At 70.9% G+C, this 49,617-nt stretch carries 33 protein-coding genes and 1 rRNA gene; 15 read left to right on the top strand and 19 right to left on the bottom strand.

From position 1 onward, the window contains the following. Nucleotides 1-147: 147 nt before the first annotated feature. Nucleotides 148-264: ribosomal RNA gene (gene rrf / locus GCN81_RS05985) — 5S ribosomal RNA — on the top strand. Nucleotides 265-374: 110 nt separating this feature from the next. Here rrf and GCN81_RS05980 read toward each other — a convergent pair. Genes GCN81_RS05980 through GCN81_RS05960 form a run of 5 tightly spaced genes read right to left on the bottom strand, consistent with a single transcriptional unit; the run spans nt 375 to nt 5,814 of the window. Continuing rightward, entirely contained in the window at nt 375-1,685 is a 1,311-nt protein-coding gene (locus GCN81_RS05980) for a DUF58 domain-containing protein (RefSeq protein ID WP_156722436.1), read from the bottom strand. 11 nt (nt 1,686-1,696) lie between these two features. Beyond that, entirely contained in the window at nt 1,697-2,680 is a 984-nt protein-coding gene (locus tag GCN81_RS05975) for an AAA family ATPase (RefSeq protein ID WP_156722434.1), read from the bottom strand. Next, nucleotides 2,677-3,861 (bottom strand): DUF4350 domain-containing protein, encoded by a 1,185-nt coding sequence (locus GCN81_RS05970; RefSeq protein ID WP_156722432.1) that lies wholly within the window; start codon nt 3,859-3,861, stop codon nt 2,677-2,679. The genes GCN81_RS05975 and GCN81_RS05970 overlap by 4 nt, the downstream gene beginning before the upstream one ends. Next, entirely contained in the window at nt 3,858-4,532 is a 675-nt protein-coding gene (locus GCN81_RS05965) for a DUF4129 domain-containing protein (RefSeq protein WP_231626402.1), read from the bottom strand. The genes GCN81_RS05970 and GCN81_RS05965 overlap by 4 nt, the downstream gene beginning before the upstream one ends. Before the next feature lie 22 nt (nt 4,533-4,554). Next, entirely contained in the window at nt 4,555-5,814 is a 1,260-nt protein-coding gene (locus GCN81_RS05960) for a glycerophosphoryl diester phosphodiesterase membrane domain-containing protein (RefSeq protein WP_156722428.1), read from the bottom strand. 140 nt (nt 5,815-5,954) lie between these two features. Here GCN81_RS05960 and mtnA point away from each other — a divergent pair, with 140 nt between their 5' ends. The 7 genes from mtnA (at nt 5,955) to GCN81_RS05925 (ending at nt 14,543) form a co-directional block, all read left to right on the top strand. Next, the gene (mtnA, locus tag GCN81_RS05955; protein WP_156722425.1) at nt 5,955-7,109 is read left to right on the top strand and encodes an S-methyl-5-thioribose-1-phosphate isomerase; all 1,155 of its coding nucleotides are present in this window, start codon (nt 5,955-5,957) and stop codon (nt 7,107-7,109) included. Between the two features lie 4 nt (nt 7,110-7,113). Continuing rightward, nucleotides 7,114-7,803, top strand: a complete 690-nt coding sequence (gene mtrA / locus GCN81_RS05950; RefSeq protein WP_015659998.1) for a two-component system response regulator MtrA — start codon at nt 7,114-7,116, stop codon at nt 7,801-7,803. 1 nt (nt 7,804) lies between these two features. Next, nucleotides 7,805-9,916, top strand: a complete 2,112-nt coding sequence (mtrB, locus tag GCN81_RS05945; protein ID WP_156722424.1) for an MtrAB system histidine kinase MtrB — start codon at nt 7,805-7,807, stop codon at nt 9,914-9,916. Next, complete coding sequence (locus GCN81_RS05940) at nt 9,906-11,747, top strand: LpqB family beta-propeller domain-containing protein (RefSeq protein ID WP_407697941.1); 1,842 nt, start codon at nt 9,906-9,908, stop codon at nt 11,745-11,747. Before mtrB ends, GCN81_RS05940 begins: the two co-directional genes overlap by 11 nt. An 87-nt stretch (nt 11,748-11,834) precedes the next feature. After that, nucleotides 11,835-12,566: a ComF family protein gene (locus GCN81_RS05935; protein ID WP_156722420.1), complete on the top strand. Its 732-nt coding sequence runs from the start codon at nt 11,835-11,837 to the stop codon at nt 12,564-12,566. A gap of 325 nt (nt 12,567-12,891) precedes the next feature. Continuing rightward, the gene (gene hpf, locus GCN81_RS05930) at nt 12,892-13,590 is read left to right on the top strand and encodes a ribosome hibernation-promoting factor, HPF/YfiA family (RefSeq protein WP_407697942.1); all 699 of its coding nucleotides are present in this window, start codon (nt 12,892-12,894) and stop codon (nt 13,588-13,590) included. A 206-nt stretch (nt 13,591-13,796) separates the two neighbouring features. Beyond that, the gene (locus GCN81_RS05925) at nt 13,797-14,543 is read left to right on the top strand and encodes a response regulator (RefSeq protein WP_156722416.1); all 747 of its coding nucleotides are present in this window, start codon (nt 13,797-13,799) and stop codon (nt 14,541-14,543) included. On the opposite strand, the gene GCN81_RS05920 is transcribed toward GCN81_RS05925, so the two are convergent. Together GCN81_RS05920 and GCN81_RS05915 are read right to left on the bottom strand one after the other, a co-directional pair. Beyond that, nucleotides 14,536-15,738 carry a winged helix-turn-helix domain-containing protein gene (locus GCN81_RS05920; protein ID WP_156722414.1) on the bottom strand — a complete coding sequence of 401 codons (1,203 nt, stop codon included), beginning with the start codon at nt 15,736-15,738 and terminating at the stop codon, nt 14,536-14,538. The two genes, GCN81_RS05925 and GCN81_RS05920, sit on opposite strands and share 8 nt — an antisense overlap. 29 nt (nt 15,739-15,767) lie before the next feature. Next, on the bottom strand, nt 15,768-16,340 hold the full coding sequence (locus tag GCN81_RS05915; RefSeq protein WP_156722412.1) for a GNAT family N-acetyltransferase: 573 nt from the start codon (nt 16,338-16,340) through the stop codon (nt 15,768-15,770). A gap of 208 nt (nt 16,341-16,548) precedes the next feature. Between GCN81_RS05915 and secA the strand changes: the two genes are divergently transcribed. Further along, nucleotides 16,549-19,365, top strand: coding sequence for a preprotein translocase subunit SecA (gene secA / locus GCN81_RS05910; RefSeq protein WP_156722410.1), 2,817 nt, complete (start codon nt 16,549-16,551; stop codon nt 19,363-19,365). Nucleotides 19,366-19,428: 63 nt separating this feature from the next. Here secA and GCN81_RS05905 read toward each other — a convergent pair whose 3' ends face one another. Further along, a complete protein-coding gene (locus tag GCN81_RS05905) occupies nt 19,429-19,887 on the bottom strand; it encodes an Rv3235 family protein (RefSeq protein WP_156722408.1) in 459 nt (152 codons plus the stop codon). A 334-nt stretch (nt 19,888-20,221) separates the two neighbouring features. Here GCN81_RS05905 and GCN81_RS05900 point away from each other — a divergent pair, with 334 nt between their 5' ends. Both GCN81_RS05900 and GCN81_RS05895 read left to right on the top strand, forming a co-directional pair. Continuing rightward, nucleotides 20,222-20,740, top strand: coding sequence for a DUF6912 family protein (locus GCN81_RS05900; protein WP_156722406.1), 519 nt, complete (start codon nt 20,222-20,224; stop codon nt 20,738-20,740). A gap of 10 nt (nt 20,741-20,750) precedes the next feature. Continuing rightward, nucleotides 20,751-21,413: an HAD family hydrolase gene (locus tag GCN81_RS05895; protein WP_156722404.1), complete on the top strand. Its 663-nt coding sequence runs from the start codon at nt 20,751-20,753 to the stop codon at nt 21,411-21,413. Nucleotides 21,414-21,532: 119 nt separating this feature from the next. Here GCN81_RS05895 and GCN81_RS05890 read toward each other — a convergent pair whose 3' ends face one another. Next, nucleotides 21,533-22,099, bottom strand: a complete 567-nt coding sequence (locus tag GCN81_RS05890) for a DJ-1/PfpI family protein (RefSeq protein WP_156722403.1) — start codon at nt 22,097-22,099, stop codon at nt 21,533-21,535. Between the two features lie 426 nt (nt 22,100-22,525). On the opposite strand from GCN81_RS05890, the gene GCN81_RS05885 reads away from it, so the two are divergent. Both GCN81_RS05885 and GCN81_RS05880 read left to right on the top strand, forming a co-directional pair. Continuing rightward, the gene (locus GCN81_RS05885; protein WP_156722402.1) at nt 22,526-27,460 is read left to right on the top strand and encodes an NAD-glutamate dehydrogenase; all 4,935 of its coding nucleotides are present in this window, start codon (nt 22,526-22,528) and stop codon (nt 27,458-27,460) included. 176 nt (nt 27,461-27,636) lie between these two features. Next, a complete protein-coding gene (locus GCN81_RS05880) occupies nt 27,637-28,176 on the top strand; it encodes a GtrA family protein (RefSeq protein WP_156722401.1) in 540 nt (179 codons plus the stop codon). Here GCN81_RS05880 and GCN81_RS05875 read toward each other — a convergent pair. The 10 genes from GCN81_RS05875 to GCN81_RS05830 all read right to left on the bottom strand — a co-directional run bounded on the left by GCN81_RS05875 (nt 28,094) and on the right by GCN81_RS05830 (nt 46,414). Beyond that, complete coding sequence (locus GCN81_RS05875; RefSeq protein ID WP_156722400.1) at nt 28,094-29,863, bottom strand: glycosyltransferase family 2 protein; 1,770 nt, start codon at nt 29,861-29,863, stop codon at nt 28,094-28,096. The genes GCN81_RS05880 and GCN81_RS05875 overlap by 83 nt on opposite strands. Next, nucleotides 29,860-32,139 (bottom strand): bifunctional glycosyltransferase/CDP-glycerol:glycerophosphate glycerophosphotransferase, encoded by a 2,280-nt coding sequence (locus tag GCN81_RS05870; protein WP_231626399.1) that lies wholly within the window; start codon nt 32,137-32,139, stop codon nt 29,860-29,862. The genes GCN81_RS05875 and GCN81_RS05870 overlap by 4 nt, the downstream gene beginning before the upstream one ends. A gap of 108 nt (nt 32,140-32,247) precedes the next feature. Beyond that, nucleotides 32,248-33,234, bottom strand: coding sequence for a UDP-glucose 4-epimerase GalE (gene galE / locus GCN81_RS05865; RefSeq protein WP_156722399.1), 987 nt, complete (start codon nt 33,232-33,234; stop codon nt 32,248-32,250). Nucleotides 33,235-33,346: 112 nt separating this feature from the next. Further along, nucleotides 33,347-34,957, bottom strand: coding sequence for a glycosyltransferase family 2 protein (locus GCN81_RS05860; protein ID WP_156722398.1), 1,611 nt, complete (start codon nt 34,955-34,957; stop codon nt 33,347-33,349). Between the two features lie 67 nt (nt 34,958-35,024). Next, nucleotides 35,025-36,602, bottom strand: a complete 1,578-nt coding sequence (locus tag GCN81_RS05855; RefSeq protein ID WP_231626398.1) for a hypothetical protein — start codon at nt 36,600-36,602, stop codon at nt 35,025-35,027. A gap of 65 nt (nt 36,603-36,667) precedes the next feature. Continuing rightward, nucleotides 36,668-38,923: a bifunctional glycosyltransferase/CDP-glycerol:glycerophosphate glycerophosphotransferase gene (locus GCN81_RS05850; RefSeq protein WP_156722397.1), complete on the bottom strand. Its 2,256-nt coding sequence runs from the start codon at nt 38,921-38,923 to the stop codon at nt 36,668-36,670. 67 nt (nt 38,924-38,990) lie between these two features. Then, nucleotides 38,991-39,881 carry a carbohydrate ABC transporter permease gene (locus GCN81_RS05845; protein ID WP_197287499.1) on the bottom strand — a complete coding sequence of 297 codons (891 nt, stop codon included), beginning with the start codon at nt 39,879-39,881 and terminating at the stop codon, nt 38,991-38,993. A 14-nt stretch (nt 39,882-39,895) separates the two neighbouring features. Beyond that, a complete protein-coding gene (locus GCN81_RS05840) occupies nt 39,896-41,176 on the bottom strand; it encodes a carbohydrate ABC transporter permease (RefSeq protein WP_156722396.1) in 1,281 nt (426 codons plus the stop codon). Nucleotides 41,177-41,270: 94 nt separating this feature from the next. Beyond that, on the bottom strand, nt 41,271-42,641 hold the full coding sequence (locus GCN81_RS05835; protein WP_156722438.1) for an ABC transporter substrate-binding protein: 1,371 nt from the start codon (nt 42,639-42,641) through the stop codon (nt 41,271-41,273). Nucleotides 42,642-42,757: 116 nt separating this feature from the next. Beyond that, nucleotides 42,758-46,414, bottom strand: a complete 3,657-nt coding sequence (locus GCN81_RS05830; RefSeq protein ID WP_156722395.1) for an FHA domain-containing protein — start codon at nt 46,412-46,414, stop codon at nt 42,758-42,760. Nucleotides 46,415-46,747: 333 nt separating this feature from the next. Between GCN81_RS05830 and GCN81_RS05825 the strand changes: the two genes are divergently transcribed. Further along, entirely contained in the window at nt 46,748-48,442 is a 1,695-nt protein-coding gene (locus tag GCN81_RS05825; RefSeq protein WP_156722394.1) for a serine/threonine-protein kinase, read from the top strand. Between the two features lie 168 nt (nt 48,443-48,610). Next, nucleotides 48,611-49,617: serine/threonine-protein kinase (locus tag GCN81_RS05820; RefSeq protein WP_156722393.1), on the top strand; the 1,007-nt coding region annotated here is incomplete at its 3' end.

Raw genomic sequence — 49,617 nt, 5'->3', positions numbered from 1 at the left:
CTGGAAGCCCGGTAACGGGTGGAGGTGACTGGTACTAATAGGCCGAGGGCTTGTCCTCAGTTGCTCGCGTCCACTGTGTTGGTTCTGAAACCACGAACAACCCCACGTTTGTCACAGAGCGTGGTGCGGTTGACAGTTTCATAGTGTTTCGGTGGTCATAGCGTGAGGGAAACGCCCGGTTACATTCCGAACCCGGAAGCTAAGCCTTACAGCGCCGATGGTACTGCAGGGGGGACCCTGTGGGAGAGTAGGACGCCGCCGAACTAAATTTGATAGCAGAAATCCCCTGTACCGGGTTCCGGTACGGGGGATTTCTGCGTTCTGGCGGCCTTTCGTTTCCTTCCCAGGAGGGCCTACGCATCTTCGCTCCCCTCTCAGAGGCGGCCGGCTGCCTTGAGGGCGAGGTATGCGTCGGCAAGAGCCGGGGCCAGGGCCTCCGGGGGCTCGTCGACGACGGTGGCGCCGTAGCGCATGAGCTGTTCGGCGGTGCGTCGGCGTTCTGTCTGGGCCTGGGCGGCTGCGGCCGCGTCGTAGACCGCGTCGGTTGTTCCGCGCGCCTTCGCCATCCGTCTGATCTGCGGATCAGCTACCGAGGCCACGAGGAGGGTATGGCGCTTGGTGAGCCGGGGGAGGACGGGCAGGAGGCCCTCCTCGATCGGGGCCGCGTCAAGGCTGGTGAACAGGACGACCAGAGACTGGCGGGGCGCCTTGTGCAGCGCGGTAGCTGTGAGACCGCGGGCGTCGGTTTCGACGAGTTCAGGTTCCAGGGAGGCCAGTGCGCCGACGAGGGAAGGCAGTACGTCGCCCGCGGAACGACCCTGGACGAGGGCTCGGATTCGGCGATCGTAGGCGAGCAGATCCACGCGGTCTCCTGCCCGTGAGGCAAGCGCCGTGAGGAGGAGTGCCGCGTCCATGGATGCGTCGAGGCGGGGTGTATCGCCGACGCGGCCAGCTGAGGTGCGGCCGGTGTCGAGAACGATCAGGATGTGGCGGTCGCGCTCGGGCCGCCAGGTGCGTACTGCGACGGTGGACTGCCGGGCCGTCGCACGCCAGTCGATGGAACGGGTGTCGTCGCCAGGAACGTAGTCGCGGAGGCTGTCGAACTCGGTGCCCTCGCCGCGGGTCAGCACGCTGGTACGGCCGTCGAGCTCGCGTAGGCGGGCGAGCTTGGCTGGTAGGTGCTTGCGGCTGTGGAAAGGCGGCAGGACGCGGACTGTCCAGGGGACTGTGTGGCTGCCCTGTCGGGAGATAAGGCCGAGGGGGCCGTAGGAGCGGATGGTGATGCGCTCGGCCTGGCGGTCGCCACGGCGGGTGGGGCGGAGTCGGGTGGTGAGGCGACGGCGCTCGCCGGGCGGGACCATCACCCGGTGCCGTGATGCGGCAGTTTCGGTGCCTGCGATCCAGCTGCTCGGGGGCCAGGCGTCGCGGAGCTGGGCGCGCAGCGGTCGGCGGGAGGGGTTGGTGAGAGTGAGGTCGACGGCTGCGGAGTCACCGAGTCGAACTGATGTATCACCAGATCGGGTGAACTGGAGCGTTTTTACTGGCGCGGCCAGGGCGTAGTCGCACATCATTGCGAGTGCAAGGGGAGCATTGACGGCAAGGACCCCGGTCAGGCTGGGTTCCAGAATGCCAACGGGGAGCGTGCCGATAGCCGCGAGGAGAGCGGCGCGTCCGGTGAGTGCCATGGGTCCTCGAATCAGCGGGGTACGGGGACGTTGGCGAGGATCGCGCTAATGACGGAGTCGGCGGTCGTGCCCTCCATCTCGGCCTCGGGGCGGAGTTGGACGCGGTGGCGCAGCGCGGGCAGGGCTAGGGCTTTGACGTCGTCGGGAATGACGTAGTCGCGGCCAGTAAGCCAGGCCCAGGCGCGGGCTGTTGCGAGGAGCGCGGTGGCACCACGGGGTGAGACCCCGAGAGTGAGGGACGGTGATTCGCGGGTGGCGCGGCAGATGTCGACGACATAGCCGGTGATCTCGGGGGAGACCGAGGTCTTGGCGACGGCGGCACGAGCGGCTTTGAGGTCGGCTGGACTGGCGGCCGGGCGTACTCCGGCGGCCTGGAGGTCGCGCGGGTCGAAGCCTTCGGCGTGGCGGGTCAGGACGGAGATCTCGTCCTGACGAGAGGGGAGAGGGATATTGAGTTTGAGGAGGAAACGGTCGAGCTGTGCTTCCGGGAGGGGGTAAGTGCCTTCGTATTCAACCGGGTTCTGGGTCGCGGCCACGAGGAACGGCTCAGGCAGCGGGCGCGGGGTGCCGTCCACCGTGACCTGCCGCTCCTCCATCGCTTCGAGTAGGGAGGACTGGGTCTTGGGCGGGGTGCGGTTGATCTCGTCCGCGAGCAGCAAGTTGGTGAAGACGGGGCCGGGCTGGAAGGAGAACTCCGAAGTGCGGGCGTCATAGACAAGTGAGCCGGTCACGTCGCTGGGCATCAGGTCAGGGGTGAACTGCACGCGCTTGGTGTCGAGTTCCAAGGCTGCTGAGAGGGCGCGGACCAGGAGGGTTTTGGCGACGCCCGGGACGCCCTCCAGGAGGACGTGACCGCGGCAGAGGAGAGCCACCACGAGTCCGGTGACTGCCGGGTCCTGGCCGACCACGGCCTTCGCGATCTCGGAACGCAGGGCTTCCAGGGACGAGCGGGCGTTGTCCGCGGTCCCGGCGGTGTCTGCGATCGGGGCGCTCATGATGTGCGTACCTCTCTTTCGAGGGCGTCTAGTTGGTCGGCTAGGGCGATGAGGGAGGAGTCGTCGGGCGGCGGCTCGCCGAAGAGGAGGGAGCGTAGTTCGACGGCGGTGTCGGGGAGTTGGGCGGACACTGCGGGCAGTAGGGCCTCTGGCGAGTGGGCTTGGGCGGGGGGTACGCCGAGGAGGGGCGCGAGACGGGTGCGGGTCGCTGAACGGAGAGCCTCGGATGCGCGGTTACGGGCGTTGGCCTTGCGGTAGAGGCGGGCCCTGCCTTCCGCGGCCTCGGACGCACGGACGGCGACGGGGAGGCGTTCGGTCACTAGAGGGCCGAGGCGGCGGGCGCGCCAGAGGGCGGCGAGCCCTGCGGCGATGGTGAGTTGCAGGGCTCCCCAGCGCCAGCCGGAGGGGATCAAGTCGAAGAAGCTGCGGTCGCTGCCATCGGTGGCAGTGGCGTCACCGAGCGAGGGGAGGTACCAGACCAGATGAGGGCGGGAACCGAGGAGTTGAAGTGCCAGCGAGGCATTGCCTCGCTCGTTCAGCCGGGTGTTGTAGAGGATGTCGGGGGCTCCGAGGAGCACGGTGTCGCCGTCGGCGGCGGGGATGCGCAGCAGCGTTTGCAGGCCGTCACTCGGGTAGCAGGCGTCGGAGCCGGGGGCGGTGGACGTGTAGCCGAAGCCGCCGCCGGTGGCGGCATCGCCCGCTCGGAGCGCCTCGGGCAGTCGGCAGCCGGGGCGCAGGAGGCGGGTGAAGGGGGCGGTCTCCGCTTGCACGCCGGGTGCGAGGGTGCCGGCCGAGGCCGGGCCTGGTGCGAGCAGGACGGCCCGTCCGCCCGACTGATCCGTCGCCGACCTGAGTGCGGACTGCTGGCGGTCGGTGAGCAGGTCGGGGGTGGTGACCAGCAGGGTTGTGTCAGGTCCGGCGGCGGCCGTGGCAGCGTCGGTGGTGGTGACCACGCGGGTGGTCACGCCGCGGTCGGCGAGCAGTTCGGATACGGCGCGGCTGCCGTACGGATCGGCGGAGCGCGGGTCCAGACGCCCGTGCTGGTCGCCGGAGCGCAGTACGGCGATGGTGACCCCGGTGACCAGCAGGACCACAAACGCGAGCAGCAGACCCCGGCTGCGTGTCCACACCTGGCGGGGGCTACGGGAGAGAGAGGTGGAGGGGAGGGCGGCCCCGGTCATGTGGCGGCCCCTTGGGCCGGGTTGAGGGCAGGTTTGGTGCGCTCGAGGTCGTGGTCGAGTGCGGTCAGGCGGAGGTATGCCTGCTCGTCGGTGCTTCGGCCGCCGTATGCGATGCCGTCGAACTCCTGGGCGGCCGCGCGCAGCCGGTCGGCGTGGGCGGGTAGGGCGCGACCGGCTTCGGAAGCGGCCTCGTCGGCGGTGCGGCCGGGGCGTGGGTCGAGCAGGGCTCGCTCTTCCAGGGAGCGGACGACGGCCCGCGTGCGCTCCTGCACCGCCTGGTTCCAGTCGTGTGCGGAGGCGTGTGCTTCCGCGGCCGCGCGGTGTTCGGCGGCGCTGCGCGGGCGGTTGTCGAAGAGGGCGGGGGAGGACGTTGACGGGGCACGCCGCGGCACGCCGAGCCGCCACCACAGAGCTGCTAGGAGCAGCACGACCAGCAGTGCGATGACGAAGAGGCCTAGCCCGCCGCCCGGCGTGACGCCGGCAGCAGCGTTGGACAGTTCGCTGACCCAATCCCAGAAGCGGTTCAGGGCCCGGTGGAACAGGCTCGGGTCGTTCTCGTGGTACATCGGCTTGGACAACTCGTGCTCGGCGGCTTCGCGCGCGGGGACGCGCGGAACCGTCACCGGTGGCTCGTCGCCAGTGTGTGGCAGCCCGGGTGCCGCCTCGCCCATCTCCCCCGCCGCGGTCACCGCATCAGCCCCCCGTGGTGGTCCCGGACTCGGTGCCATGGCTCTCGGCACCGGCTGCGCGGGCCAGCTCGAGGTCGAGCGCTTCGCGGCGGATGCGCTGGTCGATGTAGAGGAGCACGGTCACGCCCGCGGTGATCGGGAAGGTGAGGGTAGATCCGATCACGGAGCCGATCCCGGTGATGATCAGGAACGCCCAGCCGACATTGCTCAGGTCGCTCGTGAGGAAGCCGCTGACGCTGTCGCCGCTGAGTACGACGGCCAGTGCGCTGAACGGGATCAGGATGATCCCTACCACCACGTTGACGATGATCAGGGCGAGCAACTGGATACCGAAGACCCGCCACCACGAACCCCGGACCAGCTTGGCCGAGCGGCTCAGGGATTTGCGCACATTCTGCTTCTCCAGCATCAGCGCCGGAGGAGACAGCGAGAAGCGGACCAGCAGCCAGACGGCGACCACGATGCCAGCCAGCCCGCCGAAGACGGCGAGGAACGCGCCGCCCTCCGCGGAACCCATGATGCCCAGCAGCACGCCCGGCAGGGCGCCCACCGCGACGGCGGCCGTCGCGAGCAGCGGAAGCAGGAACGTGAGGCCCAGCAGTCGAGGCAGTTGCGGTCGAGCGTCCCGCCAGGCTTCGGCGGTGGTCACGGACTTACCGAGTACGGCGCGGCTCATGACCATGGTGAGCAGTGCGGTGACGACGAAGCTGCCGAGCAGGGAGACCAGCAGGACGGTGGTGGACTCCAGCATGGTGGTGATGAATGCGCTGGTCAGCTCGTCGATGGTCGCGTCGGGGTCGTTCAGGGCAGCGGTGCTGCCGCTCTTGCTGAGGACCAGGCCTTGCAACAGGATGATCAGGATTTGTGTGGTGGCGGCCACGCCCAGGGAGATCCCGAGCACCGTGCGCCAGTAGGTGCGCATGGTCGAGACCGCACCGTCGAGGATTTCTCCGACCCCGAGGGGGCGCAGGGGGATCACTCCCGGCTTGGCCGCGGCCGGTCGTCCGCCCCAGCTGCCGTACGGCTGTCCGGGAGGGGTGCCGGGTCCGCCCCAGTTGCCCGGCCCGCCCTGGCCGGGGCCCTGGGGTGGTGGGGCATCGGCCCCTGGTGCGCCGGGGGCGGTCCAGGAGGCGGCCGGGGGCTGATCCTTGGACCATTTCGACGGGGGATCGTCGCGCTGGTCGGCGGGCCCCGTGGGGGGCGCGTCCTCAGGTCCGTCGGAGGGGGCGGATCCGGGCGAGGCCCAGCCCGGAGAGTCGTTCATCGTCGCTCCTTCACGGTGCCCGACCGCGGTCGCGGCGGCAGGTTGGGGGCCATCGTGTCACGGTGCGCCTGCCCGTGGACCAGGCGCTGCATGGCCTACGCGCCTTCAATTGTCCGTGAGGTAGGGGGCAGACTGGGCGGATGGCTGATCAGCACGCACAATCGCCCGGCGGTGGTGGACCGCAGGAGACCGCCTCGATCCGCTGGCATGAGCCCCCCGAGGGGCCGGTGGTGGTCCTCCTTGACCAGCGGAGGCTTCCCGCCGAGGAAGTCGAGCTGGTGTGTACGGACGCTCCGGCGCTGGTGCAGGCGATCCAGAGTCTGGCCGTGCGGGGCGCGCCGCTGCTGGGGATCGCCGGAGCGTATGGCGTCGCGCTCGCCGCCGTGCGGGGCTTTGACGTGGATGAGGCCGCGCGGGCGCTCGCCACGGCCAGGCCCACGGCGGTGAACCTCGGGCGTGGGGTGCGCCGGGCGCACGCGGCGTACCAGTCGGCGGTCGCGGGCGGCGCGGACCAGGAGCAGGCGGCTGGGGCGGCGCTGGCGGAGGCGAAGGCGCTGCACCGGGAGGATGCCGAGGGCAGTCGGCTTATGGCGCGGCACGGGCTGGCGCTGCTCGACGAGCTTCTGCCCGGTGGCAGCCACCGGCTGCTCACGCACTGCAACAGCGGAGCGCTGGTGTCCGGAGGGGAGGGAACGGCGTTCGCGGTGGCGCTTGCCGCGCACCGGGCCGGGCAGCTGCGGCGGCTGTGGGTCGACGAGACGCGGCCGCTGTTGCAGGGGGCGCGGCTGACCGCGTACGAGGCCGCGCGCAGCGGTATGGCGTACACGTTGCTGACGGACAACGCCGCCGGGTCGCTGTTCGCGGCGGGGAAGGTGGATGCTGTACTCATCGGCGCGGACCGCATCGCCGCCGATGGTTCGGTGGCCAACAAGGTGGGGAGCTATCCGCTCGCCGTGCTGGCCAGGTACCACCATGTGCCGTTGATCGTCGTCGCGCCCCTGACGACGGTGGACCCTGAGACGCCGGACGGAGCGGCGATCGAGGTCGAACAGCGGGACGGTCATGAGGTGACGGAACTCATGGCGCCGTTTTCTCCGGTCGCGGGGGCCGGAGCGGAGGTGGTGGGGGGAGTGCCGGTGGCGCCGCTGGGCACACAGGCGTACAACCCCGCGTTCGATGTGACACCGCCCGAACTGGTGACCGCAATCGTCACTGAGGAGGGCGTTGTTTCGCCCGTGACAGCTGAGGCGCTAGCCGAGCTGTGTGCCAGGTCACGCCAGGTAACGATTAGCTAATGGGATGATGTCGTTTATGAAGGGACGAGTCCTTGTCGTCGACGACGACACCGCACTGGCCGAGATGCTCGGGATTGTGCTGCGTGGTGAGGGTTTTGAGCCGTCGTTTGTAGCGGACGGCGACAAGGCGCTGGCTGCCTTTCGGGAGACCAAGCCGGATCTGGTGCTGCTGGATCTCATGCTGCCCGGTCGGGACGGCATCGAGGTATGCCGCCTGATCAGGGCGGAGTCCGGCGTACCGATCGTCATGCTCACCGCCAAGAGTGACACCGTGGATGTGGTGGTCGGGCTCGAGTCGGGTGCCGATGACTACATCGTCAAGCCGTTCAAGCCAAAGGAGCTGGTTGCCCGTATCCGTGCGCGGCTGCGCAGGTCGGAGGAGCCCGCGCCGGAGCAGCTGGCCATAGGTGACCTGGTCATCGATGTCGCCGGGCACTCGGTGAAGCGGGACGGTCAGTCGATCGCGCTGACTCCGCTGGAGTTCGATCTGCTGGTCGCGCTGGCCCGTAAGCCGTGGCAGGTGTTCACCCGCGAGGTCCTGCTTGAGCAGGTGTGGGGCTACCGGCACGCGGCCGACACCCGGCTGGTCAACGTGCATGTGCAGCGGCTGCGCTCGAAGGTCGAGAAGGACCCGGAGCGACCCGAGATCGTCGTGACCGTCCGTGGCGTCGGTTACAAGGCAGGACCGAGCTGACGTGTCCCAGGACAGCGCCGCCGCGGCGCCCGGGGAGCCGGGGAAGCGTCCGGAGCGGCCGCTGGGCCCGACCGGGCGCACAGCCCGGCTCGGGCGGCTTCTCGACGGCGGGCTGCGCTTTCAGGACGAGGTGCAGGGCAGCCCGGTGCTGAGGCTGTTCACCCGCTGGGTGCGCCGTCCGCTGCTGCCGGTCCTGCGGCTGTGGCGGCGCAACATCCAGTTGCGGGTGGTCGCCGGCACGCTGCTGATGTCGCTCGGCGTGGTGCTGGTGCTGGGGATCGTTGTCATCGGACAGGTGCGCAACGGCCTGCTCGACGCCAAGGAGAAGGCGTCCCAGATCCAGGCCCAGGGCGGGTTCGTTGTGGCCAGGGAGAAGGCCAAGGCCGACCGGCCGGGTGGCGAACGGTCGGACGGAGCGTCGTCGGACGGTGGCGTGGCGCAGGCGAACCCGAACGTATGGCTGTCCGACCTGGTGCAAGAGCTCGCCAGCGGGGGGCAGAGCGCGTTCCATGTGGTGGCGCTGAGCTCCGGCGGGGAGGACGCTGGCAACAAGCGGGCGCCGCGCGCCTCAGGGGCGCCGTTCCCCACGGAGCAGAGCGTTCCGCAGGAGCTGCGCGACCAGGTCGACCGGAACCGTGGCCCGTACCAGAAGTTCTCGCGGATCGTGTACAGCGGCTCGCAGCAGTCGGACGCAGGACTGGTCATCGGTACCCGGCTGAGTGATGTCAACGGTGACTCGTACCAGCTCTACTACCTCTTCCCGCTGACGCAGGAGGAGGAGTCGCTCAGGCTGGTCAAGGGGACGCTGGCCACCGCGGGGCTGTTTGTCGTGGTGCTGCTCGGGGCGATCGCGTGGCTGGTCGTACGCCAGGTGGTCACACCGGTGCGGATGGCGGCCGGGATCGCCGAGCGGCTGTCCGCCGGGCGCCTGCAGGAACGGATGAAGGTCACCGGTGAGGACGACATCGCACGGCTCGGTGAGGCCTTCAACAAGATGGCGCAGAACCTCCAGCTCAAGATCCAGCAGCTGGAGGACCTCTCCCGGATGCAGCGGCGGTTCGTCTCGGACGTCTCACACGAGCTGCGTACGCCGCTGACCACCGTGCGGATGGCGGCCGACGTCATCCACGAGGCGCGGGCCGACTTCGACCCGGTGACCGGGCGCTCCGCCGAGCTGCTCGCTGATCAGCTGGATCGTTTTGAGTCGCTGCTCGCTGATCTGCTGGAGATCAGCCGGTTCGACGCGGGTGCGGCGGCGCTGGAGGCCGACGCGATAGACCTGCGGGAGGTGGTTCGCCGGGTGGTCGACGGCGCGGCACCGCTCGCGGAGCGTAAGGGCAGCCGGATTCGGATCATCGGGGACCAGCAGCCGGTGGTCGCGGAGGCGGACGCCCGGCGCGTGGAGCGAGTGCTGCGCAATCTGGTGGTCAACGCCGTGGAACACGGCGACGGCAAGGACGTGGTGGTCCATCTCGCGTCGGCAGGGGGCGCCGTGGCGGTCGCGGTGCGCGACTACGGCGTAGGTCTCAAGCCCGGTGAGGCGACCAGGGTGTTCAACCGCTTCTGGCGGGCCGACCCGGCACGCGCGCGTACCACCGGTGGCACCGGCCTGGGGCTGTCGATCGCCCTGGAGGACGCGCGGCTGCACGGCGGCTGGCTGCAGGCATGGGGCGAGCCGGGCGGCGGTTCGCAGTTCCGGCTCACGCTGCCGCGTACGGCGGATGAGGCGCTGCGCGGCTCCCCGATACCGCTGGAACCCGAGGATTCGCGCCGCAACCGCGGACTGAGCGACGCCGGGCTCCCGCTGGGTGGGGCGAACAAGCAGGCCACGGTGCCGGCCCAGGTTTCGCTGGGGCGGGTATCGCCGCCGTTGCCTGGCGTCCCGGGTGGCTCCCGGTCCGCGCCGCCGTCGGCTGACCCGACCGCGCTGCCCGGCAGCGGTGCGCGAGTCGTGCCGCGTCCCGCGCCGACGGGGGCCGCTCCGGGGGAGAGCGATGTGCCCGACGTATCGCAGGACCGTGTACGCGACGGCGCGGGCGACCGAGGGAGTGACAGGCACGGGGACGGGGACAGGGGCAGGGATGCCGAAAAGGAGCGGAGCCGTGGGCGCTGACCGAGGCCGACCTGGCTGGCTTCGAGCACGTCCGCTGCGCATGGGGGCCCTCCTCGGCTGCGGCGGGCTGCTGGTCACCGGATGCGTGTCGATGCCTGACAACGGGGGCGTGGAGCCCGTCGACGTCTCTGCCAAGCAGCCGCAGATGCGGGTGTTCGCGGTGCCGCCCCGCGAGGGCGCACCACCCTCGGAGATCATCGAAGGCTTCCTCGAGGCGCTGAGCAGCGATGATCCGCAGTACTCGACGGCGCGCAAGTATCTGACCAAGAAGGCGGATCAGCGCTGGCGGCCTGGCCTGTCCACCACGGTGCTCGCCGACGGACCGAACACGGATCACGACCGGGCGAGCCGGGACAGCGACGGGCGCGGCTTCACCTACGCGCTGGCCGGCCGCAGGGTCGCCACGGTGAACGAGCAGCACGCGTACCAGCCAGAGGAGGGGGCGTACTCCGAGACCATGCACCTGACCCGGCAGAAGAACGACCAGTGGCGCATCGACCGGCTTCCGGCGGGCGTGGTGCTCGGTGAGTCGGACTTCCAGCGGTCCTACCAGGGTGTCAACAAGTACTACTTCGCGGCGCGGTCCTCGTCCGATGGTTCCGCGACGCACGAGCCGCGGCTGGTTGCTGACCCGGTCTATATGCGCCGCTGGTCGGACCCGGTGACCGAGACGGTCAGGTCGCTGCTCGAAGGGCCGACCAACTGGCTGAACCCGGTGGTGGTGTCCCGCTTCCCCACCGGTACGGCGCTGAAGAAGGGCACCAAGGCGCTCGCGCCCGACGACCGGAACCGGCTGCGGGTGCCGTTGAACGAGCGTGCCGACAGGGTCAGCCCAAGCCAGTGCTCACGGATGGCCGCCCAGCTGTTCTTCACCCTGAAGGACGTGATCCCGTCGGGCGTCGAGCAGGTGGAGTTTCAGAACGCGAACGGCGAGGCGTTGTGTGCCCTGAACGCCGACGAGGCTGAAGCCATCTCCCCGCATCGCACGGCGGACTCGCCCAGCTACCAGTACTTCATCGATGTCGAGCACCGGCTGGTGCGCCTGCCCAAGACCGAGGGCGCCCCAGAGCCGGTGCCGGGCGCGCTGGGCAGTGGTGAGCAGGAGTTGAGCACGGCCGCGGTGTCGCGCGATGAGGACCGCGCGGCCGGGGTGTCCGCCGGGGGGCGGATGCTCTTCGTCGGGCCGCTGCTGCCCGGTGGGGCGCTGCAGGAGACGAAGGTGCGCAGCGCGGGCAAGGGAGAGGCGGAGAACCGGCTGACGGCGCCCAGCTGGGACGGGCGGGGTGACCTGTGGGTGGCCGACCGGGATCCGGACAATCCGCGGCTGCTGTGGCTAGGCCAGGGCGAGGGGGAGCCCGTGGAGGTGAAGGTCGCTGGGCTGGGTGGTGGCCGCGTCACCTCGGTTCGGGTCACGGCGGACGGCGTGCGGGTGGCGCTGCTGGTCGAGAAGGAGGGCAGGACCTCGCTGCGGATCGGACGCGTGGAGCGCGCGGGGACGGCCGAGCACCCCGAGGTCGCGATCCGTGAACTCCGCAAGGCCGCACCGCAGATGGAGGAGGTCACCGCCATCTCCTGGGCGGGTGGCAGCCGACTGGTGGTGGCGGGCAAGGAGTCCGGCGGGGTCCAGCAGGTGCGGTACGTACAGAGCGATGGGTCGGAGTCGTCGGGCACGGCGCTGCCCGGGCTGACCGCGGTGACCGGGATCGCGGCGTCCGAGGACGACCGGCTGCCGCTGGTCGCCAGTTCCGAGGACGGCATCGTGCGGCTGCCATCGGGGGCCAACTGGCGCACCGTGGTCAAGGACGGATCGGCACCGGTGTATCCGGGCTGACCGGCATCGTATGGTCCTGCGGGGCTCGCTTCCGCCGAGTTTTCCACAGGGGTGGCGGGGCGGCGCCCGTATGGGCACAGTAGAGCTATGCGGGGGTGCTGGCGGGACTTCGCCGACCTGGTATTTCCGGCCGACTGCGCGGGTTGCGGGCGGCCACGTACGACGCTGTGCGCAGGCTGCCGCGCGGCCCTGTGTGGTGCGTCGGCGCACCGGGTGCGCCCGGTACCCGAGCCGCCCGGACTGCCCGTAGTGCACGCCGCCGCCCGCTACGAGGACGCGGTACGGGCCGTGCTGCTCGCGCACAAGGAGCGGGGTGCGCTCGGGCTCGCTGGGGTCCTGGGCGCCGCGCTGGCGGGGGCGGTGCGCGCCGGGCTGTCGGGTGGCGGTCTGGACGGGCCGCTGCTCTTGGTGCCCGTGCCGTCGGCACGGCGTGCCGTGGCCGCGCGCGGGCATGACCCGACCCGGCGGATCGCGCTGGCGGCAGCGCGGGAGCTGCGGCGCGCGGGTCTGCCGGTGCGGATGCTCCCGGCGCTGCGTCAACGGCGCCCGGTGGCGGATCAGTCGGGTCTGTCCGCACGGCAGCGGCTGGCGAACCTCAGCGGGGCGCTGGAGACGGCGGCGGGCGCCGGACGGCTGCTCGCCGGGCACCGGGTGGTGCTGGTGGACGATCTGATGACGACGGGCGCTTCGCTGCGGGAAGGGGCACGGGCATTGGGTGCCACGGGCAGGGAAGAACTCCGGGGGCCGCACGGAATGAGTCGAACGAACGCTGCCGTGGTGGCAGCATCGCCGGATTCTTTCGAAATAAACTGGAACTGACCGAGAACTTGCATCGTTGCAGGTAGTGAGGATGTCTGAGCACCTGAATGGAGGTTAGCGGCGGTAGAGGGTGACGGCATCCGTCAGGGCGAGATATGTTCGGTTGTGAGGAATGGCGGACGCTGTCCCTCGCATATCGGAATGCCGAGCCTTGGGCTGCACTGTGGTTTTCCGCAATCACCCGGGCTGGTGGGGTGGAGATCTTGTTCGTGGGGGAGGAGGAGGTGGAAGTCACCGAGTCCGAAGGCTCCGGGCATACCGGAGTCTGGTGCAAGAGGGAGATGCTCCGCCCGTGGTGCGGAGCGATCCGGGAACGGAGTTCTGCGTGGACATCGTCGTCAAGGGCCACAAGACAGAGGTGCCCGAGCGGTTCCGCAAGCACGTGGCCGAGAAGCTGAAGCTGGACAAGATCCAGAAGCTCGATGGCAAGGTGATCAGCCTCGACGTCGAGGTGTCCAAGGAGCCGAACCCGCGTCAGGCCGACCGTTCCGACCGAGTGGAGATCACGCTCCGCTCGCGTGGTCCGGTGATCCGCGCGGAGGCCTCGGCCAGTGACCCGTATGCGGCACTCGACCTGGCCCACGAAAAGCTGGAGGCGCGGCTGCGTAAGCAGCACAGTAAGCGCGCCAGCCGACGCGGCACAGGCCGTATCCCGGCGGCTGAGGTCGCCGACCGTGTCCCAGGGGTGGCGTACCTCAACGGGAACGGCGCGCCGAGCGGTGACGACGCCTCCGAGAGCATCCCGGTCAAGAAGATCGGCTCTCTCGAGGTGCAGGGCGACGGACCACTCGTGGTGCGCGAGAAGACGCACGTCGCCGCCCCCATGTCGCTTGACCAGGCGCTCTACGAGATGGAGCTGGTCGGGCACGACTTCTATCTGTTCGTCGACTCCGAAACCAAGGAACCCAGCGTCGTCTATCGGCGCCACGCCTACGACTACGGCGTCCTCCACCTCACCACGGACCCCATGGTGGTGGCTGAATCGACGGAGTCGGCCGGTCCCGGCGGTGCGCTCGGCGGCTGATCCGGTTCCCCCGAGGACAGGCTCTTAGGCCGCGCACGGTGCCCCTGGAGTGCGTCCGCGCCCCCCAGGGGCACCCCCGTGCCGCCGCTGCGCGGGCCGCATTGTCGCCCGGGCATGAAATCATGGCCCCGCAGGCCAACCCAGGTGCTCTCGCCGTGGGTTGGCGCGGCACCGACCACAGGCCACGGCTTTCAGGGGGAGGAACGATGGCGGACACTTTCGGACCGCTGCGTGACGGGGGTGCCAGCGATGGCGTCGTCGGCATCGACGCGGATACGGGCGCTGCCCGCAAGGAACCCATCAGGGTCCTTGTGGTGGACGATCACGCGCTCTTCCGCCGCGGCCTGGAGATCGTCCTGGCGCAGGAGGAGGACATCCAGGTCGTCGGGGAGGCGGGTGATGGCGCGGAGGCCGTCGACAAGGCCGCGGACCTGCTGCCTGACATCGTGCTGATGGATGTCCGGATGCCGAAGCGGGGCGGCATCGAGGCCTGCACCTCCATCAAGGAGGTGGCCCCCAGCGCGAAGATCATCATGCTGACGATCAGCGACGAGGAGGCCGACCTCTACGACGCGATCAAAGCCGGCGCCACGGGCTACCTCCTCAAGGAGATCTCCACCGACGAGGTGAGCACCGCGATCCGGGCGGTGGCCGACGGCCAGTCACAGATCAGCCCCTCGATGGCGTCCAAGCTGCTGACCGAGTTCAAATCCATGATCCAGCGGACGGACGAGCGGCGGCTGGTCCCGGCACCCCGGCTGACCGACCGGGAGCTCGAAGTGCTCAAGCTGGTCGCCACCGGGATGAACAACCGGGACATCGCCAAGGAGTTGTTCATCTCCGAGAACACCGTGAAGAACCATGTGCGCAACATCCTGGAGAAGTTGCAGTTGCACTCCAGGATGGAGGCCGTGGTCTACGCGATGCGGGAGAAGATCCTCGAGATCAGGTGAGGGCCGCCGCGCAGGCGGAGGTGAGCGGCGCGTGCAGCTCGGGGGGTGTGACCCGCTCGACTCGCACGCTGGTGCAGCCGACCCAGCTGGCTGCCTCTGCCAGTGCCGTGGCCATGGGCTGTACGGCCTTCGGGCTGTCCAGTGAGGCGTGCCGAGCCACCAGAGTGGTGCCGTCGCGAGCCGGGTCGACTCGGCCAAGCAAGTGGCCCCCGTGCAGCAGGGGCATCGCGAAGTAGCCGTACACCCGCTTCGGTTTGGGCACGTAGGCCTCCAGGCGGTGGGTGAAGCCGAAGATCCGCTCAGTGCGGGCCCGCTCCCAGATCAGCGAGTCGAAGGGCGAGAGGAGCGTCGTGCGGTGGCGGCCGCGCGGCGGCGCGGACAGGGCGGCGGGATCGGCCCAGGCGGGCTTGGACCAGCCCTCGACCGCCACCGGGACCAGGCCGGAGTCCGCGACGACCGCGTCGAACTGCTCGGCCTTGAGCCGGTGGTAGTCCGCGATGTCCGCACGGGTCCCGACGCCGAGTGACTGACCGGCGAGCTGGACCAGGCGGCGCAGGCACTCCCTGTCGTCCAGGTCGTCGTGCAGCACATCGTCGGGGATGGCGCGCTCGGCGAGGTCGTACACCCGCTTCCAGCCGCGTCGCTCGGTGCACACCACCTCGCCGTACATCAGCGCGCGCTCGACGGCGACCTTGGAACCCGACCAGTCCCACCACTCGCCGCCGTTCTTCGCGCCGCCCAGCTCGGTGGCCGTGAGGGGACCCTCGGCGCGCAGTTGCTTGATCACCTGGTCGTACGCGCCGTCTGGCAGGGCGTGGTGCCAGTGCGGGCGGTCGCGGTAGGCGCGGCGGCGGAACGCGAAGTGCGGCCACTCCTCGATGGGCAGGATGCAGGCGGCGTGTGACCAGTACTCGAAGGCGTGGGGGCGGGCCGGGGACGCGTCGGCCGCCGTGCTCGACCAGTAGGCCTGCTCCACCGGCTTGCGGCCTACGGCGCCCAGGCGCGCGTAGGGGATCAGCTCATGTGAGCGGGCCAGTACGGAGATGGTGTCCAGCTGCACGGCGCCCAGATGGCGCAGGACACCCCTGACCCCCGCCCTGCGGTCGGGAGCGCCCAGGAACCCTTGGGCGCGCAGGGCGATCCGACGGGCGTCGTCGGCGGAGAGTTCGACTTCGGGAGTAGGCGCGGAGGTCATGTACGTACCGTAGAGCTCGGCGCTGACAGTCAGCCGGGGGACGGCAGATACGCGTCAACGCCCGGCAGTCCGAGGTCGGCTGGGAGCAGCGACCCGATCCAGCAGTCGCGCCGTACGCCCTTGTTGAGCATCCCGGAGCGCAGCACTCCCTCAACCTGGAACCCGGCCTTCTCGGCGACGATCCGTGAGCCGGTGTTGCCGACCTCGGCGCGCCACTCCAGACGGCCGCAGCGCAGATCCGTGAACGCCCAGTGCGCCAGCGCCAGCACGGCCTCGGTCGCATAGCCGCGGCCACGGTGCTCCCTGGTCGTCCAGAAGCCGATCTCCCAGGTCCCTGAGTCCGGGTGGTGCAGGCTGACCGTGGCGAGCAGCGGGCCGCCGTCACGGGGACGTACACCGAAGGTGTACGTGGTGTCCTCGCGCCAGCCGTCCGGGACCACCTTCCGCAGGAATTCCTCCGCGTGCCGAGGCTCGTAGGGTGAGGGAAGCGGAAGCCAGCGCAGGATGTCCGGGTCCTGGGCGGCCTCGTAGACCTCCTCGGTGTCGTCGGGCGACAGCGGGCACAGCAACAGGCGCTCGGTGGTGTGGGTGCGGGGCCTCATCCGCCGATTCTGGGTGGCCAGGGGGTGAGAAGCCAGAGATTTTCCCGCCTGTGTGGGCACCTCACGGCGGTCCGGATCGTTCTCCGGGAAGGTGGCAGACGGCCGACGCCGCGACGACCCTCCCGGCCCGGGCGCGTCCTCGCATACGATGGCCGTTGCTCAGAAGAACTCGACCGCGTCAGCCCGACCGGCAAGGAGATCAGCCCTCGTGTCCGTCTTCAACAAGCTCATGCGTGCAGGCGAAGGAAAGATCCTGCGCAAACTGCACCGCATCGCGGACCAGGTCGACTCCATCGAAGAGGACTTCGTCAGCCTCTCCGATGCCGAGCTGCGTGCCCTCACCGAGGAGTACAAGGAGCGGTACGCGGACGGTGAGAGCCTCGACGACCTGCTCCCCGAGGCCTTCGCGACCGTGCGCGAGGCCGCCAAGCGCGTGCTCGGCCAGCGCCACTACCGCGTTCAGATCATGGGCGGCGCCGCCCTGCACCTCGGGTATGTGGCCGAGATGAAGACTGGTGAGGGCAAGACCCTCGTCAGTACGCTGCCCGCGTATCTCAACGGTCTGTCGGGTGACGGCGTGCATGTCATCACGACCAACGACTACCTGGCTCAGCGTGACTCCGAGATGATGGGCCGGGTGCACAAGTTCCTGGGCCTCGAGGTCGGCTGCATCGTCTCCGCGATGACCCCGAGCCAGCGCCGCGAGCAGTACGCCTGCGACATCACCTACGGCACGAACAACGAGTTCGGCTTCGACTACCTGCGCGACAACATGGCGTGGTCCCAGGACGAGCTCGTCCAGCGCGGCCACAACTTCGCCGTTGTCGACGAGGCCGACTCCATCCTCGTCGACGAGGCCCGTACGCCGCTGATCATCTCCGGCCCGGCCGACCAGGCCACCAAGTGGTACGGCGACTTCGCCAAGCTGGTCACCCGGCTGACCAAGGGCGAGCCGGGCAACCACCTCAAGGGCATCGAGGAGACCGGCGACTACGAGGTCGACGAGAAGAAGCGCACCGTCGCCATCCACGAGTCCGGTGTCGCCAAGGTCGAGGACTGGCTGGGCATCGACAACCTCTACGAGTCGGTGAACACCCCGCTGGTCGGCTACCTGAACAACGCCATCAAGGCCAAGGAACTGTTCAAGAAGGACAAGGACTACGTCGTCATCGACGGCGAAGTCATGATCGTCGACGAGCACACCGGCCGTATCCTGGCTGGCCGCCGCTACAACGAGGGCATGCACCAGGCGATCGAGGCGAAGGAAGGGGTGGACATCAAGGACGAGAACCAGACGCTCGCCACGATCACCCTGCAGAACTTCTTCCGCCTCTACGGCAAGCTCTCCGGCATGACCGGTACGGCCATGACCGAGGCCGCCGAGTTCCAGCAGATCTACAAGCTGGGCGTCGTCCCGATCCCGACGAACAAGCCCATGATCCGGATGGACCAGGCGGACCTGATCTACCGCACCGAGAAGGCGAAATTCGACGCGGTCGTCGACGACATCGCCGAGAAGCACCAGCAAGGCCAGCCGATCCTGGTCGGCACCACCTCGGTCGAGAAGTCCGAGTACCTCTCCCAGCAGCTCTCCAAGCGCGGTGTCCCGCACGAGGTGCTCAACGCCAAGCAGCACGACCGGGAGGCGCCGATCGTCGCCCAGGCAGGCCGCAAGGGAGCCGTCACGGTCGCCACCAACATGGCCGGACGTGGCACCGACATCAAGCTGGGCGGCAACCCCGACGACCTCGCCGAGGCCGATCTGCGCCAGCGCGGCCTCGACCCCGAGGAGCACCTCGAGGAGTGGGCGGAGGCACTGCCCGCCGCCCTGGAGAGGGCCGAGGACGCCGTCCGGGCCGAGCACGAGGAGGTCACCGACCTCGGCGGCCTGTACGTGCTGGGTACCGAGCGGCACGAGTCGCGGCGCATCGACAACCAGCTGCGCGGCCGTAGTGGCCGTCAGGGTGACCCGGGTGAGTCCCGCTTCTACCTGTCGCTCGGGGACGACCTGATGCGCCTGTTCAAGGCGCAGATGGTCGAGCGGGTGATGGCGATGGCCAACGTCCCCGACGATGTGCCGATCGAGAACAAGATGGTGACCCGGGCGATCGCCTCGGCCCAGTCGCAGGTCGAGCAGCAGAACTTCGAGACGCGTAAGAACGTCCTGAAGTACGACGAGGTCCTCAACCGCCAGCGTGAGGTCATCTACGGCGAGCGCCGCCGCGTGCTGAAGGGCGAGGACCTGCACGAGCAGATCCGGCACTTCATGGACGACACCATCGACGCCTACATCCAGGCGGAGTCCGCCGAGGGCTTCGCCGAGGAGTGGGACCTTGACCGGCTGTGGGGCGCCTTCAAGCAGCTCTACCCGGTGAAGGTGACCGTCGCGGAGCTGGAGGACGCTGCCGGAGACCGTGCGGGGCTGACCGCCGAGTTCATCTCCGACTCGATCAAGGAGGACATCCACGCGCAGTACGACGCGCGCGAGGAGCAGCTCGGCTCGGACATCATGCGGGAGCTGGAGCGCCGCGTGGTGCTGTCCGTCCTGGACCGCAAGTGGCGCGAGCACCTCTACGAGATGGACTACCTCCAGGAGGGCATCGGCCTGCGGGCCATGGCCCAGAAGGACCCGCTGGTCGAGTACCAGCGCGAGGGCTACGACATGTTCATCGCCATGATGGACGGCATCAAGGAGGAGTCCGTCGGCTATCTGTTCAACCTGGAGGTCCAGGTCGAGCAGCAGGTCGAGGAGGTTCCGGTGCAGGACGCGGCGGAGCGGACCTCGCTGGACAAGGGCGCCCAGGACGCGGTGCCCGCGGGTGCGCGCCCGGAGATCCGCGCCAAGGGTCTGGACACTCCGCAGCGCCCCGACCGGCTGCACTTCTCGGCTCCGACGGTCGACGGTGAGGGCGGAGTGGTCGAGGGTGACCTGGCGCAGGAGGACGAGCCGGTGCGGTCGTCCGCGGACGGCATGACGCGTGCCGAGCGCCGCAAGGCACAGAAGGGCCGTCGCCGCAAGAAGTAGTCTCTGACCCGCGGAGTCGTACACAGCGGGGCCCGGCGAGACGCCGGGCCCCGCTGTGTCATGTCAGGGCTCCTGCCTGTCGGACGGCCCCCTTCCGCCCACCTCCACCGCGGTGCAGCGCCACCGCAGGTCGGCGGCCTGTTCCAGGCGGAAGGCCATGGCGTGCAGGTGGCCGTCGGCGCTGATGCGGGCGAACACCTCGATCGCGCCCGCGCGCGGGACGTAGTGTCCGATGTCGCGGATGGCGGCACGGTGGCCGGTGGCCCGCAGTGGTGTGTGCTCGGCCAGCCGGGCGAGGTCGTCGTAGGCCTGACCCGAGGTGTGCCGCAGCATCCAGTGCACCGGGCGCTGCCCGCTGAGCACGGCCAGCAGGCGCTCCGTGAACAGCGTGGTGAGGGGCGGGCGGCGGTGCTGGTGCAGTGGCGCCCGGGTGGGGCCGCCGCTGCTGGGGCGCCGTGCGTCGGCGCGGGTCGGCGGCCGGGTGGTGCCGGGCCGCCTGGTGCTGGTCATGATCTTGTTCATGGTGCGTCCCCGTGTTCGCCGGGCCCGGTGACAGTTTGCTACCGGGCAGTAGCTTTCGGTGTTCTTGTACGGGGCGCCGTGCTCGGTGCGCAATGCGGCTCGCGCGGTGGGGTCGCCCGGCGCGGGATCACCTATCAGGGGGAGGGGCCGTGCGGGCGGCGGGCTGTGGGGCCCATCCTGGTGGAGCGGGGTGGGGTGACAGGTCTCTCGTCAGTCACTCCCAAGAGGGACGCCCAGACGTATCCTGAGGCCCTCACGACCTTCACTCCCGTGACCATTGACCTGACCAGTGACCTCATCACTGACCTGACCACTGACGACGAAAGCGGCGGCCATGCGCGTGTACGTCCCCCTGACCCTCTCCGGCCTCGCGGCGGCGCACCAGGCGGGCGAACTGGGTCCCGGGCCGCTGACCGCGTACGCCGTGACACCCGCGCTGCGTGAGTGGTACGTCACGGGCGATATAGAGGAGCTGGAGTACGCGGCGCTTAACCGTGCCGCGGCCGGTTCGCTCCGGCTGATCGCGGGCGATCCGTCGGCGGTACGGCGCCGGGTCGTCGTCGCCGTGGACGTACCGGACTCCGCGGCGGTCGCCGACCCGGATCGCGGCCTCGATCCGGGGGCACTCGGCGAGGTGCGTATCGCGGACGCGGTGCCGCTGGCCAAGGCGGCGGCGGTGCATGTGGACGCCGACGACGCGCAGGCGGACATCGCGGCGGCGGCCGCGGCGCTGGGCGCGGCTGACCAGGGCGACGACGACGCGCAGTTCACGGTGGACGGGGCGGAGGACCATGAGTTGCTGTGGTTCGCGACGCAGGAGATCCCGAACCTGATTGTCAGTGGTACCCGGTAGCGTTCTTGGTATGGGCAAGCACGGGACGCACATCGTCTGGGACTGGAACGGCACGCTGTTCCACGACATCGACGCGGTCATCGCCGCGACGAACGCCTCGTTCGCGGAGATCGGTCTGGAGCCGATCACCCTCGAGCGCTACCGGGACCTGTACTGCGTTCCGGTGCCGCGCTTCTACGAGCGGCTGATAGGTCGGCTGCCCACGGACGAGGAGTGGGCGGTGATGGACGAGGCGTTCCACCGGCACTACTGGGTGCACGCGGACGGCGCGGACCTGGCGGAGGGGGCCCGGGAGCTGCTCGCCGACTGGCAGTCGGCGGGGCTCACTCAGTCGATGTGCTCGCTGGCCCCGCATGAGCGGTTGGTGCCGATCGTGCGGACGCACGGGATCGAGCAGCACTTCATACGGGTGGACGGCCGCATCGGTGAGGCGCACACCGGCAAGGCCGAGCACATGACACGGCACCTGGCCGCGCTGGAGGGCGTGGACCCGGCGCGCGCCGTGGTGATCGGGGACGCGGTCGACGACGCGGTGGCCGCCCAGCATGTGGGGGCGGCGGCGGTGCTGTACACCGGGGGGTCACACAGCCGGGCCAGCCTCGCGGTGGCCGGGGTGCCGGTGGTGGACACGCTCGCCGAGGCGGTGGCTGAGGCGGCACGCCTGGTCGCCTGACGCGGTGCTCCGTGGGGGAGCGCCCCCACGATCGCCCCCACCGCCGGGACACGCTGGCGGGACCGCTGCCGAGCACACCGCCGGGACGCACCGCGAAGACGCACCGCGGAGGCGGGGCCCTACGTCGCCGGGGCCTTGGCGCGCAGGACCGTGAGGAATTCGCGCATCCAGCGGGCGTGGTCGGGCCAGGCCCGCGCTGAGACCAGGGTGCCGTCGACCACGGCTTCGGCGTCCTGGAAGGTGGCGCCCGCGGCGTGCATGTCGAGTTCCAGGGCCGGGTAAGCCGTGACGCGGCGGCCCGTCAGGCCGCCGATCGCCGCGGTCAGCAGCGGACCGTGGCAGATCTGGGCGACCGGCTTGTCGGCGTCGAAGAACGACTTGACGATCTTGCGGAGCTCGGGGTCGTTGCGAAGGTATTCCGGCGCCCGGCCGCCGGGGATCACCAGGGCGGCGTACTGGCCCGGGTCGACTTCGGAGAAGGCGAGGTCGGCTGGCCAGGTGTACCCGGGCTTCTCGGTGTAGGTGTCGAATCCGGGCTCGAAGTCGTGGATCACGAAGCGCAGCTTCTTGCGAGCGGGGGCGGCGATATGGACGTCGTAGCCCTCCTCGCGCAGCCGCTGGTAGGGGTACAGCACCTCCAGTGACTCCGCCGCGTCGCCGGTCACGATCAGGATCTTCGCTGCCATCGCCGCTCGCTCCCTCAGTGGGTACGGTCCGGGGCCGTCCTGGCCAACGTGCCCCCTGCGCGGAGCTTTGCCAAGAGGGGGAGCCCGCGGTTCTTGGACGGAGTGTCAAAGTTTGAGCGATGTTTTTGTACGGAGATGGCTCATGACGGTCCCCCGGGGTGGGGCGATAGCCTGGACCCGTGATCAGTGCAATATGCCGCGGGGGCAGCGCAGCCCCCGCTCGCCTGAGCCCGGCGCACCACCGTGCCCGGGTCATCACTGATCCCTGTTGCCAGGGCCGGCTGTCTGAAACACGGACGGCAGCCAGTGACGCCCCGGCCATCTCTCATCCCGGCATACCGTCGAATACGACCGGACATCCCGCGTCGCGGCGTTACGCCACTTTCTTCTACGTCACGCAACGGCGCGCGACAGGAGCCAGAGGACATGCAGACCAAGCTGGACGAAGCCAAGGCCGAGCTGCTCGAACGGGCCGCCCGGGTTGCTGAGAACAGCCCGGTCGGGGGGCAACTTCCGACGGGGGCCACAGACGGGGAGCGTCCGGACCAGGACCCGATCCGTTCCTACCTCCAGCGCTACTACCTGCACACCGCCCCCGAGGATCTCGCCGATCGCGACCCGGTCGACGTCTTCGGCGCCGCGCTCTCGCACTACCGGCTGGCCGAGAACCGCCCGCAGGGCACGGCCAACGTGCGCGTCCACACCCCGACCGTGGAAGAGAACGGCTGGATGTGCAGCCACTCCGTGGTCGAGGTCGTCACCGACGACATGCCGTTCCTGGTCGACTCGGTCACCAATGAGCTGTCCCGGCAGGGCCGCGGCATCCATGTAGTGATCCACCCGCAGGTCTTCGTCCGCCGTGACGTCACCGGCAAGCTGGTCGAGGTCCTGCCCGACGGTGTCACGGGCGACGGCCACGACACGCTCACCGAGTCCTGGATCCACGTAGAGATCGACCGGGAGACGGACCGCTCCGACCTCAAGCAGATCACCGCCGATCTGCAGCGGGTGCTGTCCGACGTACGCGAGGCCGTCGAGGACTGGGGCAAGATGCGCGAGGCCGCGCTGCGCATCGCCGACGACCTGCCCAGCGAACCCACCGCCGACGACCTGCGCGACCGTGAGGTCGAGGAGGCCCGCGAGCTGCTGCGCTGGCTCGCCGACGACCACTTCACCTTCCTGGGCTTCCGCGAGTACCACCTCAACGAGGACGACTCGCTCGGCGCCGTCCCCGGCTCCGGCCTCGGCATCCTGCGCTCCGACCCGCAGCACAGCCACGAGGACCCGCACGGCCACCCGGTCAGCCCGTCCTTCAACCGGCTGCCCGCCGACGCCCGCGCCAAGGCCCGCGAGCACAAGCTGCTGGTGCTCACCAAGGCGAACAGCCGGGCCACCGTCCACCGCCCCAGCTACCTCGACTACGTCGGCGTGAAGAAGTTCGACGCCAAGGGCAACGTCGTCGGCGAGCGGCGCTTCCTCGGACTGTTCTCCTCGGCCGCCTACACCGAGTCGGTACGCCGGGTGCCGGTCATCCGCCGCAAGGTCGCCGAGGTCCTCAAGGAGGCGGGCTTCTCGCCCAACAGCCACGACGGCCGTGACCTGCTGCAGATCCTCGAGACCTACCCGCGCGACGAGCTCTTCCAGACCCCGGTGGACGAGCTGCGCGCCACCGTGACCAGCGTCCTGTACCTCCAGGAGCGCCGCAGGCTCCGCCTGTACCTGCGCAAGGACGAGTACGGGCGCTACTACTCCGCCCTGATCTACCTGCCCCGCGACCGCTACACCACCGGCGTACGGCTGCGGCTGATCGACATCCTCAAGGAGGAGCTCGGCGGTACCAACGTCGACTTCACCGCCTGGAACACCGAGTCGATCCTGTCCCGGCTGCACTTCGTCGTCCGGGTCCCGCCCGGCACCGAGCTGCCCGCGCTCACCGCCGCCGACACCGAGCGGATCGAAGCCCGCCTGGTCGAGGCATCCCGCTCCTGGGCCGACGGCTTCGGTGAGGCGCTCAACGCCGAGCTGGGCGAGGAACGCGCCGCCGAGCTGCTGCGCCGCTACTCGGGCGCCTTCCCCGAGGGCTACAAGGCCGACCACACCCCGCGCGCGGCCGTCGCCGACCTGGTCCACGTAGAGCAGCTCACCGAAGGTGAGCACGACTTCGCGCTCTCGCTGTACGAGCCGGTGGGCGCCGGACCCGGTGAGCGCCGCTTCAAGATCTACCGCCTGGGGACCCAGGTCTCCCTGTCCGCCGTGCTGCCGGTGCTCCAGAGCATGGGCTGCGAGGTTGTCGACGAGCGTCCGTACGAGCTGCGGACCACCGACCGCGCGCCCGCGTGGATCTACGACTTCGGGCTGCGGCTGCCCGAGATGGACGGCAGCGGCAGCTACCTCGCGGGTGACGCCCGCGAGCGCTTCCAGGAGGCGTTCGCCGCCGTCTGGACGGGGAAGGCCGAGAACGACGGCCTGAACGCCCTGGTGCTGCGCGCCGGTCTCGGCTGGCGGCAGGCGATGGTGCTGCGGGCGTACGCCAAGTACCTGCGTCAGGCCGGTTCGACGTTCAGCCAGGCGTACATGGAGGACACCCTCCGTACCAACGTCCACACCACCCGGCTGCTGGTGCACCTCTTCGAGGCCCGGATGTCGCCGGACCGCCAGCGCGCGGGCACCGAGCTGATCGACGGGCTGCTCGAGGAGCTGGACGGCGCGCTGGACCAGGTCGCCTCGCTGGACGAGGACCGCATCCTGCGGTCGTTCCTCACCGTCATCAAGGCCACCCTCAGGACGAACTTCTTCCAGGAGGGCGAGGGCGGCAAGCCGCATCCGTACATCTCCATGAAGTTCGACCCGCAGGCCATCCCGGACCTGCCCGCCCCCCGGCCCGCGTTCGAGATCTGGGTGTACTCACCCCGGGTCGAGGGCGTGCACCTGCGCTTCGGCAAGGTCGCCCGCGGTGGTCTGCGCTGGTCCGACCGGCGGGAGGACTTCCGTACGGAGATCCTCGGCCTGGTCAAGGCGCAGGAGGTCAAGAACACCGTCATCGTGCCCGTCGGCGCCAAGGGTGGCTTCGTCGCCAAGCAGCTGCCCGACCCGGCCAAGGACCGCGACGCCTGGCTGGCCGAGGGCGTCGCCAGCTACCGCACCTTCATCTCGGCGCTGCTCGACATCACCGACAACCTGGTGGCCGGCGAGGTCGTGCCGCCCTCCGACGTCGTACGCCACGACGAGGACGACACCTACCTGGTGGTCGCCGCCGACAAGGGCACCGCGACGTTCTCGGACATCGCCAACGAGGTCGCGGGCAGCTACAACTTCTGGCTGGGCGACGCCTTCGCCTCCGGAGGCTCCGCGGGCTACGACCACAAGGGCATGGGCATCACCGCCCGCGGCGCCTGGGAGTCCGTCAAGCGGCACTTCCGCGAGCTCGGGCACGACACCCAGACCCAGGACTTCACCGTGGTCGGCGTCGGCGACATGTCCGGTGACGTGTTCGGCAACGGCATGCTGCTCAGCGAGCACATCCGGCTGGTCGCCGCCTTCGACCACCGGCACATCTTCATCGACCCGAACCCGGACGCGGCGACCTCGTACGCCGAGCGGCGACGCCTGTTCGAGCTGCCGCGCTCCAGCTGGGCCGACTACGACAAGGACCTGCTCTCCACGGGCGGCGGCATCTTCCCGCGCAGCGCCAAGTCCATCACGCTCAACACCCAGATCCGCGAGGCGCTCGGCATCGACCCCTCGGTCGCCAAGGTGACGCCCGCGGAACTGATGAAGGCCGTCCTGCAGGCCCCCGTCGACCTGCTGTGGAACGGCGGCATCGGCACGTATGTGAAGGCGAGCACCGAGTCGGACGCCGACGTCGGTGACAAGGCGAACGACGCGATCCGCGTCAACGGCTCCGAGCTGCGCGTCAAGGTCGTCGGCGAAGGCGGCAACCTGGGCCTGACCCAGCTCGGCCGCATCGAGTTCGCACGCCGCGGCGGCAAGATCAACAACGACGCGATCGACAACAGCGCCGGGGTGGACACCTCCGACCATGAGGTGAACATCAAGATCCTGCTCAACGCGGTGGTGGCCAACGGCGACCTGACCATCAAGCAGCGCAACAAGCTGCTCGCCGAGATGACCGACGAGGTCGGCGCGCTGGTACTGCGCACCAACTACGGGCAGAACACCGCGCTCGCGCTCGCCGGGGCGCAGTCCGCCAGCATGCTCCACGCCCAGCAGCGCTTTATGCGCCGCCTGGTACGTGACGGCCATCTGGACCGGGCCCTGGAGTTCCTGCCCACCGAGCGGCAGATCCGCGAGCGGCTGAACAACGGAAGCGGGCTGACCCAGCCGGAGACCGCGGTCCTCCTCGCGTACACGAAGATCACCGTCGCCGAGGAGCTCTTCGCCACCGACCTGCCGGACGACCCGTACCTCCAGCGCCTGCTGTACGCGTACTTCCCGACGCAGCTGCGCGAGCGGTTCGTCGACCAGATCGACGGCCACGCGCTGCGGCGTCAGATCGTCACCACGGTGCTGGTCAACGACACCGTGAACGCGGGCGGTACGAGCTTCCTGCACCGGATGCGTGAGGAGACCGGCGCCTCGCTCGAAGAGGTCGTACGGGCGCACACCGCGGCCCGGGAGATCTTCGGCCTCGGCGAGGTCTGGGACGCGGTCGAGGCCCTGGACACCAAGGTCGCGGCCGACGTCCAGACCCGGATCAGGCTGCATTCGCGCCGTCTGGTCGAGCGCGGTACGCGCTGGCTGCTCAACAACCGGCCGCAGCCGCTGGACCTGGTCGAGACCATCGGCTTCTTCAGCGACGGCGTCAGCCGGGTCTGGGCCGAGCTTCCGAAGCTGCTGCGCGGCGCCGACCTGGAGTGGTACGAGCAGATCCGGGACGAGCTGGCGGGCGCCGGGGTGCCCGATGGCCTCGCGCAGCAGGTCGCCGGGTTCTCCTCGGCGTTCCCGACGCTGGACGTGGTGCTGATCGGCGAGCGGATGGGCAAGGACCCGATGGAGGTCGCCGAGGTCTACTACGACCTCGCCGACCGCCTGCAGATCACCCAGCTCATGGACCGCATCAGCGCGCTGCCGCGGGACGACCGCTGGCAGTCGATGGCGCGCGCGGCGATCCGTGAGGACCTGTACGCGGCGCACGCGGCGCTCACCTCGGACGTGCTGGCGGCGGGCGATGGCTCGGCTACGCCGGAGCAGCGCTTCCAGGCCTGGGAGGGGCGGAACGCCGCGATCCTGGGGCGGGCGAAGACGACGCTGGACGAGATCCGGGGCTCGGACGCGTTCGACCTGGCGAACCTGTCGGTGGCGATGCGGACCATGCGGACGCTGCTGCGTACGCACAGCTGACAGCTGACGTTCTGGTGTGAGGTGCCCCGGCCGGTTCGCTGGCTGGGGCACCGGCCGGGGCGCTCTCTCCGCGGGGGCCGGTTGGCTGCCCGCCTGACAGCGGCATGGCGACAGCGGCAGTGCGTACATATTCACAATGCCGCTCAAAATCGGATAGTACGGCTAAAGTGACGCAAATGAGCCACCCGACGACCGTACGCCCCCGTGGCTCCAGCGCGCCCGAGACCGCCGCCGCTGCCGCCGTCTGGGTGCCCGCACCCGCGTCGCCCGCGTCCGGGCCCCTGCGGCTGCGGCGGCCCGGACGGGCACGGCTGCGGCGGCTGTGCGCGGAGGTCGTCAGGTTCGGCATCGTCGGCGGCAGCGGCGTAGGCGTCAACGTTCTGGTCTTCAACCTGCTGCTGCACGGACTCGGTCTTGGACCGATGGCCTCGACGGTCGCCGCCAGCTGCGTCGCCATCAGCACCAACTACCTCGGCTTCCGGTTCTTCGCCTACCGGGACCGGTCCGCACGCAGCACGCGGCAGATCGTGCTCTTCTTCGCCTTCAGCGGGCTGGGCGTGGCCGTGGAGAGCGGCCTGTTCTACGTCGCGTACCACGGTCTGGGCATGGACAGTCCGGTCGGCTCGAACATCGCTAAGGCACTGTGCATCCTGCTCGCCTCCGCGTTCCGCTTCCTGGTGTACCGGACCTGGGTCTTCCAGCACGACCAGCCCTGAGGCGGTCGCCGAGAGGGCGTGCGGCGCGCACCAGCGCCCCGGTGGGCGCCCAGCGGACCTGGAGGCGCCCGGCGCCGCGCCCCTCGGGTTCGACCGTGACCTGATGGCGGTGGATGGCGGCCGTCAGCGGAGTGAAGTCGAGCGGGGCGAGCAGCGGGCCGCTGTTGCGCTGGCGTTGTTCCGCCAGCTCCAGGACCGGGTGGCGTACGCCGTCGAAGCCGTACACCGGCAGCGCGGCCGCGGCCAGGTCGAGGCGGACGGCGCCCTCGAAGACGCCGGGCCGTACCGGGTCGATGCGGAAGTGCTGGGTGAGGCGGCGACCGGCCGGGGCGAGGTGCAGTGCGGCCCGGTGCGGGCCGACGGCGAGCTGAAGCCCGGGGTCGTAGCTGCGGATCCGCAGATCCACGGTGGCGCCAGGGCCGGGCGCCACCTGAGTGATCTCGTGCCGGAACAGGGCGACGGCGAACGGCCGGGTGTCCAGCTCCTCGCTGGTCAGGTCGAGCTCTGGGCGGGTCGCTGCGGAGCCCGGCAGCTGGCCACCCCAGTACACCCGGCCGTCCGCGCCGGTGACGGTCTCGCGCGGGCCCACACCGTGGCCCATGCCGCGGGCGGCGAGCGCCGCCTCCGCGAGCCGCCCCTCCCGCAGCAGGGCGATCGTCACACGCTCGGCGCGGGGCAGCCGGGCATAAGAGCCCGGGGCGAGCCCCGCGAGGTAGGGGGTGACGGTGTCGGCGAACTCCCGCAGCCAGGTCTCGTCGCGGTACGGCAGGTCACCCGCGTACATCCGGACATCGTGCCGCAGGAACTTGTAGTCCTTGTCCGCGCGCAGGGCGGCGTGCCCGCTGTCGACGAGGAAGGCGTCGATCAGGGTCTGGACGTGGATACGGTCCCGGACGTTGCTGATCTTGTGCCGCTGATTGGAGATGGAGGCGGCGTCGGCGGCCGCGTAGGGCTCGATATACCAGCGGTAGACCGGCTCAGGCACGATGGTGAAGGCCTCGGCGAGGCAGTACGCCTGGGCCGTGAACAGCTGGTCCTCGTAGTGGATGCCCTCGGGGAAGCGCAGCGCGTGCCGGTCCAGGAACCGCCTGGCGTACATCTTGCTGGTGGAGAGGTGCTCGAACAGCAGCCGCGGTTCGGCCTCGACGCCCGCCACCGTACGCCGCTCGGCGACCAGGTCGGGCATCCAGGTGGAGCGGGCGCCGGTGTCGACGCGGACCCGCTCGACCTGGCCCATGGTGAAGTCGACGGGCCGCTCGCGGTGGGCGGCCAGGAGCAGTTCGCAGGCGCGCTCGGGGAGTTCGTCATCGCTGTCGAGGAACATCAGGTACGGGGCCCGGGCGAGGTCCATGGCGCGGTTGCGCGGGGCGCTACACCCGCCGCTGTTCTCGGGGAGCCGCAGAAACCGGATGCGCGCGTCCCGCGCCGCCAGCGCCCGGGCCACCTCGGGGGTGCGGTCGGTGGAGTGGTCGTCGCTGATGATGATCTCGATACGGCGATGGGTCTGGCGGCGCAGCGAGGCCACGGCGCGTGGCAGCCGCTCGGCGTCGTTGAAGACGATCACGGTGACGGTGACGTCTGGTGTGTCCGCGGTGTCGGGCGGCGTGCTGCTGGTCGGGCTGGTCGGGCTGGTCGGGCTGGTCTGGCTCGTTGGGCTTGTACGGCTCGTCGGGTTTGTAGGGCTCATCGGCGGGCGGCCTCTTCCGGGGTCGGCGCGGGTGTGCGGTCCTCGACGGGCACGATCGGCGGCAGATCCTCCTCGCGCTCGCCGAGGAAGGCGCGACGGACCACGCGCTCGGCGGCCCGCCCGTCGTCGAACTCGCAGAAGCGGCGGCGGAACGCGCCGCGCAGCTTGGCCGCCGCCTCGTCGCGCCAGGCGCCCGAGGTGAAGATCTCGGTCAGCGCGTCCTGGCTCCGGGCGACCTGGCCCGGGGCCTCGGTGAGCAGGTCGAAGTAGACGCCGCGGGCCCTGGCGTACACCTCCCAGTCGTCGGCGTAGATGACGATCGGGCGGTCCAGGTTGGCGTAGTCGAACATGATCGACGAGTAGTCCGTGACCAGGGCGTCAGCGGCGAGTTGGAGTTCCTCGACCGGATCGTACGTGGAGACGTCGATGACCCGTCCGCCGCGGCGTAGCCGGGTCAGTGGCGAGGCCGCGCCGCCACCGTAGAAGTAGTGGCCGCGCACCAGCAGGACGGTGTCATCGCCGAGGTCGGCGCTGAGCCGCGCCAGGTCCAGGCGCGGGGTCCAGCCCGCCTCGTAGTCGCGGTGCGTCGGCGCGTACAGGATCGCCGTCTTGCCGGGGGCGATACCGAGGCGTTCGCGGATGGCGCGGATGTCGTCGGCGTCGGCTTGGTAGAGGACGTCGTTGCGTGGATAGCCGTAGTCGAGCGGGACGTAGCGAGAGGGGTAGGCGCGTTCCCACGTCCGGGTCGAGTGGCTGTTCGCGGAGACGCTGTAGTCCCAGTTGTCGACGCGGGCCAGCAGGGCGCGGAAGTTGAGGCCCTTGGCGGCGGCGGGGAACTCGCGCTGGTCCAGGCCCATGCGCTTGAGCGGAGTGCCGTGGTGGGTCTGGACGAAGACCTGCTCCGGCCGTTTCACCAGGAGACCGGGGAAGTTGACGTTGTTGACCAGGAACTTGGCCCGGGCCAGCACCTCCAGATAGCGCGGGGTGCCCGGGATGACGTGGTCCGTGCCGGGCGGCAGCAGGGCCGCCTTGGCCTGGCTCACCACCCACACCGGGTGTACGTGGGGCGCGAGTTCACGCAGCTTCGCGGCGATGGCGGCCGGGTTGCAGGCCACGCCGCGGTCCCAGTACGCGGAGAAGACGGCCAGCTCCGGCTCGATGGGACGGGACAGGGCGCCGCGGTAGCGGTGGTCGCGGGCCTTGGCGCTCAGCTTGCGCTTTCTGGCGTTGAGCGCGGACCGCAGTGCGCGGCGCTTTCCGTTGGCGGCTTGGAGCGCCTTGTACCGGGTGTACTGGTCCTGCTCCAGGAGCCGGTGGCGTACGCCGTCGAGTCCGTCGGGGCGTTGGTAGCCGTCGGGGCGGAAGCGGCTGGCGTGCTCGGAGGCGTGGTGGAAGTACGGGGCGGCGAGGTCGGCGGGCAGGAGTCCTGGCCTGGCGATGACCCGCAGATAGTCGCCGACCATCCGCTCGTAGAGCGCGGTACGCACCCGCGGCGGCGCCTGACGGGCCGCCGCCAGCTCGTGCAGCTTCGCGTACGCGGCGAAGGGCGCGAAGTGCTCGTCGTACGTGGGCGGCGGGAGGCTGGCGCGGCGCAACTGGCGGTCGATCAGGGCCACCTGGTCCAGGCAGGCGATGCGGTCGGCGAGCAGGAGCGCGGCGTAGGCGGAGTAGAGCGCGTCGCCCGCCGTGAGGAGGTGGGCGTGCGCGCGCAGGAAGCCGGTGCGCAGGACGCGGTTGCCGAGCAGCGGCGCGAGTTCCAGGAGCGTGGGGAAGTCGGCCAGGTCGACGAGGGCACGGCCCGGCTGGGCCAGCACCTTGGTGTCGAGGCTGGGGCGGGCCGGGTCCCACCAGTAGGCGCGTACATGGTCAAACACCAGGACGTCGGGGGCGGGGGCGTCCCGGTCTGCCGCGCCGGGCGCCTCCGCGTGCTCGGCGAGGCGCTGGACGATGGCCGCCGCCGCGCCCGTGGGGAGGCTGTCCTTGGCATCCAGGAAGTGCAGCCAGTCGCCGGTGGCCGCGTCCGCGCCTGCCCGCCTGGCGGCGGTGGGGGTGGTGCCGTCGGACAGGGGCAGGGAGGTGAAGCGGGGGTCGCTCGCGGTGCGGGATTCCGTGCGGGCACGGGAGTTGTCGCCGGTCACGGCGACGATCACTTCCAGCTCGTCGCAGGACTGGTCGGCGAGGCTGCTGAGGCACTCGCCCAGATGACCCTGGATGTCACGGCCGGACACGATCACGCTGAGCTTGGGCAGCTTGGGCAGCTTGGACAGCTTGGACATGAGGCGGGCCGCTCCTTCGTCGCTGTCTCCGCGTATCCGCGTATCCGGCACTTCAGTCTATAAGGACCCTTTGGGGAGTTAGGTGGATAATGTCTGTATTTGGCGATGTCAGTCGCGGGCGGCCTCGGGGTGCAGGCGGACCCAGCCCGCCCACGCCGAGGTGATCATGTCGCGCATGTCGTGCTTCGCCTTCCAGTCGAGCTCCGCCGCGACAAGGTTCGCGGCGGCGACCACCCGTGCGGGGTCGCCAGGGCGGCGTTCAGTGACCTTCGGCGTGATGTGGTGGCCGGTGACCTCGCTGATCAGGTCGATCAGTTCGCGGACCGATACGCCCTCACCGCGGCCGATGTTGACCGTCAGGTCGTGGCCCGGTGTCGCGGCCAGCTTGCGGGCCGCGGCCACATGGGCGTCGGCGAGGTCACTCACATGGATGTAGTCGCGGACGCAGGTGCCGTCCGGGGTCGGGTAGTCGTCGCCGAAGATCTGGGGGGCGTTGCGCTCGGTGAGCTTCTCGAAGACCATCGGCACGATGTTGAAGACGCCGGTGTCGGCCAGTTCGGGGGACGCGGCGCCCGCGACGTTGAAGTACCGCAGCGAGGCGGTGGCGATGCCGTGGGCCCGGCCGACCGCGCGGACCAGCCACTCGCCCGCCAGCTTGGTCTCGCCGTACGGGCTCATCGGCGCGCACGGGGTCTCCTCGGTGACCAGACCCGACGCCGTGTCCGGCATCCCGTAGACGGCGGCGGACGAGGAGAAGACGAACGACGGCACACCACCGGCGACGACCGCGGCGAGCAGGGTCCGCAGGCCCTCGATGTTCTCGTGGTAGTAGCGCAGCGGCAGTTCGACGGACTCGCCGACCTGCTTCTTCGCCGCGAGGTGGACGACTCCGGTGACCTGGTGCTCCGCGATGACGCGGTCCAGCCGCTCCCGGTCCAGTACCGAGCCCTTGACCAGCGGCACGTCGGCGGGGATGCGCTCGGCGACGCCGCTGGAGACGTCGTCGTAGACGACCACATGCTCGCCGGCCTCGGTCATGGCGCGGACGACGTGCGCCCCGATGTAGCCGGCACCGCCGGTGATCAGCCAGGTCATGGTCACCCTGTTTCGTCGTGTCTGGGTCTGGTGTGCTCTCCCGCCGGTCAACGCGCGGCGCCGCTGACGGGTTCCGATGTGAGGTCTGTACGGGCTCCGGGTACGGGCCGGGTCACCCGTTGCCCAGCAGTCTCCTCGACCTGCTCCGCAGCACTCCCACGACCCCCCGCATTCCGGCCGCCACCCGTACCGAGAGGCTGCCGGAATGGGTCGCGTACGGCTGTACGAGCACGGTGCCGTGGCGCCGGTCCGGCAGGACCCGGCGGCGCAGCAGGCCGGGTCCCGGTACCGCGCGCGCCGTCGTCTCGCGCACCGTACCGTCCGCGAACCGCACCCGAAGACGCAGGTCCCAGACGCCAGAGGGGAGCGCGCCCAGATCGAGCAGCACCTCGGCGGTCCAGACGGGGTCCGGGTCCGTCCCAGCGGACCACGCCGCCGTGCGTCGCAGCCCTGGGTGCCCGCCGTCGCGGGCCTGGAGTTCGACGTCGACCGTGGTGGGCGCCGCGGCCGCCACCCGCCCGTACAGCTCGTGCAACGTCAGGGTCAGTACGGACGTACGCGCGCGTGGCCGCAATTCCGCGTCGACCGCGAGGGGCAGGAGTCGCATGGGGCGCACCAAAAGGTGTTCGAGGGTGACTTCGGGGAGTGCTTCGGACCAGACCGGGGTGGAGTCGGCGGCCCGCGCATGAGGAGGCGGCAGCCGGGCCGGGCGGGCCGCCAGCTGCCGCAGCCGGTACAGGTCGACCGGCTCGGGTGAGGCGAGCAGTACCTGGCCGACGATCCGGGCCGGGTCGGTCGCCCGTTCGAGGTCGGCCGTGTCGAAGGTCTGGAGGTACGCGCGCGTGAGGTCCCACCACGCGCGCTGGTACTCGGGGCCGTGCGCGCCCAGTTCGCGCAGGTACATCCGCAGGCAGTGTTCCAGGAACTTGGTGCATGCCGCACCCATCAGCTCCTTCTCCCCTGCGGCGTGCAGGATTTCCACCGCCTGGCGGTGCGCGTCCAGCCGGGCGCGCCAGTTGTCGATGCCGGACCGGTCGAGCGAGAGGGACAGCCGGGCGGCCCGGCGGCGAACATGCCAGACATAGACCGGCTGGTCGATCAGCGCGATCCGCGGGGCGGCGGCCAGCACGCGCGTGGTGAAGGCGAAGTCCTCGTAGACGACCGGGCCGTCGGCGAAGCGGATCGCGTGGCGGCGCAGGAAATCCGTCCGGTAGAGCTTGTTGACGCAGAGGGTGTCGTACACGAGCCGGAGCTGCTCGGAGGGCCGCTCGACGATCGCGGGTGTGCCGTACAGCTCGGGCTGCCAGGGCACATCGCGCCCCGAGGGCAGTTCGCGGCGCAGGCACAGCCCCGAGGCGACCTCGGCGCGGTGCTCGGTGGCGGCGGTGAGCAGCGCGCTGACCGCGCCCGGAGGCAGGACGTCGTCGCTGTCCAGGAACATCAGATACGGCGCCGAGCAGCGGTCGATGCCGTCGTTACGGGGAGTGCCACAGCCGCCGCTGTTCACCGCGCGGGCCACGACTCTGAGGCGCTGGTCATCGGCGGCCAGCCGTCGCAGCAGCTCGACGCTGCCGTCGGTCGAGCCGTCGTCGACGGCGATGACCTCGCTGACGGCCGGGCCCTGGGCGAGGGCCGAGCGCACCGCGTCGGCCACCCGGGTCACGTCGTTGTAGCCGATCAGGACGACACAGACCCGAAGCTGCTGCTGAGGGGTGTTCTCCATGTATCGGCATGTTAGTTGCTAATCAGTACTATCCTAATAAGCTGGCCGATAAGGATTTATATCGACCCTAATCAGGCATTCCCACCCGTGCCAGTACATCTCCGCTGCGCGGCCCCCAAGCCACCACGACGGCCTCTTCAGGTACCCGCTGGGAGCGGTCGAGCAGCAGCCACCGGACGTGATAGCGGCGGACGATCGCGTCCCGCTCCGCGCGCGTGGAGGTCGGTGCCAGATACGCCTCCACGTCGCGGGCGCGCCGCTGGCGCTCGCGCTCGTCGAGCGAGGCGTCGGGCCAGATGGGGGCGACTACGTTGGGCCCGTACCCGGCGATCGACCGCAGATGGCGGTAGTTGCCGGTGAGGACCACCTCGCCGGGACCGATGTGCCGGGCCGCCCAGCCGTACTCATGCCAGCGCGGCGGCTGCTCAAAGCCGACCGGGTCGAGCGAGCGTGGCACCACCGCCCCGGCCTGGGCGCTGAAGAACCCCAGACACGCGGCCCCGGCGGCGATCGGCGCCAGCACGCGGTGGGCCCGCGGCCAGGGCCACGGCCGCGCCAGCTCGATGGCCAGCGCGAACTGCGCCGGCACCAGCGTGAGACCCAGAATGCGCCCGTAGGTGTAGTGGCCGCTGAACCAGCCGTACGCCACGACCACGCACTCCATGACGAACATCAGCACCAGCGGGTCACGCCTCGACCGCCTGAACCGCATCCACAGGGCGGGCAGCGCGACCAGCGCCAGCCAGTAGCGCTCGGCCATACCGAAGTAGAGCTGGCGGTGGAGTGAGTCGATGCTGGAGTCACCGACGAGCGAGAAGACACTGAAGTACGGCCAGGACGCGGCCAGGAGCACCGCGATCGCGCCCGACAGGGCCCAGCGGACGAGCTCCCAGCGGACGAGCGCCCGGCGAACCGGCGACAGCGGCCGGAGATCGCGTTGCAGCCCGAGCACGAGGGCCACCACGCCGATCATCGCGGCCACGGCGGTGATCGGGTGCGTGAGGAGCACCAGGGCCCACAGGGCGCCGAGTCCCGTATGCGCCCACGGGCCACCGCCGTCCCGGGCGAGACGGCCGGTCAGTGCCCAGATCCAGAAGGCGACGCCGATCGCGAAGGTGCTCGGATAGTTCAGATGCCCCGTCATCGACATCAGCCCGAGGTACCCGCTCCACCAGGCGTCCTGGGTGCCCCACAGGACCACCATGAACACCAGGGCGAAGACCGGCGCCCACGCGCGCGTAGAGAGCGTTTTGACGAACTGTCCGATGCCGGTCAGCAGGACCAGCAGATTCACCGCGCCGCTCAGCTTGACGACCTGCCAGCCCGCGAGCCCGGTGGCTTTGGCGAACAGCGCCTGGACGACGGTGTACGGCGTGTAGTAGGCGCTGCCGTCGCCCGGCAGGTCGGCCATCGGGTGGGCGGGGTTCAGCAGGTCCGCCTTGAGCCGCTCCACGACGGCGGCGTGCTGCCCGAAGTCGCAGCAGATCGGCAACCGCCAGGCAGCAGCCGTGAGCACCACCCAGAAGAGCGTGCCGAACACCAGATAGGGGCTGGGCCGCAGCGAGCGGCGGCCGCCCAGCACGGCCGTGGCGCCGCGTGGCTCAGGACCCTCGGGACGCTCGGGACTGACGGTGGAGTACTGCACGATCACGGGCCTTTCGCGCGGCGGAGACAACGTCCCTGTCTCGTCTAACCACTCGGCCGAAGTCTCTACCTGGAGTCGTCCAACGGGGTGGCGCACGGCGCCGGACGACGGTCGGCCAGCGGCCGTACGGGTGGCAGGCCCGCCCGCTCACCCAGGAAAACATGGCGCACGACGCGCTCGGCGGCCCGGCCGTCGTCGTACGGGCAGAACCGCTCCCTGAACGCGGTCCGCAGCTGCGTCGACCGCGAGCCGCGCCAGTGCCCGGACGTGAAGATGTCGATCAGCTCGTCCTCGCTGCGGGCGACCGCGCCGGGCGGGAAACCCCGCAGGTCGAAGTAGGTGCCGCGGGCGGCCTCGTACGCTTCCCAGTCGTCGGCGTGGATGACGATCGGACGGTCCAGGTTGGCGTAGTCGAACATCAGCGAGGAGTAGTCCGTGACCAGGGCGTCGCTGGCCAGGCAGAGGGACTCCACGCTGAGGTGATCCGAGACGTCGATCAGGCCCGCCGCCGCCTCGGTCACCAGCGGGGCACCGTAGCTGTGGTGGGCGCGGGCCAGGACCGTGAAGCGCGGCCCCAGGCGGCGACGCAGCCGCGCCAGGTCCAGGGGGCGGTGCTGGTCGCGGTGGTAGTCGCGGTGGGTCGGGGCGTACAGGATGGCGATCGAGCCCGGCCGGATGCCGAGCACCTCGCGCAGCCGGGCCACCTCCTGGGCGTCGGCGTTCTGGAAGCGGTCGTTGCGCGGGTAGCCGTAGGGCAGCGTGGTGTAGCCGGAGCCCGAGCCGGAGGGGAAGACCCGCTCCCAGGTGAGCGTGGAGTGCTGGTTGGACGACAGGACGAAATCCCAGGTGTCGACGCCGTCGAGGAGGCGGTCGAAGTCCGTGTCGCGGGCGGCGGCGGGGCGGCCGAGCAGATCGAGGCCCATGCGCTTCAGCGGAGTGCCGTGCTGCGTCTGGATCACCAGCTGTCCGGGGCGCTTGACCATCCTGTGGTCGAAGTTCCCATTGCTGACCAGGTACTTGGCGCGGGCGAGTGCCGTCCAGTACGCGGCCGAGCTGGGGGTGACGCGCCGGGTGGCCGTGGGGATCGTGTGCTGGTACGCGGGGTCGGCGATCCAGGCGGTACGGACATGCGGGGCCAGCTCACGGACCTTCGCCTCGATGGCGCCCGGGTTGCAGCTGTGGCCGCGGCTCCCGTAGGCGGCGAACACCGCGTAGTGGGCGCGTACGGGGAGTCGCAGCTGGATGCGGTAGTGGAGTCGGAGCAGGGCGGCGCGGGTCGCGCGGCGCGCGGCCCTGGCGGCGGCGCGCGCCCTGTGGTGCAGCCGCCGCGCGGTCGACAGCGCCCAGTGGGTGCGGTGGGCGCCCAGGCGTACGAGGCTGTGGCGGACCCTCTCACGCCAGGACAGCCGGGGGGCGGGCGTGCGGTAGCGGCGGTAGTGGGCGCGGGCCCGCCGGAAGAACTCCGCGCGGGTGCCGGGGGGCAGCTGCCCCCGTGCGGTGACCAGCGAGAAGTAGGCGTCGACCATCCGGCGGAAGGCGATGGGGCGCCAGCGCGCCAGCTCCGGGCGGGCTTCGAGCCGGGCTTGGGCGTGGGCGTCGAGGAAGGCGAAGACCCGCTCGTACTGGTCGAACACGTCGAAAGCGTGGTGCGCGTGGTGCGCGTGGTGCACGGCGTTGCCCCGGCGCCGCTGCCGGTGGTGCACACACACCCGGTCCAGGGTGGCGATCGTCTCGGCCGTCAGCAGGGCCGGGAAGGTCCAGGGCGCGTCCCCATGGGAGCCGGGCGGGAAGGTGAGCCCCTCGCGCTCGACGAACTCGCGGCGGTAGGCCTTGTTCCAGACCACCAGCGGGCCGTTCAGCAGGCCGGGCCGGTCGGCCAGCGCGAAGGGCGCGGGGCCTTCCTCGGCGAGCTGCCCCGCGAACGCGTCGCGTACGGTCTCGCCCGTCCAGTACGCCCGCGCGTGGTCGTAGGCGAGGACGTCGGGGCAGCCGGTCTCCTTGAGACGGTCGGCGACGGCGTACAAGGCGCCCGGTGTGAGGGTGTCGTGGGCGTCCAGGAAGAGCAGGTAGTCGCCGCGGGCCTGGGCGAGTCCGGCGTTCCTGGCCCCGCCCGGACCCGTGTGCTGGCTGAGGTGCACCGCCCTGACCCGGGGGTCGGCGGCCGCGTACTCATCGACCAGCGCCCCGGAGGCGTCCGGAGAGCGGTCGTCGACCACGATCAACTCCAGGTCCGTGAAGGACTGCTGGAGAACCGAATCCAGGGCTTCGGGCAGGTACGCCTGCGCCTCGTACACGGGGACGATGACACTGAACCGGGGCAAGGCGCATCCATGGGTCGACACGGGCAGATCCCCGTGCAAACCGCCCTTGGGGTGCGTTGGTTACGCGCTACTTCACCGCGCCCGCCATCACCCCCGAGACGAACTGCCGCTGGAAGGCGAAGAACACGATCAGGGGGACCACCATCGAGAGGAACGCGCCAGGCCCCAGGATGTCGATGTTGTTGCCGAACTGCCGTACCTGGGTCTGCAGGGCGACCGTGATCGGCTGGTTCTCCGGCTTGGCGAAGACCAGCGCGACCAACATGTCGTTCCACACCCACAGGAACTGGAAGATGCCGAGCGCGGCGATCGCGGGCCCGCCGAGCGGCAGCACGACCCGGGCGAACAACCGCAGTTCACCGGCGCCGTCCAGCCGCGCGGCCTCCAGCAGCTCACGCGGGATCTCCGCGAAGAAGTTACGCAACAGGAAGATCGCGAAGGGCAGCCCGAAGGCCACATGGAAGAGGACCACGCCCAGCACCGAGCCGAAAATGCCGAGGTCACCGAAGAGTCCGGCGATCGGCACCAGCGCCACCTGTACCGGCACCACGAGCAGTCCGACGACGGCCAGGAACCACCAGTCCCGGCCCGGGAACTCCATCCAGGCGAAGGCGTAGCCCGCGAGTGCGCCGATCGCCACCACCAGCACCGTCGCGGGCACGGTGATCAGCATCGTGTTCAGCAGGGAGTCGGTGATGGCCTCGTTCTTCAGCAGGCTCTGGTAGCTGTCGACGGTGAGTTGCGAGGGCTCGGTGAACACCTTCCACCAGCCGCTCGCGCCGATGTCCTCCGGCGAGCGCAGCGAGGACAGCAGCAGGCCGACGGTCGGCAGCAGCCAGAACAGGCCCACCAGGATCAGTACGAGGCGCACCACACCGCCACTGGCGCGCGCGGCGATACGGGAGGCGAGTGACGGCTTCACCGTCTTCACCGCCTTCGTTGCCGTCATTGGCGTCATCGCCTTCGTCGCGTTCATCGCTTGGCCTCCCGCCGCAGCCGACGCATGTTGAAGATCATGACCGGGATGACCAGCAGCAGCAGAAGGATCGCGATGGCGCTCGCGATATCGGGTCGGCCCTTGGAGAAGGCCTGGTCGTAGAGTTCGAGCGCCAGAACGTTGGCGTCGTCCCGCGACGAGCCGGGGGCGATGATGAAGACCAGGTCGAAGATCTTCATTACGTTGATCATCAGCGTGACGAGGACGACCGCGAGCACCGGCGTCAGCACCGGCACGGTGATGCGGCTGAACACCTGCCACTCACTCGCGCCGTCCACCCGGGCCGCCTCCAGGAGTTCGCGCGGCACACTGGCCAGTCCCGCGGCGATCAGGACCATCGCGAAGCCCGACCAGATCCACAGATAGCTGCCGATGACGGCCGGGGTGACCAGCGTCGGACCGAGCCAGCTGGCGCCTCGGTACGGCTCGCGGAAGTTACTCTCGGGAAGCCGGAGCAGGGCGCCGTCGGCCGCGCCGGAGAGCGTGAAGGTGCCGTCGGGCCCGGCGCGGGCGGAGTCCACCACCGTGCCGTCCTTGACCGCCTCGACCCTCATGCCCGGATAGCCCAGCTCCTCGGCGTCGATGCCGCCGAGCGTCCCGACGCCCTTGCCCCGGGTGAAGTCCTGCCAGGTGGTGCCGGTGACCTTGCCGGGGTCGGTCTCGGCGGCCGCCGCCGGGCGCGCGCTGCCCGGCATCTTGTCCGGGGCGACGCCGACCAGCGGCAGCGCCACGGGCTCGCCGACCCGTACCGGATCACGGGTGACGAAGCCGCCGCCCTCCTCGGCCAGCGGCGACTCGCGCCCCGGATGAGCCTTGGGGAACGCGGACGACTCGGCGAAGGTGTCATGGACGCCCACCAGCACCGCGTTGGCGACCCCGCGCTCCGGGTCCTGCTCGTACACCAGCCGGAAGATGATCCCCGACGCGAGCATGGAGATCGCCATCGGCATGAAGACGACCAGCTTGAAGGCCGTTCCCCAGCGCACGCGTTCGGTGAGTACGGCGAAGATCAGGCCGAGCGTGGTGGCGACGGCCGGGGCCACCACCACCCAGATCGCGGTGTTCTTGAGCGCGGTCCTGGTGGCGTCCTCGGTGAACACCTCCTGGTAGCTGTCCAGGCCGGTGAAGGAGTCGCCCGCCTGGTCGAAGAGGCTGCGGACCAGCGAGTATCCAATGGGATAGAGCACGAGCGCGCCCAGGAGGACCAGCGCGGGCAGCAGGAACAGCGCCGCCACCACTTTGCGGGTACGTGTCACGCTACGTCGTGCGCGTGCGCGTGGGCGTGGGCGTGGGGCCGGGGGCGTCGGTGGTATGACGCCCCCGGGTGGAGTGGCCGAGGTCATCGCCGGGTCAGCTCTTGTACGCCTTGGCCGCGTCCGACTCCAGCTGGCGCTGGGTGCCGTCGACGTCCTTCGGGTTCTTCAGGAAGTCCTGCAGCGCCTTCCACATGCCCTTGCCCGGGGCACCGCCGAACGCCTGCGGTGTCTGGTCCGACATGTCGAAGCGGAAGTCGTCGCCCGAGGCGATCAGGGCCGTGCCGATGTCGCGCAGCACGTCGTTCGGGTACGTGGCCGGGTCCATCTCCTTGTTGGGCGAGATGAAGCCGCCCTGCTTCGCCCAGATCTCGGCCGCGTCGGTGGAGGCCAGGAACGTCAGCAGCGCCTGGGCGCCCTGCGAGTCCTTCAGCGCCACCGCGGCGTCGCCGCCGGTCACCACCGGCGCGTCGTCGCCGACCGCCGGGAACGGGAACACCTTGGCGTCGGTGCCGATCTCGGCGTCGGTCTGGCCGATGTTGACCGCGACGAAGTCGCCCTCGAAGACCATGGCGGCCTTGGGCTGATCGCCGCCGGTGAAGGTCTGCGTGACCGACGTCGGGAACTCGGTTTGCAGAGCGCCATCCTGACCGCCCGCCAGGTAGTCCTTGTTGCCGAACAGCTTGCCGAGGGTGGTCAGCGCCTCCTTCACGGAGGGGTCCGTCCACTTGATCTCGTGCCGCGCCAACTGGTCGTACTTCTCCGGGCCCGCCTGCGAGAGGTAGACGTTCTCGAACCAGTCGGTGAGGGTCCAGCCATCGGCGCCCGCGACCGAGAACGGGGTGACCCCGGAGTCGTACACCGTCCGCGCCTGGTCCATCAGCTCGTCCCAGGTCTTTGGTTCGCTGGCTCCGGCGTTCTCGAAGACGGCGTTGTTGTACCAGACGAGGGATTTGTTGGCGGCCTTGAAGTACACGCCGTACTGCTCGCCGTCGACCGCGCCGACGTCCTTCCAGCCCTGGGTGTAGTTCTTGTCGAGCTGCGCCTGTGCCTCGGTGCCTACCGGCTTGGCCCACTTGTTCTTCACGGCCTGGGCGATCGCGCCCGGCTGCGGGAGCATCGCCACGTCCGGCGGATCGCCGCCCGCGATCTTCGAGCCGAGGAAGTTGACGATCGGGTCCTGGGCCGGGACGAAGGTGACCTCGGCGCCCGTGCGTTTCTCGAACTCCGTGAGCACCTTCTTGAAGTTGTCCTGTTCGGGCCCCGACCAGACCGCGGCGACCTCCAGCTTCTGCCCCTTCAGCTGGGGCAGTTCGACCGAGGTGCCGCCGCCCTGGCCGTTGTTCTTCTTGCCGCCATTGCCGCCGTTGTCGGCGTCGCCACCGCCGTCACCGCACGCCGTGAGGGCGAGTGCGCCGACGGCCACTAATGACACAACGAGCTTTCCCGTGCGAAGAGTTGTGCGCATCACTGCCCCGTTCTCTTCCCTGAGAGCCTGAGCCCTGTCCCGTGCGCACTGGTCTACGCCCGAGTGGGGAGGGCCGCAATAGCGCCTACGGGAACTCGGGGATCGTGACCGGAGGGTTACTTAGCGTGGGTCTCCAGGAGTGGGGGCACCGCGGGCGCCTCGACCGAACGGGCCGCCCGCTCCAGGGCGCTGGCCAGCAGGGCCAGGTCCGTGGGGCCGTTGCCCAGTTCGCGGACCGGGCGGCGGGCGGGTGGGTCGCCCATGCGCTCCCACTCCAGGGGTACGGCGGTCGGGCGCAGCGTCGAGGTACGCGGGATACGTCCGGTCACGCGGCCCGCCTGGAACGCGGTGACGCGGCCGTCCGCCGCCGCGTACAGCCGTCCGCGGCCCGGGGCCGGGTCCTCGGGGGCCGCTGACGGGGCGTCCAGCGTGATGCGCAGGGCGGCGCCGCGGTCGAAGGCGGTGGCGGCGGTGCGCTCCGGGTGGGCGGTGGCTGCCACGAGATGTACCCCGAGCCGCTCGCCGCCGTGGACGACGGCTTCCAGCGCGCGGACCACCGAGCCCGCCGACGGGCGGCCGGTGGCGCCGAGTGCGGGGGCGACCAGGGCGTCGATGTCGTCGACGAGCACGACCAGGCGGGGCAGCGGCGGGACGTCCTGCGCGCGGGGACTCCTGTTGCCCGGGCGCAGCTTGAGTGTCGCGCTGCCGGGGGAGTCCAGGTCTCCCGCGCCAGCCCCGGGGCCGGGCTGAGGGGCGGGGGGCGCGGGAGCCGTGGGAGCCGTAGGAGTCGTGGGCGGTACGGGGCCGCTGCCGCCGGTGCCGAGCGTGCGGGTGCGTTGGGCGATCATTCGGCCGGACACGGCCCGCTGGGTGTGCCATTCGGCGAACCCGAGGCGGCCGACCAGCTCCCCGCGCCGCTTCAGTTCGGCGGTGAGCGCCTGGGCGAACTCCCGCATCCGTACCGGGTCGTCGGCCGTCAGATGGGTGGTGACATGGGGGAGGTCGGTGCAGGCCCGCAGCCCGTCGCCGCGTCCGGAGCCCGCCCCGTCGACCAGGACGAGGGCCAGCCGGTCGGGCCGGTCGGCGGCGGCCAGCGCCGCGGCGGCCGAGCGCAGTAGCTCCGTACGGCCGCTGCCCGCCGGGCCCTCGACCAGCAGATGGGGGCCCTGCGCCACCAGGTCGGCGCAGACCGGGCCGCGTGGCCCCGCGCCCAGCACCGCCCAAGCGCGGCCACCCAGCGCCTGCGGGTCGTCCACGGCCGCCGCCCAGCGGGCCATCAGGGACGCCGGAGTCGCCCTGGCGAGGCCCAACTCGTCCAGCAGCCGGGCGGCCTGGGGGAGCGGGGCGGACACATGGGCGTGCGCGTCGCCGGGCTCCGCCGTACGCAGCGGGGCCAGCGCCCGGGCGAACCGCTCGGCCCAGGCCACCGACACCGCGTCCACCGAGGCGAGCGTGCCATGCCCGACGGGGCGGCCTCGGGACGTACGGAGCAACCGCAGGGCCGTCGCCACGTCCCCGCTGAGGAGGGCGACGGCGCCGCACGCGCGGAAAGCGGGCGACGCGGCGCAGGCCGCCTCGTAGGTCGCGGTGACCGGCGACGCGGGGGAGGCGGCCGGGGTCTCGGCGAGGCAGACGACGTGGATCCCGGCGCCCGCGCCGTCGGCGGCGAGCCGCGTGACCGCGTCGCGCAGAGCCGCGGAACCGGGGTCACCGTCCACGACCACCACCGCGTACGGCCCCGCGTACGGCGCGGGGGCGGGGGGAGGCGCGGGCGCGGGGGCGAGGCGGTCTGGTGCTCCGGGTGGGACGTGCGGGAGTGGGCTGGCCGGGGGACTCGTCTGGAGGTGTTCGTCGAGGCGGCGGAGCAGTTCGCCGGTGCGGGCGGCGGCCTGCTCGCGGTCGTACGCCAGGAGCAGGCGGCAGTCCTGGCCGTGCCCGGGGCGCAGATGGGGCAGCCAGCCGAGCCAGGACCACTCGGCGGTGCGCTCGTCGAGCGCGCGGCCGCGGTCCGTGCTGATCAGCACGATCTCCACGTCGGTGGGGGAGTGCAGCGCGGCGAGCTGGGCGAGGGCCGAGCGGGCCAGCCCGGCCAGCCGGTTACGCGGCCCGGCGAGCCCCAGGGAGCCCGCCTCCCGCAGCCTGACGGTCACCGGGACGACGGGCAGCAGCCCCATGCCGTCCGGAGTGGGCCGGTCTGTGGTTCCCAGGCGTAGGGCGAGCGCCTCCTGGTGCGCCCGGTCGCGCTCCCACAGGCGGGGACCGGGGCCGAGGGCCGTCAGCAGCAGGGCCGCGGGGTCGGGCCAGGCGTCCGCTACGGAGTCCTCGGGGGCGGCCGTCCAGGCCACGGGCTCGACGGGGTCGTCCGGCCGCGTCTCGTCCCGCGCGCCGGTCAGCCGCCGCGCCCACGCGGTGAGCCCGCCGCGCCTGCGCATCTGGCGCGGAACGGTGGTGCCCCGCGTCGGCGTCCCGGCCCGACCAGCCCCGGGCCCCGCGGCTCCACGGCCGTCGGCCGCATCGGGGTCCAGGGCGCCGGTGTCATACTCGGCTCCGGGGCGCTCCGGGGCTTGGGCGCTGTCACCTGCGGGCGTGGCTTCGGCACCGGTCACGCTGCCTGTGCCGCTCGTGCCGGGCAGTGGCCCACTGCCGGTCGTACGGGCCGCGCTGGCCGCCCCGCCCAGGCCCTCGGCCCTGGCGCGCTCCCGGGCGCCCGTGCCGCTGCCGGTAGTGCTGGTGCGGGGAGGTGCCCCCGTCCCGGGCGTACGGGCAGAGTCGGCACCTTCGCCGAGGTGCTCGGCCTTGGTGCCGCGCGGTGCCCCCGGACCCGGCGTACGGGCGGGGTTGGGGGCACCGCCGAGGTCCTTGGCCCCGGCGCGGCGCAGCGCGTCCGTGTCGCTGCCGGTGGTGCTGGTGCCGGGCGGGGCTCCGGCGCCGCTCACGCGGGCGGGGTCCGCGCCGCTGCCGTCGTGGCCCCGTGGACCGGGCACCGCGTCGTGTGCGTAGCCGTACGGGGCATGGCCGTGGCTGGGCTCGCCGGAGCGGGTCGCCCAGGGTGCCGAGCCGTAGCCGGGCCCGGTGGTCGCGGACGGGTGCGGACCCGGCCAGACGGGGGCGACCTGGGCGGCGGCCGCGGCCGGGGTGACCCGGAGCTGCCCCTCGCCGTCCACGGACGTGGGCAGCGTGGTCTCCGCGTGGACCGGCGTCAGCCGCAGCGTGGACTCGCCGATCCGCAGCAGCGCGCCCGGCGAGAACCGCACCGGCTGGTCGGTGACCGGCCTGCCGTCGACCGTCGTGCCATTGGTCGAGTTCAGGTCGGCGACGCTGACCCGGCCGTCGTCCCCGACCGTCACCGCGCAGTGCAGTCGCGAGACGTCAGGGTCGTCCAGGGGCACATCGGCGTCGGCCGAGCGGCCGATGGTGACCCGCCCGCCGTGCAGGAGATGCACCCCGCCCGCGTCAGGACCCGCGACGACATGGAGCCGGGCCGCGGCTCCCTCGGGCGACGGGGCGGGCTCGGCGGGGGAGTGCAGTGAGAGCACGGCGCCGTCCACCAACGGCGGCTCGCCCAGGACGCAGCGCTGCGGGTCGAGCCGCTCGGACCCGGCGTAGATCTGCGCGGGCCCGTCGGTGCCACCGACCGCCTTGGCCAGGCCGGACGCCACCACCGCCAGCGCCGTCCCGGCTGGCGCGGTGACCAGCACATCGCAGGCGCGCACATCGAAGGCGCGTGCGGTGCGGCCGCTTTGCGGCCCGAGGACGGTCAGCCGGATCTGCATCGCCGTCAGCGGTCCCTTCTGCGCGGGTGCCCGGCAGGGAGACTGCCCATGTCACACATCCCCCCACCGCACACGGCATGGCTCCGTGCTGTAGGGCATCCTCGCACCTGCCACTGACAACACGCCGAGCGGCCGCCCTTTGCACCTGAACCAGCGACACTCACCCTCCGCTTCCGGCCTCCCGGCAACCATCCGCCCCAGCCGCGCGTCTTCCCCACGAACGCCGACCCGGTGCGACCGCCGCGGCGACCCGGTGCCCCGTTCGGCCGCACTACAGTGGTCCGGAACGGCACCAGCAGCCGGGACCAGCAGACGATCAGGGAGCGCATTGACGTGCGGCCGGTAGGCAGCAAGTACTTGCTCGAGGAGCCGCTCGGACGCGGCGCCACGGGCACCGTCTGGCGTGCCCGCCAGCGGGAGACCGCGGGCGCCGAGGCGGCCGTCGCGGGCCAGCCAGGCGAGACCGTCGCGATCAAGGTCCTCAAGGAGGAGCTGGCGAACGACGCGGACGTCGTGATGCGCTTCCTCCGCGAGCGCTCCGTCCTGCTGCGGCTGACCCACCCGAACATCGTGCGCACCCGCGATCTGGTGGTCGAGGGCGATCTCCTCGCCCTGGTCATGGACCTGGTCGAAGGCCCTGACCTGCACCATTACCTCCGGGACAACGGCCCGATGACCCCGGTCGCGGCGTCCCTGCTGACCGCCCAGATCGCCGACGCGCTCGCCGCCAGCCACGCCGACGGCGTCGTACACCGCGACCTGAAGCCCGCCAACGTCCTCCTTAAGGAGGACGGCGTGCAGATGCACCCGATGCTCACCGACTTCGGCATCGCGCGCCTCGCCGACTCCCCCGGCCTGACCCGCACCCATGAATTCGTCGGCACGCCCGCGTACGTCGCGCCGGAGTCGGCCGAAGGCCGCCCGCAGACCTCCGCGGTGGACATCTACGGCGCGGGCATCCTGCTGTACGAGCTGGTCACCGGCCGTCCGCCGTTCGCTGGTGGCACCGCGCTCGAAGTGCTGCACCGCCACCTCAGCGAGGAAGTGCGGTGCCCCGCGGGGGTGCCGGAGCCGCTGTGGACGGTCATGGAGCGCTGTCTGCGCAAGAAGCCCGAGGACCGGCCGAGCGCCGAGAACCTCGCGCGCGGTCTGCGCGTCGTCGCCGAGGGCATCGGTACGGGGGCCAGCTCCGCGCAGTACGCGGCCGCGGCGGGCGTCGGCGCCCTGCTCGTGCCCGACCCGGCGCCCGCCGCAGTGCCGACCCCGCCAGGCGCCGCCGACCCCACCCAGGCCCTGCCGCGGAACGCCGCGTACGGCCAGCACGACCCGAGCGCCGCCACCAACGTGATGCCGCACACCACGCGTGACGCCGACCCCACCTCCGTACTGCCGCGCGACGGCGGCGCCGCCGACCCGACCGCGGTCATGCCGCCCGTGCCGCAGGACCCCGAGGGGCCGCCGCAGTCCGACGACCCGCACCCCTGGCAGAGCCAGATGCGGGCGGCCCGTGACCGCAGCGAGCAGACCCAGATGCAGTACCTGGACCCGGAGCAGGACCCGCTGCGCCGCCGCCCGCAGCGGCAGGTGGCGCGCAATCAGCCGCAGCAGCGCCCGCAGCGCCCTCAGCCCCGGCAGCCCCAGCCGCGGCGTCAGCAGCCACAGCAGTACCCGCCGCAGCACCAGCAGCAGCCGTACCCCCCGCAGCACCACCAGCCGCAGCGATACGCCCCCGCCCCCGCGCCCGCACCGCAGCAGCACCAGCCACAGCCGCAGCACTACCCGCCGCCCCAGCAGCCCGCGCCGAGGCAGCCCCGCGAGCCGCGTCGGCGCAGCGCCAACCGGATGCGCATCCCGGGCCTCGGCTGCCTCAAGGGCTGCCTGTTCATGATCGTCCTGCTGTTCGTGGCTGGCTGGATGGTCTGGGAATTCACGCCGCTGCCTGACTGGGTCGACTCGACCAAGAGCTTCTGGGGCCAGGTCAAGGACTGGACGTCCTCGATCTCCGACTGGATCAGCAACCTCGGCTAGCGGGCCGAGGTCACGGCGCCAGCTTTGACGCCAGCCCCGACGCCAGCAGGACGCCAGCCCCGACCTTGGGGATTTGTCGACATCTGGAGGGTGATTTCTCCCGCTGAAGCGAAGGTTGACCGCAGAGCCGCGTAGCTTTGTCGGCAACACGCGTCTGTAGGAGCAGTCTTGGCACGGAAAATCGGCAGCCGGTATACCGCCCACCAGATTCTGGGGCGCGGTTCAGCTGGCACGGTGTGGCTGGGCGAGGGGCCCGAAGGCCCCGTCGCGATCAAGCTCCTGCGCGAGGACCTCGCGTCCGACCAGGAGCTCGTCGGCCGCTTCGTCCAGGAACGCACCGCCCTCCTGAGCCTTGACCACCCGCGCGTGGTCGGCGTGGTCGACCTGGTCGTGGACGGCACCGACCTCGCGCTCGTCATGGAGCTCGTACGCGGCACCGACCTGCGCACCCGCCTGGAGCGCGAGCGCCGCCTCGCCCCGGAGGCCGCGGTCGCCATCGCCGCGGACATCGCCGACGGCCTCGCCGCCGCGCACGCCGCCGGGATCGTGCACCGCGACGTCAAGCCCGAGAACGTCCTCCTGGACATGCGGGGTCCGCTCGGGCCCGGCGGCTCGCACCCCGCGCTGCTCACCGACTTCGGTGTCGCCAAACTGGTCGACTCACCGCGCCGCACGCGCGCGACGAAGGTCATCGGCACCCCCGACTACCTCGCCCCCGAGATCATCGAGGGGCTGCCGCCGCGGGCCGCCGTGGACATCTACGCCCTGGCGACCGTCCTGTACGAGCTGCTGGCCGGGTTCACGCCGTTCGGCGGTGGCCACCCCGGGGCCGTACTGCGTCGCCATGTCACGGAGAGGGTGGTGCCGCTCCCGGGCATCCCGGACGAGCTCTGGCAGCTGATCGTGCAGTGCCTGGCCAAGGCCCCGGCGTCCCGGCTGCGCGCGTCCGAGCTGGCCGCGCGGCTACGCGACCTGCTCCCGCTGGTGGCCGGGATGGCACCGCTCGACGTCGACGAACCCGACGCGGAAGGCGCGGACGAGGTGAACGACCCGTACGAGGGCGAGGGCGACGACCGTGAGCTGTCCGCCGAACCGCGCCCGACCGCACCCCGGCGGGGCGCCGTAGCGCTCGTCCCCGGTTCGTCCCCTGACTCCAACCGCGACACCCATACGAG

It is taken from the genome of Streptomyces apocyni, assembly GCF_009739465.1.
Taxonomy (GTDB): Bacteria; Actinomycetota; Actinomycetes; order Streptomycetales; family Streptomycetaceae; genus Streptomyces; species Streptomyces apocyni.
This window is presented reverse-complemented; position numbering and strand designations above follow the sequence as displayed.

Excerpts from the sequence above, each read along its gene's own strand:
- GCN81_RS05980 (WP_156722436.1), bottom strand. The coding sequence starts at position 1,685 with ATGGCACTCACCGGACGCGCCGCTCTCCTCGCGGCTATCGGCACGCTC.
- GCN81_RS05975 (WP_156722434.1), bottom strand. The coding sequence starts at position 2,680 with ATGAGCGCCCCGATCGCAGACACCGCCGGGACCGCGGACAACGCCCGC.
- GCN81_RS05970 (WP_156722432.1), bottom strand. The coding sequence starts at position 3,861 with ATGACCGGGGCCGCCCTCCCCTCCACCTCTCTCTCCCGTAGCCCCCGC.
- GCN81_RS05965 (WP_231626402.1), bottom strand. The coding sequence starts at position 4,532 with ATGGGCGAGGCGGCACCCGGGCTGCCACACACTGGCGACGAGCCACCG.
- GCN81_RS05960 (WP_156722428.1), bottom strand. The coding sequence starts at position 5,814 with ATGAACGACTCTCCGGGCTGGGCCTCGCCCGGATCCGCCCCCTCCGAC.
- mtnA (WP_156722425.1), top strand. The coding sequence starts at position 5,955 with ATGGCTGATCAGCACGCACAATCGCCCGGCGGTGGTGGACCGCAGGAG.
- mtrA (WP_015659998.1), top strand. The coding sequence starts at position 7,114 with ATGATGTCGTTTATGAAGGGACGAGTCCTTGTCGTCGACGACGACACC.
- GCN81_RS05935 (WP_156722420.1), top strand. The coding sequence starts at position 11,835 with ATGCGGGGGTGCTGGCGGGACTTCGCCGACCTGGTATTTCCGGCCGAC.
- GCN81_RS05925 (WP_156722416.1), top strand. The coding sequence starts at position 13,797 with ATGGCGGACACTTTCGGACCGCTGCGTGACGGGGGTGCCAGCGATGGC.
- GCN81_RS05920 (WP_156722414.1), bottom strand. The coding sequence starts at position 15,738 with ATGACCTCCGCGCCTACTCCCGAAGTCGAACTCTCCGCCGACGACGCC.
- GCN81_RS05915 (WP_156722412.1), bottom strand. The coding sequence starts at position 16,340 with ATGAGGCCCCGCACCCACACCACCGAGCGCCTGTTGCTGTGCCCGCTG.
- GCN81_RS05905 (WP_156722408.1), bottom strand. The coding sequence starts at position 19,887 with ATGAACAAGATCATGACCAGCACCAGGCGGCCCGGCACCACCCGGCCG.
- GCN81_RS05900 (WP_156722406.1), top strand. The coding sequence starts at position 20,222 with ATGCGCGTGTACGTCCCCCTGACCCTCTCCGGCCTCGCGGCGGCGCAC.
- GCN81_RS05895 (WP_156722404.1), top strand. The coding sequence starts at position 20,751 with ATGGGCAAGCACGGGACGCACATCGTCTGGGACTGGAACGGCACGCTG.
- GCN81_RS05890 (WP_156722403.1), bottom strand. The coding sequence starts at position 22,099 with ATGGCAGCGAAGATCCTGATCGTGACCGGCGACGCGGCGGAGTCACTG.
- GCN81_RS05885 (WP_156722402.1), top strand. The coding sequence starts at position 22,526 with ATGCAGACCAAGCTGGACGAAGCCAAGGCCGAGCTGCTCGAACGGGCC.
- GCN81_RS05880 (WP_156722401.1), top strand. The coding sequence starts at position 27,637 with ATGAGCCACCCGACGACCGTACGCCCCCGTGGCTCCAGCGCGCCCGAG.
- GCN81_RS05875 (WP_156722400.1), bottom strand. The coding sequence starts at position 29,863 with ATGAGCCCTACAAACCCGACGAGCCGTACAAGCCCAACGAGCCAGACC.
- GCN81_RS05870 (WP_231626399.1), bottom strand. The coding sequence starts at position 32,139 with ATGTCCAAGCTGTCCAAGCTGCCCAAGCTGCCCAAGCTCAGCGTGATC.
- galE (WP_156722399.1), bottom strand. The coding sequence starts at position 33,234 with ATGACCTGGCTGATCACCGGCGGTGCCGGCTACATCGGGGCGCACGTC.
- GCN81_RS05860 (WP_156722398.1), bottom strand. The coding sequence starts at position 34,957 with ATGGAGAACACCCCTCAGCAGCAGCTTCGGGTCTGTGTCGTCCTGATC.
- GCN81_RS05845 (WP_197287499.1), bottom strand. The coding sequence starts at position 39,881 with ATGACGCCAATGACGGCAACGAAGGCGGTGAAGACGGTGAAGCCGTCA.
- GCN81_RS05835 (WP_156722438.1), bottom strand. The coding sequence starts at position 42,641 with ATGCGCACAACTCTTCGCACGGGAAAGCTCGTTGTGTCATTAGTGGCC.
- GCN81_RS05830 (WP_156722395.1), bottom strand. The coding sequence starts at position 46,414 with ATGCAGATCCGGCTGACCGTCCTCGGGCCGCAAAGCGGCCGCACCGCA.